This is a genomic window from Burkholderia sp. AU30198, assembly GCF_020419825.1.
Lineage (GTDB): Bacteria > Pseudomonadota > Gammaproteobacteria > Burkholderiales > Burkholderiaceae > Burkholderia.
In genome coordinates this window covers 1-55,204 of sequence record NZ_JAIZSA010000019.1, presented here as the reverse complement: position 1 = coordinate 55,204, position 55,204 = coordinate 1, and the positions used below count along the sequence as shown (strand labels likewise).

53 protein-coding genes (1 of these 53 cut by a window edge) are annotated in these 55,204 nt (G+C 66.5%); 24 read left to right on the top strand and 29 right to left on the bottom strand.

Going from position 1 to position 55,204, the window contains the following annotated elements:
* Positions 1 to 654, top strand: partial view of a LysR family transcriptional regulator gene (locus LGN19_RS31860; protein ID WP_122944342.1) — the 3' portion only. 267 nt of this gene lie to the left of the window's left edge; the window shows 654 of its 921 coding nt (coding positions 268–921); its start codon lies off the left edge, out of view; its stop codon occupies positions 652 to 654.
* Between the two features lie 163 nt (positions 655 to 817).
* Here LGN19_RS31860 and LGN19_RS31855 read toward each other — a convergent pair whose 3' ends face one another.
* On the bottom strand, positions 818 to 2,986 hold the full coding sequence (locus tag LGN19_RS31855; protein ID WP_122944343.1) for a M1 family metallopeptidase: 2,169 nt from the start codon (positions 2,984 to 2,986) through the stop codon (positions 818 to 820).
* Positions 2,987 to 3,627: 641 nt separating this feature from the next.
* Here LGN19_RS31855 and LGN19_RS31850 point away from each other — a divergent pair.
* The 4 genes from LGN19_RS31850 to LGN19_RS31835 all read left to right on the top strand — a co-directional run bounded on the left by LGN19_RS31850 (position 3,628) and on the right by LGN19_RS31835 (position 6,858).
* Positions 3,628 to 4,122, top strand: coding sequence for an LEA type 2 family protein (locus LGN19_RS31850; RefSeq protein ID WP_226219214.1), 495 nt, complete (start codon positions 3,628 to 3,630; stop codon positions 4,120 to 4,122).
* Positions 4,123 to 4,277: 155 nt separating this feature from the next.
* Positions 4,278 to 4,610, top strand: coding sequence for a YegP family protein (locus tag LGN19_RS31845; protein WP_226219212.1), 333 nt, complete (start codon positions 4,278 to 4,280; stop codon positions 4,608 to 4,610).
* 134 nt (positions 4,611 to 4,744) lie between these two features.
* Positions 4,745 to 5,878 (top strand): methyltransferase, encoded by a 1,134-nt coding sequence (locus LGN19_RS31840; RefSeq protein ID WP_226219210.1) that lies wholly within the window; start codon positions 4,745 to 4,747, stop codon positions 5,876 to 5,878.
* Positions 5,879 to 5,967: 89 nt separating this feature from the next.
* Positions 5,968 to 6,858, top strand: a complete 891-nt coding sequence (locus LGN19_RS31835) for a class I SAM-dependent methyltransferase (protein WP_226219208.1) — start codon at positions 5,968 to 5,970, stop codon at positions 6,856 to 6,858.
* A 73-nt stretch (positions 6,859 to 6,931) separates the two neighbouring features.
* Here the strand turns inward: LGN19_RS31835 and LGN19_RS31830 are convergent, their stop codons facing one another.
* Complete coding sequence (locus LGN19_RS31830; protein WP_122944348.1) at positions 6,932 to 7,504, bottom strand: DUF1415 domain-containing protein; 573 nt, start codon at positions 7,502 to 7,504, stop codon at positions 6,932 to 6,934.
* A 55-nt stretch (positions 7,505 to 7,559) separates the two neighbouring features.
* Positions 7,560 to 8,180, bottom strand: a complete 621-nt coding sequence (locus tag LGN19_RS31825; RefSeq protein WP_122944349.1) for a TetR/AcrR family transcriptional regulator — start codon at positions 8,178 to 8,180, stop codon at positions 7,560 to 7,562.
* Positions 8,181 to 8,399: 219 nt separating this feature from the next.
* On the opposite strand from LGN19_RS31825, the gene LGN19_RS31820 reads away from it, so the two are divergent.
* From LGN19_RS31820 to LGN19_RS31810, 3 genes are all read left to right on the top strand, one after another.
* Complete coding sequence (locus LGN19_RS31820; protein WP_226219206.1) at positions 8,400 to 9,683, top strand: MFS transporter; 1,284 nt, start codon at positions 8,400 to 8,402, stop codon at positions 9,681 to 9,683.
* Between the two features lie 164 nt (positions 9,684 to 9,847).
* Positions 9,848 to 10,453: a nitroreductase family protein gene (locus LGN19_RS31815; RefSeq protein ID WP_122944351.1), complete on the top strand. Its 606-nt coding sequence runs from the start codon at positions 9,848 to 9,850 to the stop codon at positions 10,451 to 10,453.
* Positions 10,454 to 10,640: 187 nt separating this feature from the next.
* Positions 10,641 to 11,891: an Hsp70 family protein gene (locus tag LGN19_RS31810; RefSeq protein ID WP_175222762.1), complete on the top strand. Its 1,251-nt coding sequence runs from the start codon at positions 10,641 to 10,643 to the stop codon at positions 11,889 to 11,891.
* Between the two features lie 99 nt (positions 11,892 to 11,990).
* On the opposite strand, the gene LGN19_RS31805 is transcribed toward LGN19_RS31810, so the two are convergent.
* The gene (locus LGN19_RS31805; RefSeq protein ID WP_006477070.1) at positions 11,991 to 12,194 is read right to left on the bottom strand and encodes a cold-shock protein; all 204 of its coding nucleotides are present in this window, start codon (positions 12,192 to 12,194) and stop codon (positions 11,991 to 11,993) included.
* Positions 12,195 to 12,614: 420 nt separating this feature from the next.
* On the opposite strand from LGN19_RS31805, the gene LGN19_RS31800 reads away from it, so the two are divergent.
* The gene (locus LGN19_RS31800) at positions 12,615 to 14,213 is read left to right on the top strand and encodes an APC family permease (protein ID WP_226219204.1); all 1,599 of its coding nucleotides are present in this window, start codon (positions 12,615 to 12,617) and stop codon (positions 14,211 to 14,213) included.
* A gap of 123 nt (positions 14,214 to 14,336) precedes the next feature.
* Here LGN19_RS31800 and LGN19_RS31795 read toward each other — a convergent pair whose 3' ends face one another.
* From LGN19_RS31795 to LGN19_RS31765, 7 genes are all read right to left on the bottom strand, one after another.
* On the bottom strand, positions 14,337 to 15,128 hold the full coding sequence (locus tag LGN19_RS31795) for a DODA-type extradiol aromatic ring-opening family dioxygenase (RefSeq protein WP_226219202.1): 792 nt from the start codon (positions 15,126 to 15,128) through the stop codon (positions 14,337 to 14,339).
* 207 nt (positions 15,129 to 15,335) lie between these two features.
* On the bottom strand, positions 15,336 to 15,932 hold the full coding sequence (locus LGN19_RS31790) for a UbiX family flavin prenyltransferase (protein WP_174939719.1): 597 nt from the start codon (positions 15,930 to 15,932) through the stop codon (positions 15,336 to 15,338).
* Positions 15,933 to 15,951: 19 nt separating this feature from the next.
* Positions 15,952 to 16,263, bottom strand: coding sequence for a Grx4 family monothiol glutaredoxin (gene grxD / locus LGN19_RS31785; RefSeq protein WP_021161789.1), 312 nt, complete (start codon positions 16,261 to 16,263; stop codon positions 15,952 to 15,954).
* Positions 16,264 to 16,330: 67 nt separating this feature from the next.
* On the bottom strand, positions 16,331 to 17,173 hold the full coding sequence (gene prmC, locus LGN19_RS31780; protein ID WP_226219200.1) for a peptide chain release factor N(5)-glutamine methyltransferase: 843 nt from the start codon (positions 17,171 to 17,173) through the stop codon (positions 16,331 to 16,333).
* Positions 17,174 to 17,180: 7 nt separating this feature from the next.
* The gene (gene prfA / locus LGN19_RS31775; protein ID WP_174958810.1) at positions 17,181 to 18,263 is read right to left on the bottom strand and encodes a peptide chain release factor 1; all 1,083 of its coding nucleotides are present in this window, start codon (positions 18,261 to 18,263) and stop codon (positions 17,181 to 17,183) included.
* An 82-nt stretch (positions 18,264 to 18,345) separates the two neighbouring features.
* The gene (gene hemA / locus LGN19_RS31770) at positions 18,346 to 19,644 is read right to left on the bottom strand and encodes a glutamyl-tRNA reductase (protein WP_122944356.1); all 1,299 of its coding nucleotides are present in this window, start codon (positions 19,642 to 19,644) and stop codon (positions 18,346 to 18,348) included.
* A gap of 26 nt (positions 19,645 to 19,670) precedes the next feature.
* Positions 19,671 to 20,435 carry a response regulator transcription factor gene (locus tag LGN19_RS31765; protein WP_122944357.1) on the bottom strand — a complete coding sequence of 255 codons (765 nt, stop codon included), beginning with the start codon at positions 20,433 to 20,435 and terminating at the stop codon, positions 19,671 to 19,673.
* Between the two features lie 171 nt (positions 20,436 to 20,606).
* Here LGN19_RS31765 and LGN19_RS31760 point away from each other — a divergent pair, with 171 nt between their 5' ends.
* The 4 genes from LGN19_RS31760 to LGN19_RS31745 are packed head-to-tail and all read left to right on the top strand — an operon-like array spanning position 20,607 to position 23,921.
* Complete coding sequence (locus LGN19_RS31760; protein ID WP_122944358.1) at positions 20,607 to 20,861, top strand: hypothetical protein; 255 nt, start codon at positions 20,607 to 20,609, stop codon at positions 20,859 to 20,861.
* An 18-nt stretch (positions 20,862 to 20,879) separates the two neighbouring features.
* The gene (locus LGN19_RS31755) at positions 20,880 to 22,694 is read left to right on the top strand and encodes an aminopeptidase P family protein (protein ID WP_226219198.1); all 1,815 of its coding nucleotides are present in this window, start codon (positions 20,880 to 20,882) and stop codon (positions 22,692 to 22,694) included.
* A gap of 55 nt (positions 22,695 to 22,749) precedes the next feature.
* Positions 22,750 to 23,301: a cysteine hydrolase family protein gene (locus tag LGN19_RS31750; RefSeq protein ID WP_226219196.1), complete on the top strand. Its 552-nt coding sequence runs from the start codon at positions 22,750 to 22,752 to the stop codon at positions 23,299 to 23,301.
* A complete protein-coding gene (locus LGN19_RS31745) occupies positions 23,298 to 23,921 on the top strand; it encodes an HAD family hydrolase (protein WP_122944361.1) in 624 nt (207 codons plus the stop codon). The genes LGN19_RS31750 and LGN19_RS31745 overlap by 4 nt, the downstream gene beginning before the upstream one ends.
* 136 nt (positions 23,922 to 24,057) lie before the next feature.
* Here LGN19_RS31745 and ettA read toward each other — a convergent pair whose 3' ends face one another.
* The 3 genes from ettA to gcvA form a co-directional block, all read right to left on the bottom strand.
* Positions 24,058 to 25,725 (bottom strand): energy-dependent translational throttle protein EttA, encoded by a 1,668-nt coding sequence (gene ettA / locus LGN19_RS31740; protein WP_226219194.1) that lies wholly within the window; start codon positions 25,723 to 25,725, stop codon positions 24,058 to 24,060.
* Positions 25,726 to 25,914: 189 nt separating this feature from the next.
* Positions 25,915 to 26,223, bottom strand: coding sequence for a DUF3761 domain-containing protein (locus tag LGN19_RS31735; RefSeq protein ID WP_226219192.1), 309 nt, complete (start codon positions 26,221 to 26,223; stop codon positions 25,915 to 25,917).
* 84 nt (positions 26,224 to 26,307) lie between these two features.
* Positions 26,308 to 27,225 carry a transcriptional regulator GcvA gene (gene gcvA / locus LGN19_RS31730; protein WP_226219190.1) on the bottom strand — a complete coding sequence of 306 codons (918 nt, stop codon included), beginning with the start codon at positions 27,223 to 27,225 and terminating at the stop codon, positions 26,308 to 26,310.
* A 192-nt stretch (positions 27,226 to 27,417) separates the two neighbouring features.
* Here gcvA and LGN19_RS31725 point away from each other — a divergent pair, with 192 nt between their 5' ends.
* From LGN19_RS31725 to LGN19_RS31710, 4 genes are all read left to right on the top strand, one after another.
* Positions 27,418 to 28,737 (top strand): MFS transporter, encoded by a 1,320-nt coding sequence (locus LGN19_RS31725; protein ID WP_226219187.1) that lies wholly within the window; start codon positions 27,418 to 27,420, stop codon positions 28,735 to 28,737.
* Between the two features lie 81 nt (positions 28,738 to 28,818).
* The gene (locus LGN19_RS31720; RefSeq protein WP_122944366.1) at positions 28,819 to 29,163 is read left to right on the top strand and encodes an MmcQ/YjbR family DNA-binding protein; all 345 of its coding nucleotides are present in this window, start codon (positions 28,819 to 28,821) and stop codon (positions 29,161 to 29,163) included.
* Positions 29,164 to 29,580: 417 nt separating this feature from the next.
* Positions 29,581 to 30,972 (top strand): GABA permease, encoded by a 1,392-nt coding sequence (gene gabP, locus LGN19_RS31715; protein ID WP_122944367.1) that lies wholly within the window; start codon positions 29,581 to 29,583, stop codon positions 30,970 to 30,972.
* A gap of 211 nt (positions 30,973 to 31,183) precedes the next feature.
* Positions 31,184 to 32,398, top strand: coding sequence for a glycosyltransferase family 87 protein (locus LGN19_RS31710; protein WP_226219185.1), 1,215 nt, complete (start codon positions 31,184 to 31,186; stop codon positions 32,396 to 32,398).
* A gap of 158 nt (positions 32,399 to 32,556) precedes the next feature.
* Here the strand turns inward: LGN19_RS31710 and ychF are convergent, their stop codons facing one another.
* Positions 32,557 to 33,651, bottom strand: a complete 1,095-nt coding sequence (ychF, locus tag LGN19_RS31705; RefSeq protein ID WP_122944368.1) for a redox-regulated ATPase YchF — start codon at positions 33,649 to 33,651, stop codon at positions 32,557 to 32,559.
* Between the two features lie 246 nt (positions 33,652 to 33,897).
* Between ychF and LGN19_RS31700 the strand changes: the two genes are divergently transcribed.
* The 4 genes from LGN19_RS31700 to LGN19_RS31685 all read left to right on the top strand — a co-directional run bounded on the left by LGN19_RS31700 (position 33,898) and on the right by LGN19_RS31685 (position 38,545).
* On the top strand, positions 33,898 to 35,076 hold the full coding sequence (locus LGN19_RS31700; protein WP_226219183.1) for a UbiH/UbiF family hydroxylase: 1,179 nt from the start codon (positions 33,898 to 33,900) through the stop codon (positions 35,074 to 35,076).
* Between the two features lie 90 nt (positions 35,077 to 35,166).
* The gene (locus tag LGN19_RS31695) at positions 35,167 to 35,895 is read left to right on the top strand and encodes a DsbC family protein (RefSeq protein ID WP_122944370.1); all 729 of its coding nucleotides are present in this window, start codon (positions 35,167 to 35,169) and stop codon (positions 35,893 to 35,895) included.
* 106 nt (positions 35,896 to 36,001) lie between these two features.
* A complete protein-coding gene (locus LGN19_RS31690; RefSeq protein ID WP_226219181.1) occupies positions 36,002 to 37,801 on the top strand; it encodes a M61 family metallopeptidase in 1,800 nt (599 codons plus the stop codon).
* A gap of 147 nt (positions 37,802 to 37,948) precedes the next feature.
* The gene (locus LGN19_RS31685; RefSeq protein WP_226219179.1) at positions 37,949 to 38,545 is read left to right on the top strand and encodes an FMN-dependent NADH-azoreductase; all 597 of its coding nucleotides are present in this window, start codon (positions 37,949 to 37,951) and stop codon (positions 38,543 to 38,545) included.
* A 117-nt stretch (positions 38,546 to 38,662) separates the two neighbouring features.
* Here the strand turns inward: LGN19_RS31685 and LGN19_RS31680 are convergent, their stop codons facing one another.
* The 8 genes from LGN19_RS31680 to rpe all read right to left on the bottom strand — a co-directional run bounded on the left by LGN19_RS31680 (position 38,663) and on the right by rpe (position 45,975).
* On the bottom strand, positions 38,663 to 39,568 hold the full coding sequence (locus LGN19_RS31680; RefSeq protein WP_226219177.1) for a uracil-DNA glycosylase: 906 nt from the start codon (positions 39,566 to 39,568) through the stop codon (positions 38,663 to 38,665).
* Between the two features lie 13 nt (positions 39,569 to 39,581).
* Positions 39,582 to 40,208 carry a CYTH domain-containing protein gene (locus tag LGN19_RS31675; protein WP_226219175.1) on the bottom strand — a complete coding sequence of 209 codons (627 nt, stop codon included), beginning with the start codon at positions 40,206 to 40,208 and terminating at the stop codon, positions 39,582 to 39,584.
* Positions 40,208 to 40,993: an indole-3-glycerol phosphate synthase TrpC gene (gene trpC / locus LGN19_RS31670; RefSeq protein ID WP_043191548.1), complete on the bottom strand. Its 786-nt coding sequence runs from the start codon at positions 40,991 to 40,993 to the stop codon at positions 40,208 to 40,210. The genes LGN19_RS31675 and trpC overlap by 1 nt, the downstream gene beginning before the upstream one ends.
* A gap of 29 nt (positions 40,994 to 41,022) precedes the next feature.
* Positions 41,023 to 42,054, bottom strand: coding sequence for an anthranilate phosphoribosyltransferase (trpD, locus tag LGN19_RS31665; protein WP_043191545.1), 1,032 nt, complete (start codon positions 42,052 to 42,054; stop codon positions 41,023 to 41,025).
* Between the two features lie 13 nt (positions 42,055 to 42,067).
* On the bottom strand, positions 42,068 to 42,655 hold the full coding sequence (locus tag LGN19_RS31660) for an aminodeoxychorismate/anthranilate synthase component II (protein ID WP_226219173.1): 588 nt from the start codon (positions 42,653 to 42,655) through the stop codon (positions 42,068 to 42,070).
* Positions 42,656 to 42,668: 13 nt separating this feature from the next.
* The gene (gene trpE, locus LGN19_RS31655; protein WP_039362349.1) at positions 42,669 to 44,162 is read right to left on the bottom strand and encodes an anthranilate synthase component I; all 1,494 of its coding nucleotides are present in this window, start codon (positions 44,160 to 44,162) and stop codon (positions 42,669 to 42,671) included.
* Positions 44,163 to 44,519: 357 nt separating this feature from the next.
* Positions 44,520 to 45,284, bottom strand: coding sequence for a phosphoglycolate phosphatase (locus tag LGN19_RS31650; RefSeq protein ID WP_226219171.1), 765 nt, complete (start codon positions 45,282 to 45,284; stop codon positions 44,520 to 44,522).
* 4 nt (positions 45,285 to 45,288) lie between these two features.
* Complete coding sequence (gene rpe / locus LGN19_RS31645) at positions 45,289 to 45,975, bottom strand: ribulose-phosphate 3-epimerase (RefSeq protein WP_011883156.1); 687 nt, start codon at positions 45,973 to 45,975, stop codon at positions 45,289 to 45,291.
* A 178-nt stretch (positions 45,976 to 46,153) separates the two neighbouring features.
* Here rpe and apaG point away from each other — a divergent pair, with 178 nt between their 5' ends.
* Complete coding sequence (gene apaG, locus LGN19_RS31640) at positions 46,154 to 46,528, top strand: Co2+/Mg2+ efflux protein ApaG (RefSeq protein WP_122944377.1); 375 nt, start codon at positions 46,154 to 46,156, stop codon at positions 46,526 to 46,528.
* Positions 46,529 to 46,617: 89 nt separating this feature from the next.
* Entirely contained in the window at positions 46,618 to 47,850 is a 1,233-nt protein-coding gene (locus tag LGN19_RS31635; RefSeq protein ID WP_226219169.1) for a murein transglycosylase A, read from the top strand.
* Positions 47,851 to 48,106: 256 nt separating this feature from the next.
* Here LGN19_RS31635 and paaK read toward each other — a convergent pair whose 3' ends face one another.
* The 5 genes from paaK to paaN all read right to left on the bottom strand — a co-directional run bounded on the left by paaK (position 48,107) and on the right by paaN (position 53,730).
* Positions 48,107 to 49,405 carry a phenylacetate--CoA ligase PaaK gene (paaK, locus tag LGN19_RS31630; RefSeq protein ID WP_175222752.1) on the bottom strand — a complete coding sequence of 433 codons (1,299 nt, stop codon included), beginning with the start codon at positions 49,403 to 49,405 and terminating at the stop codon, positions 48,107 to 48,109.
* 38 nt (positions 49,406 to 49,443) lie between these two features.
* Positions 49,444 to 49,896 (bottom strand): hydroxyphenylacetyl-CoA thioesterase PaaI, encoded by a 453-nt coding sequence (paaI, locus tag LGN19_RS31625; RefSeq protein WP_122944380.1) that lies wholly within the window; start codon positions 49,894 to 49,896, stop codon positions 49,444 to 49,446.
* 1 nt (position 49,897) lies between these two features.
* Complete coding sequence (gene paaG / locus LGN19_RS31620) at positions 49,898 to 50,689, bottom strand: 2-(1,2-epoxy-1,2-dihydrophenyl)acetyl-CoA isomerase PaaG (protein WP_122944381.1); 792 nt, start codon at positions 50,687 to 50,689, stop codon at positions 49,898 to 49,900.
* 44 nt (positions 50,690 to 50,733) lie between these two features.
* Positions 50,734 to 51,936 (bottom strand): 3-oxoadipyl-CoA thiolase, encoded by a 1,203-nt coding sequence (gene pcaF, locus LGN19_RS31615; RefSeq protein WP_174958848.1) that lies wholly within the window; start codon positions 51,934 to 51,936, stop codon positions 50,734 to 50,736.
* Between the two features lie 87 nt (positions 51,937 to 52,023).
* The gene (gene paaN / locus LGN19_RS31610; RefSeq protein ID WP_226219167.1) at positions 52,024 to 53,730 is read right to left on the bottom strand and encodes a phenylacetic acid degradation protein PaaN; all 1,707 of its coding nucleotides are present in this window, start codon (positions 53,728 to 53,730) and stop codon (positions 52,024 to 52,026) included.
* Positions 53,731 to 53,859: 129 nt separating this feature from the next.
* On the opposite strand from paaN, the gene LGN19_RS31605 reads away from it, so the two are divergent.
* Positions 53,860 to 54,636 (top strand): enoyl-CoA hydratase, encoded by a 777-nt coding sequence (locus LGN19_RS31605; protein ID WP_122944384.1) that lies wholly within the window; start codon positions 53,860 to 53,862, stop codon positions 54,634 to 54,636.
* Positions 54,637 to 54,952: 316 nt separating this feature from the next.
* On the opposite strand, the gene LGN19_RS31600 is transcribed toward LGN19_RS31605, so the two are convergent.
* Positions 54,953 to 55,204 (bottom strand): hypothetical protein (locus LGN19_RS31600; protein WP_226219165.1); only part of this gene is annotated, 252 nt, incomplete at its 5' end.

Below are 55,204 nucleotides of genomic sequence, written 5' to 3'. Positions count from 1 at the left end.
GACGAGCCGAGCGGGTTGCTGCGCGTCGACTGTCCGGCGCCGTTCGGCCGGCGGCACCTGATGGCCGCGCTGGCCGCGTTCATGCAGCGTCATCCGGCGCTGCAGGTCGACCTGGTGCTGACCGACAGCATGGTCGACCTGCAGGGCGCGCGGCTCGGCTCCGACGTCGATCTCGCGGTGCGCATCGGCCCGCTCGAGGACACGCGTTTCGTTGCGACCGTGCTGGCGCCGCAGCGGCGCGTGCTGTGCGCGAGTGCGGCGTATCTGGCGCGGCGCGGCGAGCCCGAGTCGCCCGACGCGCTCGCCGGCCACGACTGTCTCGCGTGGCACGGTGCGCCGCCACCGGGTGCGTGGCGCTTCGGCGAGCGCCGCCACGTGCCGGCGCAGCCGCGGTTTCGCAGCAATCATTCGGAAGCGTTGCTCGAAGCCGCGATCGACGGGCTCGGTCTCGCGCACCTGCCGACCTGGCTCGCGGGCGACGCGTTGCGCGACGGACGCTTGCGCGCGGTGCTGCCGCAGTTCGCGGCGGCGCCCGAGCAGGCGACGATCCACGTGTTGCGCCAGCAGGCGCGCGGCACCGCACGCGCGTCGCGGCTCGTCGCGTTCCTCGCGACCTGGTTCGCGCAGCCGGCGTGGGATGCCGCGTGGGCATGACGGCGGCGGCGGGCGTCGCGTCGCGTTGCGGGGCGGGCAGGGTCGGGCCGGGTCAACACCGGGCATAAAAAAGGGCCTCGCTCGCGAGGCCCGTCAAAGGTCGGAGAAGCCGGTACGCCGGCCGGCAGCCGCGGGCTGCGCGGCACCGGCCGGATGCGCACCTTTACTGCGTCACTACCTTGCGCGGCTTGAAGATGCCCTGGTATTGCAGTGCCGGGCGTTCCTTCGTCACCGGCTCGATGCCGCCGAAGGTCGGCGTCTGGCGCAGCTTCATGGCAGCCGGCGAAGCGACCGAGCCGATCGACGTCGAGCGCGACGCCGGCGCGAGGTTGTTCGCGACGAGCAGCGCGGCCTCGCTCTGCAGGTTCGACAGCAGCACCGGATCGGTCGAGCGGTTGACCTGCGTGAGCAGCCCGCTCCAGGCCGCGTCGCTGTAGTTCACGACGTAGTAGTCGAGCCCGCTCGGGTCGGCCACCACACCCGTGCAGCCGTCGACGCGCGTTTGCGTCTGCGTATCCTTCAGCGCGAGCGTCGTGCGTTTCGCGAGACCCTGGCCGTACGCGAGCGTGATCGGCACCGTCCACTGCAGGCCCGGATACGCGTTCTTGTTCGGGAACGGCTGCTGTTTCAGCGTGACGACCGTCTGGTTCTTCGTCAGGTCGCACTGCGTGTCGAGCGAGATCAGCGGCACGCCGGTCTGGCGGACATAGCTGTCGCCGATCGCGCCGATCGCCTGGCCGCTTTCCTTCGACAGCGCATCCCACAGGCGCTTCGGCGTGCCGTTGCCGAACGAGTAGTCGACCAGGTACTGCTGCAGACCCTTGCGCAGCGTCTGCTCGCCGAGATAGTTCTCGAGCGTCTTCAGCACGTGGCCGCCCTTGTCGTACGTGAACGCGCTGGCGCTCAGCACGAAGTCGTTCGACGCCCAGCCGTTGAAGTTCGGCGCGACCGGGAACGCGTTCGGGCCGATGTCACGATTGATCACGCGGTACTTGTTCTTCACCTGGTCGAGCCAGCTGAACTCGTTGGGGAAGAACTGGATCGTCGTCTTCGTCTCGAAGAACGTCGCGAACGACTCGTTGAGCCACACGTTGTCCCACCAGTCGGCCGTGACGAGATCGCCGAACCACTGGTGCGCGACTTCGTGCGTCAGCACCTCGTTGCCGTAGTGCGACATCGGCTGGCCCGGCTGCGGCAGGATGTCGTCGGCGAACTCGAGGATCGACCCCCAGTTCTCCATCCCGCCGAAGTTCAGGTCCTTCTGCGCCTTGAACGCGTCGTTCGCGGCCACCGTGTCGAACTTCGTGAGCGGCAGCGGGATGCCCGTGTAGCGATAGTAGAAGTCGAGCGCCTGCTTGGTGCGGTCCATCGCCGGCTTCGCCCAGTCGCTCATGCCCGGCGGCGTGAACACGCGCAGGTGCAGGCCGCCCTTGCCGCCCGGCAGCGGGCTCGTGAAGTCGTCCTCGAAGGTGTCGAACAGGCCGCCGCCGAAGAACAGCAGGTACGACGGCATCGGCGGGGTCTTCTCGAACTGCACGAGCTTGTAGCCGCCGCCGACGTTGGTCGACGGCTTCTCGGCCGCGTTCGACACGACACGCCAGCTCTGCGGCACTTCGGCCGTCACTTCATAGGTCGGGCGGAACGCCGGCTCGTCCCAGCCGGGGAACCACTGGCGCGACAGGTTGGTTTCGCCTTGCGTGAGGATCGCGCCGCTCGTCTTGCCGTCGGTGCCCTTCAGGTCGACACGGAAGATGCCTTCCGCGGCCGAGCAGCCCGGATACGGATCGTCGCCGCAGCTGCCGCCCGTCTTCGCGACCGGATCGTCATACGACTTGAAGTTGATGATGCCCGACCACTCCATGTGCAGCGAATAGTTGCCCGGCGAGATCGAGCCGCTCACGGGGCGCAACTGATAGTAGTCACCCTTGTCCTGCGGCGTTGCGATCAGCTGGATGTTGCCCGGCTGCAGCGTGATGCGGCCGTTCGTGAACTTGATCCGGTGGCCGGCGATCACGATGTTGTTGACCGGCTTCAGCACCTTGATCTCGACGTCGGCGCGGCCGTCGAACCCGTTCAGCGCGTCGTTCGGGCGGAACCACAGCCGGTAGTTCACGGGTACCACGGTGTCCGGCAACTCGACGGGCGATACGCTCTTGTCGACGTTGGATGCGCTCGGCGGCGCGGTGACGGTGGGCGACGAGCCCGATTGCGGCGCGCCGGCGGAGCTGAGCGCGGAAGCCGAGCCCGGGCCGCCGTCGTCACCGCCGCACCCGGCGAGCGCGAGTGCGGCGACGAGCGGCAGATAACGCATCTTGCGAATGTCGATCGACATGACTGAAACCTCGATTGTTGAAAGAATCGTTCAGTGCTGCGAAAACGCCGGCAAAAGCAATCCCCTCGCCGTTAATCAACAGCGATGAAAATGCCAATGACGGATTATTCGAAAAGACGGCGGCCGACTACGTGAAGGTAATCATGGTTTACTGTCCCCTCTGGATTTCCGGATGTCGGTTAACTTGCCGGTTCAAAATGGCCGGGCGCGTGTTGTACTGAATTGATTTCGCGCGCACGACACGGAGCCGCCCGCCCGGTGCGGGCGTGCAATCCCCTTGAACAGACGACCTACAGGGCTGGCCGGGCCTGGTCGCAGGATGGCAGGAAGGCGTGTCGCCGTTCCGTAAAATCACCGTCATGCGACTTCAAGGTTTGTCGGCTTGCTCGAAGGATGCGTAAATATACTTGATGGTTTTAGGTAAAGGAAACGAAAAATTTAGAAATTGCATCTATTGAATTCAGCGTGCTTCATTGAATGCCGGAAAGCATTAATGCGCTTTCCGTTTGGCTGGTGTTTTCGTAGTTTTAATCTATTAACGATCTCGCGTGACTGCGAAAACTACGAATCCCGGCGTATGGGTGCGCGCTCGGTACAATGCAGCGACGATCCGCTCACCGATTGCCGCGAGGAGGCCTTCCATGCCACGAGCCCTGTTCCGTATCGCGCCGCTGCGCGCCGTGCTGTTGCTGTTCGCCGCCGTGCTCCTGCTCGGCGGTTGCGCGGGGCTGACGCGCGATCCCGTGCGTGTGTCGGTCGCCGGGCTCGACCCGCTCGTCGGGCAGGGCCTCGAGATGCGTTTCAGCCTGAAGCTGCGCGTGCAGAACCCCAACGACGCGCCGATCGAATACGACGGCATCTCGGTCGCGCTCGACCTGAACGGCACGCCGTTCGCGAGCGGCGTCAGCGATCGCTCGGGCACCGTGCCGCGTTTTGGCGAGGCCGTGCTCGACGTGCCGGTTTCCGTGTCAGCCTTCGCCGCCGCGCGGCAGGCGTGGAACCTGCCCGGCGCGGCCGCGAACGGCGAGCTGCCCTATGCGCTGCGCGGTCGGCTCGCGGGCGGCGTGCTCGGCACCGTGCACTTCAGCGATGCCGGTACGCTGCGCCTGCCCGTGATGCCGGGGTGGGGCAGTTGAGCGAGTGGATAACTTCGTAAGTGCGAGCGAAAATTTCACCAATTTTCACCTTTTGACGCTTATTGACGTTTACTTCTGCGATCTATCGATTTTTCATGACGTTATGCCTACACTGACTCCGTCCGAGGGTCGGACGTTTCTTATAGGAGAAAGACATGTCGGCAAAATTCGAAATCGCGAAGGCCACGAACGGCCAGTATTTCTTCCACCTGAAGTCGGCGAACGGCGAAATCGTCCTGGCCAGCGAGCGGTACGTGACGAAGGACGGCGCCAAAACCGGCATCGCGTCGGTGCGGCAGAATGCACCGCTGGACATGCGTTATGAGCGCAAGATCGCGCGCAACGGCGAGCACATGTTCAACCTGAAGGCCGTGAATCACGAAATCATCGGCACGAGCGAAACCTACAAGACCGAGCAAGGGCGCGAGAACGGGATCGCGGCGGTCAAGCGCGACGCGCCCGGCGCGCCGGTCGTCGATCTGGGCTGAGTGACGATAGCGCCGCGACCGACGTTTTCGGATGGGCGTCGCGGCGCGAGTTTTGCCGCGCGGGGCAAAGCGCGGTATGGTGTGATCCGCGCGGCGCGACGCCGCCCGTTGAAGCCAACTGTAACCGAGTTCGCGTGACCGATTTCCCTGTTTTCCACTGGACCGACGCCGACGGCGCCGATCATGCCGTGCGCTGGCGCTCCGAAGCCGGCGTGCAACCGCCGAAGCGCGCGGTGCCCGCCGACGACCGCCTCACGGCCGACGCGGCCTACCGCCTTGCCTGCGAGGGCACTGCGCTCGTCTGGCAGGGTGACTTCCAGAATGCGCGCCAGCTCGTGCAGGCGATGGCGCGCCGTGTCGAGCGCAAGCCGAAGAAGGCGAAAGCCGCGGCCGGCGTCGACGCATTCAACCTGCATCGTCTCGCGCAGTCGCAGCGCGCCCGCACGCTCGGGATGCTGCTGATCCCGCTCGATGCCGACTACACGATTCCGCTGCGCCGCGCGCCCGACGTGCGCGCCGCGTGCGAAGAGGCGTACGGGCCCGGCGGCGCGCCGTCGGTCGTGTCGCTGCGCGAACTGCTCGGCCTCGTCGGCGCGCATGAATGGCGCAAGAAGGGTGTGCCGATCCCGGCGCTCGGCGGCGCGGCGATCCATCCCCACTACGGCGTGTTCTCGCCGGTACGCGGCGAATACGTCGAACTCGTCGCGCGCGCGCCGCTGCCGGCGACGTCGCTCGCATTCGACATCGGCACGGGCACCGGCGTGCTGGCGGCCGTGCTGGCGTCGCGCGGCGTCGCGCGCGTCGTCGCGACCGACCAGGATCCGCGGGCGCTCGCCTGTGCGCGCGAGAACATCGACCGGCTCGGTCATGCGGAGCGCGTCGAGATCGTCGAAGCCGACCTGTTTCCGGCCGGCCGTGCGCCGCTCGTGGTCTGCAACCCGCCGTGGGTGCCGGCCCGGCCGAGCGCACCGATCGAATACGCGGTCTACGATCCGGACAGCCGCATGCTGCGCGGTTTCCTCGAGGGGCTCGCCGCGCACCTCGAGCCCGGCGGCGAAGGCTGGCTGATCCTGTCCGATTTCGCCGAGCATCTCGGCCTGCGGCCGCGCGACACGCTAATGCAATGGATCGACGAAGCGGGCCTCGTCGTGCTCGGCCGCGACGACATCCGCCCCGCGCATCCGAAGTCGATGGATGCCGACGATCCGCTGCACGCGGCACGCCAGGCCGAGGTCACATCGCTCTGGCGGCTCGGCGCACGAGCCTGACCGCGCATTTTCGGTAAACTATCGCCATTCCTCACGAATTCCCGCCGCCGGGCCGTGGTCGACCGACCGAGGCCCGGCGCCGCTTCACGATGTCGAACAAGACCCACGAAATCCGTCCTGAGCAGTCCGTCGAGCTGCTGAAGGAACTGCACATCCTCACCCGCGACGGCAAGCTGAACCAGGACAGCCGCCGCAAGCTGAAACAGGTCTATCACCTGTTCCAGTTCATCGAGCCGCTGCTCGCCAGCGTGCAGGCCGACCGCAGCAGCGTGACGCTCGTCGATCACGGCGCCGGCAAGTCGTATCTCGGTTTCATCCTGTACGACCTGTTCTTCAAGCAGCAGCCGGGGCACGGCACGCCGGCGTTCGCGTCGCACGTGTACGGGATCGAGACCCGCGAGGAGCTGGTCACGCGTTCGGCCGAGCTTGCCGCGCGGCTCGGGTTCGGCGGCATGTCGTTCCTGAACCTGTCGGTTGCCGATTCGATCACGTCGCCGAAATTGCCTGAAACGGTCGACGTCGTCACCGCGCTGCACGCGTGCGACACGGCGACCGACGACGCGATCCGCTTCGCGCTCGCGAAGCGCGCGCAGCACATCGTGCTGGTGCCGTGCTGCCAGGCGGAAGTGGCGGGAGTGCTGCGCAAGAACAAGGGCAAGTCGCTCGCGAACGCGCTGACGGAAGTGTGGCGGCATCCGCTGCATACGCGCGAATTCGGCAGCCAGATCACCAACGTGCTGCGCTGCCTGCAGCTCGAAGCGCACGGCTACCAGGTCAGCGTGACCGAGCTGGTCGGCTGGGAGCACTCGATGAAGAACGAGCTGATCATCGCGCAGTACAAGAACCTGCCGCGCCGGCGGCCCGGCGAGCGGTTGAACGAGATCCTCGGGATGTTCGGGCTCGCCGAGCTGAACGAACGCTTCTTCGTGCCGCAAGCCGCGGCAGCGGGCGGCGAGGCCGACGAGCCGGCCGCAGGCTGACGCACGGGCGGGCACGCCGCGCTGCGCCGCAGTCAGCGCGGCGCGCGATGCACACCGCACGTTACACGCCGTGTCAGACGTCGTCGCCCGGCCGGCGCATCCATTCGCGCCAGCCGTCGTGGCCGAGGCGGCGCAGCGTTTCCTGATTCTTTTCGTAGATCGCGGACGCGTCCGGGAACGCGTCGACCGCGCGCGCAATGCTGTCCTCGCGCAGCAGGTGCAGGATCGGATACGGCGCGCGGTTCGTGTAGTTCTCGATGTCGTCGGGCGCGCTGCCTTCGAACCGGTACTGCGGATGGAAGCTCGCGATCTGCAGCACGCCGTCGAGCCGCAGTTGCCGCACCAGCCGGTCGGCAAAGAACAGCGCATCGTTGTAGTCGATGAAATCGGCGAACGCATGCGGGAAGATCACGAGTGTCGTGTCGACCTGCTGCGGGTCGGCCGCGTCGAGCGCGCGCAGCTCCGTTTCGAGTTCGGCGAGTGCGTCTTCCAGCGTCGTCGCTTCGCTGATCGCGTAGCGCACCTGCTCCTTCACATAGACGCTTTTCGCGAACGGGCACAGATTGAGCCCGATCACCGCGCGCGCGAGCCAGTGCCGTGTGGCGGCGAGGATGTCGTCGTGCGATTCGGGGCGGGTGTCGGTCATCGTGAAACCAGTCGGGCGGAAGGGCGGCGAGGGCCGCATTGTAGCGGGCGCGCCGTCACGCGCATGCGGCTTCGATCAACTGCGTGACGAGCGCCGGAGCGACGCCGATCGGCGTTTCGCCGTGCCGATAGGTCTGGCTCGCCGCGTAGATGCCTTCGATCACCAGCGCGAGCGAGTGGGCGAGCGCCTGCGGCTGCGGTGCGCCGGCGCTTTCGCACAGTGCGACGAGCCGCTTCATCAGCTGTTCCTTGTTCTGCGCGACGCGCTCGCGCGCCGGGTGCGACGCATCCGGGAATTCGGCCGCGACGTTGACGAACGGGCAGCCGCGGTAATCCTTCTGCGTCGCGCGCTCGGCGAGATCGACGAAATACTGGATCAGCTGCGCTTTCGGCTGGCCCGGGTGCTTCGCGACGCTCGTGTCGAAGCGGTCGAAGAAACACGCATCCATCCGCTCCAGATACGCGAGGATCAGCTCGTCCTTCGACGAGAACTGGCGGTACAGGCTCATCTTGTTGACGCCCGCACGCTCCACGACCGCCTCGACGCCCACCGTCCGAACGCCTTCCTTGTAAAACAGCTCCTCGGCGGCGCGCAGCAGGTGCTCCTGCGCGGTGGCGCCGTCGATCGGCCGGCGCGTGCGGCGCGCCAGCGGTTTGGCGATCTCGATGCCCGACATGATGACCCTCGACTGCATAGTGAATTGCTTGACATGTTACCGATTGGTCACTACGATCGCAACACACTTGTGACCGGTCGGTAACAACGCCGATCGGATCGACAGACAAATGCCAAGCGTCGGCCCGGGTCAGCCGATGCAGCGTGCGGCGGAGGTGGCCTGGCAGGGCGGGCGGAGCGGGTGCGGAGGCGCCGGCGCCGCCAACTGGAGAACGCGAAGATGAACTGGGCGGTGACACGAATCGGCGGGCGCTTCCACTACGGATGGCTCGCGGCGGCGGTGGTATTCCTGATCCTGCTGGCGGCGGCCGGCACGCGCGCGACGCCGAGCGTGCTGATGGTGCCGCTCGAGCACGAACTCGGCTGGAGCCGCGCGACGATTTCGCTGGCGATTTCGGTGAACATCGCGCTGTACGGGCTGACGGGCCCGTTCGCGGCCGCGGCGATGCAGCGCTTCGGGCTGCGCCCGACCATCCTGACCGCGCTGACGGTGATGAGCGCGGGCGTCGCGCTGTCCTCGATGATGTCGCACAGCTGGCAGATGGTGCTCATCTGGGGCGTGATGGTCGGCTGTTCGTCGGGCGTTGTCGCGCTGACGCTGTCTGCGACCTTCGTCACGCGCTGGTTCCATGCGCGGCGCGGCCTCGTGATGGGCGTGCTGACCGCGAGCACGGCCACCGGCCAGCTCGTGTTCCTGCCGATGCTTGCGGCGATCGCGCAGCACCACGGCTGGCGGCCGGTCGTGCTGGTCGTCGCGGTGGCTGCCGCGATCGTGATTCCGCTCGTGGCGTTCCTGCTGCCCGAACGGCCGGCCGACCTGAAGCTGCGCCCGTATGGCGAACCGGCCGATGCGCCGCCCGCGCCCGACACGACGAAGGAGAACCCGCTCGCGGTCGCGTTCCGCACGCTGCTGACGGCGAGTCGTTCGCGCGATTTCTGGCTGCTGTTCTTCAGCTTCTTCATCTGCGGCGCGAGCACCAACGGCTACGTCGGCACTCACCTGATCGCGATGTGCAGCGACTACGGGATGTCGGAAGTGCAGGGCGCATCGCTGCTTGCGGCGATGGGCGTGTTCGACCTGTTCGGCACGACGCTGTCGGGCTGGCTGTCCGACCGCTACGACAATCGCGTGCTGCTGTTCTGGTACTACGGGCTGCGCGGGTTGTCGCTGATCTACCTGCCGCACGCGTTCGGGATCGATTTCTTCGGGCTGCCGCTGTTCGCGATGTTCTACGGGCTCGACTGGATCGCGACCGTGCCGCCGACCGTGCGGCTCGCGACCGACGTGTTCGGCAAGGCCGCGGCGCCGGTCGTGTTCGGCTGGATCGTCGCCGGCCACCAGCTCGGCGCGGCGTTCGCGGCGCTCGGCGCCGGGCTGCTGCGCGCGAGCCTCGGCACCTACACGATCGCGTCGATGATCTCGGGCGGGCTGTGCATTGTCGGCGCGCTGATCGTGCTGCGGATCAACCGCGGCCCGTCGCGCGCAGCCGCGCAAGCGGCCTGAGCACGGCAATCCGGCGGCCTGGCCGGCCGCGCGGCGGGCGGCCGGCCAATGCAGGCACGCAGATTTGCATAGCTGGGGAGGATCGGGCGCGCATCGGCTCAAGCGAGTATGCTTGCGGTTCGCCAAGCGTTCGCGCCCCTTCATCGATGTCAGCGAGGATCCGCATGTCCGTCAAACCTGCTCCCACCACTGTTTCGATTCACGATCTGATCGCGGGCCGCTGGAGCCCGCGCGCGTATTCGGATGAACCCGTCAGCGCCGGCGATCTGCACGCGGTGTTCGAAGCCGCCCGCTGGGCGCCGTCCGCGTACAACGCGCAGCCGTGGCGTTTCATCGTATTCGACCGCACACACGACGAAGACGCATTCAAGCGCGCGTTCGCGACGCTGGTGCCGTTCAACCAGGGCTGGAATGCGCCGGCGCCCGTGCTGATTGCGGTGACCGCGCACACGCTCACGTCGAAGGGTGAACCGGCGCCGACCGCGCTGTACGACGCGGGCGCCGCCGCGATGTCGCTGGTGCTGCAGGCGCACGCGCTGGGCCTGGCCGCCCACCAGATGAGCGGCTTCGACGCGAAGGCGTTCCGCGATGCGTTCGCGATTCCGGCCGACGTCGCGATTCCGGCGATCATCGCGCTCGGCCACTACGGCAACGTCGACAAGCTCGATCCCGTGCTGCGCGATCGCGAGAAGGCGCCGCGCACGCGTCATGCGCTCGGCGAGGTCGTCTATGCGAGCGCGTGGAAGAAGGGTTTCGACGCGGCAGCCTGAACCGTCAGGCGGGCGGGCTGCCGCGTGCGTCCCGTCCGCCGGTCTCCCGGCGCGCCTGGGTGCGTGCCGTCGCGATCGGGGCCCGTTGCGCGGCACCGGTGGCCGGCCCCGGTTGTGATCCCGCGGGCTTCATGTTAAAAAGCCCGTCCTTTCCGTTTTCGCGCCGGCCCTGCTGCGGCAATTTCCCATGACTTACTGCGCGATCGATTTCGGCACGTCCAATTCCGCCGTGGCGCTGCCCGACGGCGACGGCATGCGCCTCGCGCCCGTCGAGGGCGACCACCTGACGCTGCCCACCGCGATCTTCTTCAACAACGACGAAGAGACGGTCGAATACGGCCGTGCGGCGCTGGCTTCCTACATCGACGGTTTCGACGGCCGGCTGATGCGTTCGATGAAGAGCATCCTCGGCTCGCCGCTCGCGGAAACGACGACCGATCTCGGCGACGGCAGCGCGATCGCGTACACCGACATCATCGCGCGCTTCCTGACGCACCTGAAGCGCAAGGCCGAAACCCGCGCGGGTGCGCCGATCGGCCGTGCGGTGCTCGGCCGGCCCGTGTTCTTCGTCGACGACGATCCGCGCGCCGACCGCCTCGCACAGGATCAACTCGAGGCGGCCGCGCGGTCGGTCGGCTTCGCGGACGTGCAATTCCAGTACGAACCGATCGCGGCCGCGTTCGACTACGAATCGCGCCAGCAGGCGGAGCGGCTCGTGCTTGTCGCCGATATCGGCGGCGGCACGTCCGACTTCTCGCTGGTACGCGTCGGGCCCGAACGGATGGCGCGGCTCGAGCGCAAGGACGACGTGCTGGCCCACCACGGCGTGCACGTCGCCGGCACCGACTACGACCGGCGTGTCGAGCTGGCGGCGATCCTGCCCGCATTCGGCTACCGTTCGCTCGACCCCGAAGGGCGCGAGTTGCCGAACAAGATCTACTTCGATCTCGCCACCTGGCACCTGATCAACACGGTCTACACGCCGAAGCGGCTCGGCGAGCTGAAGCTGATGAAGCACCTGTACCGGGAGGCGCAGCAGTACGACCGGCTCACGAGCGTGGTCGAGCAGCGGCTCGGCCATGCGCTGATGGCGCGTGCGGAAGAAGCGAAGATCGGCGTCGCGGCGGGCGGGGAGACGATGATCGACCTGAACGACGTGGAAGAGGATCTGCAGATCGCGTTCGATGCCGGCCGCCTCGTCGACGCGAGCCATGACGACACCACGCGCATCGTCGACGCTGCGCGCGAGACGGTGCGGCTCGCGGGCGTTGCGCCGCGCGATGTCGGCGCCCTGTATTTCACCGGCGGCTCGACGGGGCTCGCGTTCCTGTCGGGCGCGCTCGCGGGAGCGTTCCCGGATGCGCAACCGGTGTTTGGCGACCGCCTCGCGAGTGTCGCGACGGGCCTCGGCATTCACGCGCAGCGATTGTTCGGTTGAATGCGGGCGGTTAAAAGGCCGCCATGCCGGGTGACCGGCGCTGAAAAACAAAAAGCCCCGCCGAAGCGGGGCTTTTTTACACGAATAATCGCGCCAAGCTTAGACCGGACGGATGTTCGCAGCTTGCAGACCCTTCGGGCCCGTCTTCACTTCGAATTCAACCTTCTGGTTTTCTTGCAGCGTCTTGAAGCCTTCGACGCGGATTTCCGAGAAGTGCGCGAACAGATCGTCGCCGCCGCCTTCCGGGGTGATGAAGCCGAAGCCCTTTGCGTCATTGAACCACTTGACGGTACCGGTTGCCATGTTACTTGTTCCTAAAAAGATAAAACGGGGCCGAGGCCCATGGGGTGCGGAAAATCAAGGAAGGGGTAATAGGACCAACCGGAGTACCGTTGATGGGCGAACTACGAAAGAACCAATTCACTCGCCACTTGAAATCCTGCGAAGTCCTTTATACGGCTTATCAACCATGTGGTCAACCGTATTTCCATTGACTCAGGGTTATTGCGTAGATCAGGTTTACAAAGCTTGCAAACGACGCGAATTTTTTGTAGGGGCCGAACGATTTTGGCGCCACGTTTCAGGTGCAACCGTTAAACTACGCGCCGCGTGGACGGGTTGCCCTGATCGGGTGACTCGCCCCCCCAAAATTGCGTGCGCGGTGCTGTCCGAGCCGATCCCGGACCGCGGGCCGACCATGCTTTTTGAGACACAGGAGAGGATGTGAAGAGTTCTATTCAACGGAACATCGGCCCGTTTGCATTGATGCTGACGGGGCTGGGTTCGATTATCGGCTCGGGCTGGTTGTTCGGCGCCTGGAAGGCCGCGAAGATTGCCGGTCCGGCGGCGATCTGCGCATGGATCATCGGCGCTGTCGTGATTCTTGCGATTGCACTGACTTACGCGGAACTGGGTGCGATGTTCCCCGAGTCGGGCGGCATGGTGCGCTACGCGCGCTACTCGCACGGTTCGCTGGTCGGTTTCATCAGCGCATGGGCGAACTGGATCGCGATCGTATCGGTGATTCCGATCGAGGCTGAAGCGTCGATCCAGTACATGAGCACGTGGCCGTATCCCTGGGCGCACGCGCTATTCGTGAACGGCGAGTTGACGGTACCCGGCCTGCTGCTGTCCGCGGTGCTGGTCGTCATCTACTTCCTGTTGAACTACTGGGGTGTGAAGGCGTTTGCCCGTGCAAACACCACGATCACGATCTTCAAGTTCCTGATCCCCGGCCTCACGATCCTCGGCCTGATGCTGACGAGCTACCATCCGGAAAACCTCGGCACGGCATCCAATGCAAGCTTTGCGCCGTACGGCTGGTCGGCGGTGCTGACCGCGGTTGCGACGAGCGGCATCGTGTTCGCGTTCAACGGCTTCCAGAGCCCGGTGAACCTCGCGGGCGAAGCGCGCAACCCGTCGCGCAGCGTGCCGTTCGCGGTGATCACGTCGATCCTGATCGCGCTCGTGATCTACGTGCTGCTGCAGATGGCGTATATCGGTTCGGTGAATCCGGCCGACGTCGCGCAGGGCTGGTCGCACTTCAACTTCAAGTCGCCGTTCGCCGAACTGGCGATCGCGCTGAACCTGAACTGGCTCGCGATCCTGCTGTACGTCGACGCGTTCATCAGCCCGAGCGGCACCGGTACGACCTACATGGCGACGACCACCCGCATGATCTACGCGATGGAGCGCAACAACACGATGCCGAAGATGTTCGGCAACGTGCACCCGCTCTACGGCGTGCCGCGTCAGGCGATGTGGTTCAACCTGCTGGTCTCGTTCATCTTCCTGTTCTTCTTCCGCGGCTGGAGCTCGCTCGCGGCAGTGATCTCGGTTGCGACGGTGATCTCGTACCTGACCGGCCCGATCAGCCTGATGGCGCTGCGCCGTGCGGCGACCGACATCGAGCGTCCGCTGTCGATTCCGCTGATGAAGCTGATCGCCCCGTTCGCATTTGTCTGCGCGTCGCTGATCCTGTACTGGGCGAAGTGGCCGCTGACGGGCGAGATCATCCTGCTGATGATCGTTGCGCTGCCGGTGTACTTCTACTTCCAGGCGAAGTCGGGCTGGACCGGCTGGGGTGACGACCTGAAGGCCGCCTGGTGGCTGGTCGCGTACCTGCCGACGATGGCCGTGCTGTCGCTGATCGGCAGCAAGGAGTTCGGCGGTCACGGCGTGCTGCCGTACGGCTGGGACATGCTGGTCGTCGCGGGCATCGCGCTGGTGTTCTACTTCTGGGGCGTGAGCACCGGCTACCGCACCAAGTATCTCGACGAGCGCGAATCGCACGACGAGATCCTCGAAGGCATCGGTGCCTGACGACGCCTGACCTGCCGCCGGAATCGGCGGCGGCAGACAGGGCAAGAAAAAGCCCGCCCGAGCATCGCTCGGGCGGGCTTTTTCGTTGATGCGGGTGCCGCGCGCCGGTTGGCGCCGCGCCGCTCAGGCGGCCGTGCTCGCGAACACGTAGTTCGTCATCGCGAGCACGCGCTGATACGTGCCGAGTGACTGGATGCCGAGCTGGTAGTCGTCGTCCGCCGCGCCGAGCGCCGTGAACACCGGCAACAGATGCTCGTCGGTCGGATGCATCAGCGCCGCGTGCGGCGCCTGCCGGCGGTAGTCGAGCAGGGCGTCGATGTCGCGCGCGGCCAGCTTCGCCTCGAACCAGCCGGTGAATTCCGCGACGCGCGGATCCGCATCCTCCGGTGCCGCACCGAAATCGGCGGCGCGCAGGTTGTGCGTGATCTGGCCCGAGCCGATCACCATCACGCCTTCGTCGCGCAGCGGTCGCAGCGCGCGGCCGAGCGCGAAATGGTGGGCGGCATCCGCGCGCGGCTGGATCGACAACTGCGCCACCGGCACGTCGGCTTCCGGGAACATCAGCAGCATCGGCACCCATGCGCCGTGGTCGAGGCCGTGCTCGGTCGTCGCGGTTTCGATGCCGGCCGCGTTCAGCAGCCCGGCCGTGCGCTCGGCGACGTCGGGCGCGCCGGGCGCCGGGTAGCGGATGTCGTACAGCGCCTGCGGAAAGCCGTAGAAGTCGTGGATCGTTTCCGGATGCGAGGCGATGCTGGCGACGGGCCGCTGCGTGCCCCAGTGCGCGGACAGCATCAGCACCGCGCGCGGGCGCGGCAATTCGGCAGCGAGGTGCGTGAATGCACCGGACGGCAGCGTCGGGTCGATCGGCAGCGTTGGGGCGCCGTGGGACAGGTAGAGCGAAGGCAAGCGGTTCATGGCGGTGGCCTGCAAAGGGATTTGCCTGTGACTATAGGCGCGCACTGAGAATTGATAAATCCGCGTTTCGGAATTTGATTAACGCTCGATTGTTGATAATCGGGGCGATGCGTTGTGCCAGCGGCGGATGGCTGCGGTATTCGTGAAAGCGAACGAGTTTCACGGAAAATCGGCGAAGATGCGCGCAGATCGGATCTGCGGGGGCGCTTACTGCGCGTGCCGGATGCCGGCCCACGGCGTCGTCAGCGGCGCGCTGAGCGCGAACAGGTCGAGCACGCGCGTGACGGTCTGGTCGACGAGTTCCTCGATCGACTTCGGCATTGCGTAGAACGCGGGCAGCGGCGGGAAGACGATGCCGCCCATTTCGGTGACGGCCGTCATGTTGCGCAGATGCGCGAGGTTGAACGGCGTTTCGCGCACCATCAGCACGAGGCGGCGGCGCTCCTTCAACGTGACGTCGGCGGCGCGCGTGATCAGGTTGTCGGACAGCCCGTGCGCGACGCTCGCGAGCGTCTTCATCGAGCAGGGCGCGATCACCATCCCGTCGGTCGCGAACGATCCCGATGCGATCGTCGCACCGACGTCGCGCACCGAATGCACGACGTCCGCGCGGCTTTCGACATCGGCCTTCGACAGCTTCAACTCATGCTGGATGTTGAGCCAGCCGGCGTTCGAAATCAGCAGGTGCGTTTCGACGCCGCCGGCGGCGCGCAGCAGGTCGAGCAGCCGTACGCCGTAGATCGCGCCGGTGGCGCCGGTGATCGCGACGATCAGCCGGCGTGGCGGCGCGCTGGGAGATGCCATCGAAAGGGGACGATGCGTATTACGCGGCGGCGAACAATTGCTGCAGTTCGCCCGACTGGTACATCTCCATCATGATGTCCGAGCCGCCGATGAATTCGCCCTTCACGTAGAGCTGCGGGATGGTCGGCCAGTTCGAGAATTCCTTGATGCCCTGGCGGATCTCGTCGTCTTCGAGGACGTTGACCGTCTTGAACTGGTCGACGCCGCAGGCCTTCAGCACCTGGATGGCGCGGCCCGAGAAGCCGCACATCGGGAATTGCGCGTTGCCCTTCATGAAGAGCACGACCTGGTTTTCGTCGACGATTTGCTTGATACGTTGTTGGGTGTCCATGACTGACCTTGCGTTAGCGGGGCGTTAGATCGAAATGATAGCGGATTTCAACCGGGCGGGCCGGGCATCAGCCCGGTAGGCGGCCACCTGTCGTGCGTTCGATCGCGGCCAGATCGGCGAGCGATTCGACCGCGACGAAGCCGTGCGATGCGAGCAGCGCGCGCACGGCTTCTGCCTGATCGTAGCCGTGCTCGATCCAGAGCGTGCCGCCCGGTTTCAGATAGGTGCCGGCGCCCGCAACGATCGTGCGGATCGCGCTGAGGCCGTCGGCATCGTCGGTGAGTGCGCCGCGCGGCTCGAAACGCAGGTCGCCTTGAGCGAGGTGCGGATCGTGCTGCGCGATGTACGGCGGGTTGCTGACGATCGTGTCGAATGCGAGCACCGGATCGAGCGCCGCGTACCAGTCACTCTGCAGCCAGTGCAGCGGGCCGCCAGGGCGGTGCGCGTCGAGCAGCTTGCCGGCGTTGCGTTGCGCGACCTGGAGCGCGGCCGGCGAACGGTCGAGCGCCCACACGCGTGCATCGGGCCGCTCGGCCGCGATCGATACGGCGATCGCGCCGCTGCCCGTGCCGAGATCGAGCACGGCCGGATGCGGCAGTCCGTCGATCGCATCGAGTGCGGCTTCGACGAGCAGTTCGGTTTCAGGGCGCGGGATCAGCACGTCGGGCGTCACGTCGAACGGCCGGCCGAAGAATTCGCGCATCCCGACGAGCTGCGCGACGGGTTCGCCGGCCAGGCGGCGTGCCTCGAGCGCGCGGTAGCGTTCGACCGCGGCTGCGTCGAGCGGTGCGTCGCCGCGCGTGATCAGTTGCGTGCGGGTCCAGCCGAGCGCGTGCGCGAGCAACACGCGCGCATCGACCGCATCGAGCGGCGACGCGCGCAGCAGTTCGTCGGCGGTGGTGTCGGACATCGCGGCCTCAGTCGGTTTCGCCGAGCGACGCGAGCAGCTCGGCCTGATGCTCGCTGGCAAGCACGCTGATCAGTTCGTCGAGATCGCCGTCCATGATCGCCTCGAGCCGATACAGCGTCAGGTTGATCCGGTGATCGGTCATCCGCCCCTGCGGGAAGTTGTACGTGCGGATCCGCTCGGAACGGTCGCCGGAGCCGATCAGGCTCTTGCGCGTCGCCGCTTCCTTTGCGTGCTGCTCGTGATACTGCTTGTCCTTGATGCGCGCGGCGAGCACCTTCAGCGCGCGATCCTTGTTCTTGTGCTGGGAGCGGTCGTCCTGGCATTCGACGACGATCCCGGTCGGGATGTGCGTGACACGCACCGCCGAATCGGTCTTGTTGATGTGCTGGCCGCCCGCGCCGGACGCGCGGAACGTGTCGATCCGCAAGTCGGCCGGATTGATCTCGACCTCGCTGATCTCGTCGGCTTCCGGCATCACCGCGACCGTGCACGCGGACGTGTGGATGCGCCCCTGCGTTTCGGTCGCGGGCACGCGCTGCACGCGATGGCCGCCCGATTCGAACTTCAGCCGAGAATACGCGCCCTGGCCCGCGATCCGCACGATCACTTCCTTGTAGCCGCCGAGATCCGACGCGCTCTCCGACATCATTTCGACCTGCCAGCGCTGGCGTTCCGCGAAGCGCAGGTACATGCGCAGCAGGTCACCCGCGAACAGCGCCGATTCGTCGCCGCCCGTGCCTGCGCGGATTTCGAGGAAGATGTTGCGATCGTCGTTCGGATCCTTCGGCAGCAGCATCTTCTGCAGCTCGGTTTCGAGGCGGGTCATGCTCTCGCGCGCGCTGCGGATCTCGTCTTCCGCGAAGTCGCGCATCGACAGATCGCCGAGCAGCTCCTGCGCGGCCGTCTCGTCGCTGCGCGACTGGCGCCACAGCGCGTACTGTTCGACCACCGGGCCGAGTTCCGCATGTTCACGCGTGAGCTTGCGGTACTGGTCGAGGTCGGCCGTGACGTTTTCGCGGCTCAGCAGGTCGTTCAGTTCGGCCAGCCGTGTGGACAGCTGGTCGAGCTTGCGTTGCATGCTCGTCTTCATGGTGTGGAGCGGCGCTCCCGGGCAAGGGGTATTCGGAAAGGATAGGCCGGCGCGCGGCCGGCGGCAGGGCGATCGGCCGGCGCTAGTGGCCGGACTGGTCGTTCGAGCGCGGTGCGTGCTGGTAGAAGCCGCGCATCAGGTCGATCAGCGAATCGCGATCGGCCCCGTTCACGCGGTTGAGCGCGCTCGTCGGGCCGTGGATCAGCTTGTTGGTCAGCGCCTGCGACAGCGCTTCGAGCACGGCGGCCGGATCGTCGCCGCGCGCGAGCAGCTTCTGCGCCTTGTCGACTTCGGCCCGGCGCAGCGCATCGGCCTGCGTATGCATGTGACGGATCACCGGCACGACGCTGCGCGTGTCGAGCCATTGCATGAAATTCTGCACGCGCGTTTCGATGATCGTTTCGGCCTGCGCGACCGCGGCCTGGCGCGATGCGTTGCCTTCGCGCACGATCGCGCCGAGATCGTCGACGGTGTAGAGGAACACGTCCTTCAGCTTGCCGACTTCGGGCTCGATGTCGCGCGGCACCGCGAGGTCGACCATGAAGATCGGCCGGTGGCGGCGTGCCTTCACCGCGCGCTCGACTGCGCCGAGGCCGATGATCGGCAGCGTCGACGCCGTGCACGACACGATGATGTCGAATTCGTGCATGCGGGTCGGCAGATCCGCGAGCGGCATCGCGCGGCCGTTGAAGCGTTCGGCGAGCCGCTGGCCGCGTTCGGCCGTGCGGTTCGCGACGACGAGTTCGCGCGGGCCTTGCGCGGCGAAGTGCGTCGCGCACAGCTCGATCATCTCGCCGGCGCCGATGAACAGCACGCGCTGATCGGACACTTTTTCGAAGATCCGCTGCGCGAGGCGCACCGCGGCGGCGGCCATCGACACCGATTGCGTGCCGATTTCGGTCGTGCCGCGCACTTCCTTCGCCACCGCGAACGTGCGCTGGAACAGCTGGTTCAGATAGGTGCCGAGCGCGCCGGCTTCCGTTGCGGTGCGGACCGCGTCCTTCATCTGGCCCAGAATCTGCGTTTCGCCGAGTACCATCGAATCGAGGCCGGATGCGACGCGGAATGCGTGCCGGACCGCCTCCGACTGCGGCAGCGCATAGACGTGCGGCGCGAGCTCGTCGACCGGAATCCGGTGATACTCCGACAGCCAGCGGATCGCGCCTTCGCGTGCCGCGCGATCGTCTGTCGCGCAATACAGTTCGGTGCGGTTGCAGGTGGAGAGGATCGCCGCTTCGGGCGTATTGGGCGCCTGGGGGCCGAGAAACACCTTCTGGAACGTGACGAGAGCCGGCTTGATCTGCTCGAGCGGAAACGCCACGCGTTCGCGCAGGGCGACAGGCGCAGTGTGGTGATTGATTCCGATCGTGAGGAGTTGCATATCGAGGGCTATCGTTTAGCCCCATATTATAGCGTTTCAGCGATTTCCTCACTCGCCGCATACCGGGCATCAGCGTGGCGCGGCCGGGAATTTGGGGGCTCGATCGGCACGCGGTCGAGCTGATAGCCGTAGCCGTAGAGCGGCAGCAGCCGGTAGCCGTGCTCCGGGAGCAGCTGCAGCTTGCTGCGCAGCCGGGACGCGTGGGTATCGAGTGTGCGCGACTTCATGTCGCGCCGGCGTGCCCACACCGTTTCGAGGATATGCGCACGCGACACCGGTCGCGACAGGTTCGCGAACAGCAGCTGCGCGAAACGGAACTCCTTCGGCGTGAGTGAAACGATTGCGTCGCCGAAGCGAACGAGGCAGTGCGTCGCGTCGAACGCGTATTCGCCATACATTTCGCGCAAGCGGGCCGGCGGCCGGCGCACGCCGGCGCGCCGGCTCAGCGCGTTGACGCGCGCCAGCAGCTCGGGCCCGCTCACGGGGCGCACGAGGCAATCGTCGGCGCCCGCGTGCAGGCACGATACGATTTCGCTTTCGCGCGGCAACTGCATCACGGCGATGGCCGGCAGCCCGGGCAGGATCGTCTGCGCGCGCGGAATGACTTCCTCGGCCGGCTGGTCGCCGGCCCAGTTGCCGGTGATCAGCATGTCGCAGGTGTTGTCGGCGGCGAGCCACTCGAAGAATGCCGTGCTGGACGGAAACGCGTGGCACACATGACCGCCCGCAAAGAGCAGGCGGTTCAGGAGCGCGGCATGACGCGCGTCCGGATCGATCAGCGTGATTCGCATGAGAATTTCTTCAATACGGTAGCCGGTGCGCGCTTGCCATAACGTCGAGTCGGCCCCTACACTCGAATGTTCGCGGCACCCGGCTGGTCTCGGGTTCGATGGATGAATCGATGCTAGCCGCTGTCAACGTTCACGCCTATGGGACGAATCTGAATTTATAGAAGGCGTCGAATGAACTGGTTTGGAATCCTTGTCCTGGGAGCGGCCGTCGGGCTGTTCGGTCGATGGCTGCATCCGATGCGGCGCACGGGCCGGCCGGCGTGGTGGATCGCGGTGCTCGCCGGCATCGTCGGCGCGGCCGCGGCCCGCATGGGCGGCAATCTCTCGGGACTGTTTTACGATGGCGAGACGCTCGAATGGCCGGTCTGCACCGGCGTCGCGCTCGTCGCCGTAGCCGTGACGGTCGCGCTGTCGGCCCGTCGCTGAATGCTCTCAGGTGAAATCATGAATGCCCGTCTTCCCGAAGTCTCGCCGGTGCCGGCCCGCCTCGCGCTGCTGCGTGGCGCCATGGCCCGCGAGAACCTGGCCGCCTATCTCGTGCCGTCCGCCGATCCCCATCTGTCCGAGTATCTGCCGGAGCGCTGGCAGGCCCGCCGCTGGCTGTCCGGCTTCACGGGCTCGGTCGGCACGCTGGTCGTGACCGCGGATTTCGCCGGGCTGTGGGTCGACAGCCGCTACTGGGTGCAGGCCGACGCCGAACTGGCCGGCACGGGCGTGCAACTGATGAAGATGACGGGCGGGCAGCAGAGCGCGCCGCACGTCGACTGGCTCGCGCAGAACGTGGCGGCGGGTGCGACGGTCGGCGTCGACGGCGCCGTGCTCGGCGTCGCGGCCGCGCGCGGGCTGACGGGCGCGCTGAATGCACGCGGCATCGCGTTGCGCACCGACCTCGACCTGCTCGACGCGATCTGGCCCGAGCGGCCGGGGCTGCCCGGCGACGCGGTGTTCGAGCACGCGGCGCCGCAGGCCGACACGACGCGCGCGAGCAAGCTGGCTGAAGTGCGCCGCGCGATGCGCGCGCAGGGCGCGCAGTGGCATTTCGTGTCGACGCTCGACGACCTCGCATGGCTGTTCAACCTGCGCGGCGCCGACGTCAACTTCAACCCCGTATTCGTTGCGCACGCAATGATCGGCGCCGATCGCGCGACGCTGTTCGTCGCCGACGGCAAGGTGTCGCCGGCATTGGCTGCGTCGCTCGCACAGGATGCCGTCGACGTTCGTGCCTACGACGCCGCGCGCGCCGCGCTCGCGGCGCTGCCCGACGGCGCGACGCTGCTGATCGACCCGCGCCGCGTGACGTTCGGCACGCTCGAGGCCGTGCCGGCCGGCGTGAAGCTGGTCGAGGCGGTAAATCCGTCGACGTTCGCGAAGTCGCGCAAGACGTCCGCCGAGATCGAGCACGTGCGCGTGACGATGGAGCACGACGGCGCCGCGCTCGCGGAATTCTTCACCTGGTTCGAGCAGGCCGTGAACCGCGAGACGATCACCGAGCTGACGATCGAGGAAAAACTCACGGCCGCGCGCGCGCGACGCCCCGGTTACGTGTCGGCGAGTTTCGCGACGATCGCGGGCTTCAATGCGAACGGCGCAATGCCGCACTACCACGCAACGCGCGAGTCGCACGCGACGATCGCCGGCGACGGGCTGCTGCTGATCGATTCGGGCGGCCAGTACGTGACGGGCACGACCGACATCACGCGCGTCGTGCCGGTCGGCACGGTCAGCGACCTGCAGCGGCGCGACTTCACGATCGTGCTGAAGGCGATGATGGCGCTGTCGCGCGCCCGTTTCCCGCGCGGCATCCGTTCGCCGATGCTCGACGCGATCGCGCGTGCGCCGATGTGGGCGGCCGGGCTCGACTACGGTCACGGCACGGGGCATGGCGTCGGCTACTTCCTGAACGTGCACGAAGGCCCGCAGGTCATTTCGCACTACGCGCCGGCCGAGCCGTACACGGCGATGGAAGAGGGCATGATCACGTCGATCGAGCCGGGCGTGTACCGTCCCGGCCAGTGGGGCATCCGGATCGAGAACCTGGTCGTGAACCGCGCGGCCGGGCAGACCGAGTTCGGCGATTTCCTCGCATTCGAGACGCTGACGCTGTGCCCGATCGACACGCGCTGCGTGCTGATCGAGATGCTGCATGACGACGAGCGCGCGTGGCTGAACACGTATCACGCGACGGTGCGCGAGCGCGTCGGCCGCCACCTGAGCGGCGATGCGAAGGCGTGGCTCGACACGCGTACGCAGCCGATCTGACACAACAGGCGATAACGGCCGGACAACGGCCGAACGACAAAACCGAGGGCAAGCAATGGCGGACACCGCAGTAATCGTGGTCGACATGCAGCGCGGGCTGGTGGAGCGGGCGCAGCCCGCTTACCGGCTCGATGACGTGGTGTCGGGCATCAACCGGTTGACGGCGGCGGCGCGCGCGGCGAACGCGCCTGTGTGCTTCGTGCAGCACGACGGCGATGCGGACGACGACATCGTGCCCGGCACGCCGGGCTGGGAGCTGCATGCGGGGCTGGTCGTCGGGAACGACGACTGGCGCGTGCGCAAGCAGGTGAGCGATTCGTTCCATGACACGCCGCTCGCGGCGCAGTTCGACCGCCACGGTATCCGTTCGGTGCTGATCTGCGGCTATGCGACCGAGTTCTGCGTCGATTCGGCCGCACGCCGCGCGGCGCTGCTCGGCTACCGGACGACCGTCGTATCCGACCTGCACACGACGAACGAGCGCACACACCTGTCGGCCGCGCAGATCGTCGCGCACCATCACTTCGTATGGCAAAACAATACGCTGTCGGGCAATCCGGTGACGCCGCGCCCGCTCGCGGACATTCTTTCGACGGAGTTCGCATGACGATCAAGGCCGTGGTGTTCGATTTCGGCGGCGTGCTGATCGACTGGAGCCCCGAGTACCTTTACCGGGAACTGATTCCCGACGACGCGGAGCGTCGCTGGTTCCTCACGCACGTGTGTGCGATGGACTGGGTGATCCGCCAGGACGGCGGGCAGACGATCGAAGAGGGGACGGCCGAGCGCGTCGCGAAGTTTCCGGAGCACGAGGCGCTGATCCGCGCGTTCTATGCGCGCTGGCACGAGATGATCGGCGGCGTGCTCGAAGAGGGGGCCGCGCTCGTCGACCGGCTGGAGGCACAGGGGATGCCGCTGTTCGGGCTGACGAACTGGTCCGCGCAGACGTTTCCGTATGCGTGGGACAACTTCCCGGTGCTGCGGCGCTTCAAGGAGATCGTCGTGTCGGGCCGCGTGAAGCTCGTGAAACCCGATCCGGCGATCTATCGCGAGATGCATGCGCGGATCGAGCCGCACCTGCCGGGCATCGCGCCGCACGAACTCGTATTCATCGACGACAACGCGAAGAACGCCGCAGCCGCGACGGCGCTCGGCTGGCACGGCATTCATCACACGAGTGCGGCGGCCACCGAGGCACGGCTGCGCGAACTGGGCGCGCTCGCGTAAGCGGCGGGCGAGCAGCGCGCCATCAGATAAAAAAAGCGGGCCGGCGGCCCGCTTTTTTGTTGTGCCGCTCCTGAAGCGGCCGCCCTCGGTGCCAGGCCCTGCGTTGCCGCAGTGCCGGGCACCCGGGCCGTACCGGTCAGCGGCTGATCGGCTTGTAGCGCAGACGCTTCGGCTTCGCGGCTTCTTCGCCGAGGCGTGCACGCTTGTCGGCTTCGTACTCCTGGTAGTTGCCGTCGAAGAACGTGACCTGCGAATCGCCTTCGAATGCGAGGATGTGCGTCGCGATCCGGTCGAGGAACCAGCGATCGTGCGAGATCACCATCACCGAGCCCGCGAATTCGAGCAGCGCGTCTTCCAGCGCGCGCAGCGTTTCGACGTCGAGGTCGTTCGACGGTTCGTCGAGCAGCAGCACGTTGCCGCCCGAGATCAGCGTCTTCGCGAGGTGCAGGCGGCCGCGTTCACCGCCGGACAGGTTGCCGACGATCTTCTGCTGGTCGCCGCCCTTGAAGTTGAAGCGGCCGATGTACGCGCGCGACGGCGTTTCGTACTTGCCCACCGTCAGCACGTCGGCGCCGCCCGAGATTTCCTCGAACACCGTCTTCGTGCCGTCGAGCGCGTCGCGGCTCTGGTCGACGTACGCGAGCTTCACGGTCGGCCCCATCACGACTTCGCCCGAATCCGGCTGTTCCTTGCCCGTCAGCATCCGGAACAGCGTCGACTTGCCGGCGCCGTTCGGGCCGATGATGCCGACGATCGCGCCAGCCGGGATCTTCAGGTTCAGGTTGTCGATCAGCAGGCGGTCGCCGAACGCCTTGCTGACGTTCTTGAACTCGATCACTTCATTGCCGAGGCGGTCGCCGACCGGGATGAAGATTTCCTGCGTTTCGTTGCGCTTCTGGTATTCCTGGCTGTTCAGTTCCTCGAAGCGCGCGATACGTGCCTTCGACTTCGCCTGACGGCCCTTCGGGTTCTGGCGCACCCACTCCAGTTCCTTCTTGATCGCCTTCTGGCGTGCCGATTCCGACGATTCTTCCTGCTTCAGGCGCTCTTCCTTCTGGTCGAGCCAGCTGCTGTAGTTGCCCTTCCACGGAATGCCGTGGCCGCGGTCGAGTTCGAGAATCCACTCGGCCGCGTTGTCGAGGAAGTAGCGATCGTGGGTGACCGCGACCACGGTGCCCGGGAAGCGCACCAGGAACTGCTCGAGCCAGTCGACCGATTCGGCGTCGAGGTGGTTGGTCGGTTCGTCGAGCAGCAGCATGTCCGGCTTTTCGAGCAGCAGCTTGCACAGCGCGACGCGGCGCTTTTCACCGCCCGACAGGTGTTCGATCTTTGCGTCCCACGACGGCAGGCGCAGTGCGTCGGCGGCCACTTCGAGCTGCTGCTCGGGGCTGCCGCCGTCGCTCGACGCGAGAATCGCTTCGTACTTCGCCTGCTCGGCCGCGAGCGCGTCGAAGTCGGCGTCCGGCTCCGCGTACGCCGCGTAGATTTCTTCCAGCTTCTTGTTCGCCTGGAACAGGTCGCCGAGGCCGTCCTCGACGGCTTCGCGCACCGTCTTCGTCGGGTCGAGCTGCGGCTCCTGCGGCAGGTAGCCGATGTTCAGGTTCGGCATCGGCGTCGCTTCGCCTTCGATGTCCTTGTCGACGCCCGCCATGATGCGGATCAGCGTCGACTTGCCCGAGCCGTTCAGGCCGAGCACGCCGATCTTCGCGCCGGGAAAGAACGACAGCGAGATGTCCTTCAGGATCTGACGCTTGGGCGGCACGATCTTGCCGACCCGGTTCATCGTGAAAACGTATTGGGCCATTTGGGTGTGAAAGTCAGAAGTGGTTGAGACGGCCGCGCAGCGCACGGGCGGGGCGGCGTCGGGTGATTCGGTACGGAGCGTGCCGCGCATGGCGCGGCGGCGTCGCCGCGTGTCGGCGGCGCGAGCGGCTATTGTACTTCGCCGCCGCCTGCCGCTGGCGCGATGCTGGCCTTTTGGCCAGGGCCATGCTCACAGCCACGCGGCGACGCCGCCGTGCCCCGAGCACGTGCCGCGCCGGTGACGGCTGAAGCTGTACGTGCCGTCGCGGCAGCGTGCGCTCGCACCGTTGGGCACGCGGCCTGATTTCGAATGCGCGGGTGCGTGCACGGTTTCGCCGTCGCGGTTGCGATACGTGTCGTGACGGTCGAGATCGGCTTCGTTGCCGTAGCCGGGCGACGCGCGGTACGCGTATGCCGGATGGGGCAGCGCGGCGCACGCGACGAAGAGCGCGGCGGACAGCGTCGCGATGCGTGTGGCGCGGCGGAGCAGGGCAGGCATGGTCTCTCTCGGTCTGTTGTTATCGGTGCCGGGCCGCATGTTAGCCGATCGGCCGCGGATCGGCGTCGCGCGGGGGGCGTGGCGCTACGCCGCGCCGGACATCGACGCCGCGCCGTCGGCCTGCGCGGCGTCGAGGATCCACCGACGAAAAGCGGCGACCTTCGGCCGTTCCGCGTGATGCGGCGGATAGACGAGGTAGTACGCGAAATCGTCCAGCCATGCGACGTCGGCGAGCTGCACGAGCCGGCCGCTTGCCAGCTCGCCGCGCACCATCGCGGCCGGCAGCAGCCCGGCGCCCTGGCCGGCGACGATCGCCTGCAGCAACAGGCCCGAGTCGTCGAACGCGGGGCCGCGCGGCGGGCCGAAGTCGTCGATCCGCTGCGCGCCGAACCAGATGTGCCAGCCCTTGCGCTCGGCGTCGTGCAACTGCGGCCAGCCGACGAGATCGGCTGGCGTCGCCGGCATGCCGAGCCGCGCGACGAGGTCGGGCGACGCTAGCGCGACGATCTCCACCGTCAGCAGGCGCTCGCTGCACAGCCCGATGTAGCGTCCGAGGCCGTGACGGATCGCGACGTCGACACCGTCGCGCGAAAAGTCCGCCAGTGCGTGGCTCGTGACGACCTGCAGGTCGACGTCCGGGCAAGCCTCGCGGAACCGGGCGAGGCGCGGGACGAGCCATGCGGATGCGAAGAACGGCGTGACGCTTACCGTCAGCACGCCGCTGTCGGCGGCGCCGGACACGCGCTGCGACGCATCGGCGATCTGCCTGAACGCGTTGCGCACCGGCGGCAGGTAGTCGCGGCCGGCGGCCGTGAGCAGGATGCCGCGGTTGACGCGTTCGAACAGCTGCACACCGAGATGCGCCTCCAGCGTGCGAATCATCTGGCTTACCGCGCCGGGCGTGACCGACAGCTCCTCGGCCGCCGCTTTCACCGACAGGTGGCGGGCGGCCGCTTCGAATGCGCGCAGCGCGTTGAGGGGCGGCAAGCGGGAACGATTCATTGAGTTTTTCTAAATCGAAAGTCCGACGAAATATCGTTTGAGACGATGCGTACGCGCGAGTACCGTTGACGCATCGGATCGCCTGCTTCGCGACTGCTCGTCGGCAGCCGATGCGATCAACATAGTTCAACTATATCCATGAGGCAATCCGGTCGCTGCCGGCGGCCGGTGGAACCTGAGAGGAGCATCGTCATGAACCGCCCGGGCGCATCGCGCCTTTTTTACGGCTGGTACGTGGTTGCAGCCGCGTTCGCCGTCACGTTCGTCGGTTTCGGCAGCGCGTATACGTTCAGCGCGTTCGTCGAGTCGCTGCAGCGGGATTTCGCCGCGTCGCGCGGGCAGATCTCGCTCGTGTTCTCGCTCGCCGGCTTCCTGTATTTCGGGTTCGGCATCGTTAGCGGGCCGCTGGCCGACCGCTTCGGCTCGCGGCGGCTGGCCATCGTCGGGATGCTGCTGACGGGCGCCGGGCTCGCGGCTGCCGGCGCCGCGCATACGCTGGTGCAGGTCTATGTCGCGTACGGGCTCGGTGTCGGTCTCGGCGTCGGCTGCGCGTACGTGCCGGCCGTCGGCGCGGTGCAGCGCTGGTTCGTGCGCCGGCGAGGTTTTGCGTCGGGGCTCGCGGTCGCGGGGATCGGTGTCGGCACGCTCGTGATGCCGCCGCTCGCGTCCGCGTTGATTGCGCAGGTCAGCTGGCGCGGCGCGTATTTCACGCTGGCCGTGATCGCGGTCGTGATCGGCGCGGGGATGTCGCTGCTGATCGAGAACGATCCGCGCGGGCGTGGGTTGCTGCCGGACGGGGAGGCGGCGCATGAGGCCGTCGAAGGCGGCGGCGCGCACGTCACCGGGCGTGATGCGGGGCATCCGGTGTCTGGGGCAGTGGCGGGTCGCAAGCCGGGCGCCGCTTCGGCGTCTGCCGGCGCCACGGTGCGCGAAGCCGTCACGTCGCGCCCGTTCGCGAGCCTCTACGCGGCATGCCTCATCTGCTCGTTCGGCGTGTTCGTCCCGTTCGTTCACCTCGTGCCGTACGCGCTCGATCATGGCGTCGCGTCGTCGACGGCCGTGCTGCTGCTCGGCGCGATCGGCGTCGGCAGCACGGCCGGCCGCTTCTTCCTCGGTGGCCTTGCCGACCGCTTCGGCCGCCGCACATCGCTGCTCGCGATGTTCGCCGGCATGGCCGTTGCGCTCGTCGCGTGGGCCGGTGCCGGCACCGTCGCGACGCTCGCCGCGTTCGCACTCGTGTTCGGCGTGTTCTACGGCGGTTGGGTCGCAGTGCTGCCGGCGGTCGTGATGGACTATTTCGGCGGCCGCAACGTGAGCGGGATCATCGGCGTGCTCTATACGAGCATCGCATTCGGCACGCTGATCGGGCCGACCGCGGCCGGCTTCATCTACGACGCGGGCGGCGGCTATCTCGTGCCGATCCTGGGCAGCGCCGCCGCGAATGCGATCGCCTTCGCGATCGTCGCGACGACGGGGCGTGCCGCGACGGCCGCCCGTGCGGCGCGCGGATAGGTGCGCTTCGCCCGGCGTACCTTCGCGAATTCCGGTAGGGTGGCCGGATCCCTCAACGAAGACGTGCAGTCGGGAGGCCCGATGACATTCGACGAAGTCCGGCAGATCGCACTGGCATGGCGTGGCGTCGAGGAAGGCACGTCGTACGGCACGCCCGCACTCAAGGTAAGGGGCAAGATGCTCGCGCGGCTGCGCGAGGACGGCGACACGCTCGTCGTGAAGGGTGTCGGCCCCGACGAGCGCGCGTGGCTGATCGAATCGGAACCCGACGTGTATTACGTGACGGATCACTATCTCGGCTGGCCGATCGTGCTGGTGCGGCTGTCGGCGGCCCGTCCGGACGCCGTGAAAAACCTGCTTCTGCGAGAATGGCAGGCTGTCGTCCCCGCCAAATGGCGCGACGAGATGGCGCGCGGCCCGAGCTGACGCGAAGGTTGCTGCAGCTTGCTGCCCGGCGTCGACGGGCGCTTCAGGCGCGCGCGAGGCGCCGCGAATGGCACAAGCGTTGCATCGATCGACGTCGATGCAACAAGTGGTTCCATCGAAATTCTTCAATTGGTTCTTAGTGAAGAACCGTTTGATGCTTACACTCCTTCGCTTCGAAGGCAGCTGACGAAAGCCGACGGAAAGGGCGCACGCGATGCGCCGGCGCGCTGCGCGCCGCATCGCACCCGCAGCTTCGCAAACTGCACGGCGCACCCGTTCCGGAACGGCCCCCCGATCCGGCCCCGCGCCTGCATCCCGTACAGGCGCCGCGTCCGGCCCGGCTCAAGAACAACAATCCCCCGTGCTGCCTTCACGCGATACCCGGCCATACCGGAACCGTTTTTTGGAGAGAGACAGATGAGTGGAAGCAACACAGGCCTCGGTACGGGCCTGAAGCAGCGTCACGTGACGATGATGTCGATTGCCGGCGTCATCGGCGCAGGCTTGTTCGTCGGCTCCGGCCACGCGATCGCGGAGGCCGGCCCGGCATCGATCCTCGCGTATGCGATCGCGGGCGTGCTGGTCGTGCTGGTGATGCGCATGCTCGGCGAAATGGCCGTCGCGCATCCGGACAGTGGGTCGTTCTCCACCTATGCCGATCGCGCGATCGGCCATTGGGCCGGTTTCTCGATCGGCTGGCTGTACTGGTGGTTCTGGGTGCTCGTGATCCCGATCGAGGCGACGGCCGCCGCGACCATCCTGAATGCGTGGTTCCCCTCCGTCGCGACCTGGATTTTCGCGCTCGGCATCACGCTGGTGCTGACGGTCACCAACCTCTTCTCGGTCAAGAACTACGGCGAATTCGAATTCTGGTTCGCGCTGATCAAGGTCGTCGCGATCGTCGTGTTCCTGTGCATCGGCGGGGCGGCGATCGTCGGCATCATCCCTGCGCCGGCCGTGTCGGGTGTATCTAACCTGTTTGCGCATGGCGGCTTCATGCCGCACGGCGCGAGCGCGGTGCTTGCGGCGATGCTGACCACGATGTTTTCGTTCCTCGGCACCGAGATCGTGACGATCGCGGCCGCCGAATCGGACAACCCGCAACGCCAGATCGTGCGTGCGACCAACTCGGTGATCTGGCGCATCACGCTGTTCTATCTCGGCTCGATTCTCGTCGTCGCGGCCATCGTGCCGTGGAACGATCCGCTGCTGCCGACGCACGGCTCGTATCAGCGCGCGATGGAGCTGATCGGCATCCCGAATGCAAAGGCGATCATCGACGTGATCGTGCTCGTGTCGGTCGCGAGCTGCCTGAATTCGGCGCTGTACACCGCGTCGCGGATGCTGTTCTCGCTGTCGAAGCGCAAGGATGCACCGGCGTTCCTGCACCGCACCGATTCGACCGGCACGCCGCGCGCGGCCGTGCTCGCGTCGACCGCGTTCGGCTTCCTGACCGTGATTGCGAACTACCTGATGCCGGAGCAGGTGTTCGGCTTCCTGCTCGCGACGTCGGGCGCGATCGCGCTGCTCGTGTATCTGGTGATCGCGATCTCGCAGCTGCGGATGCGCAAGACGCTCGAGTCGACCGGCGCGGACCTGACGCTGCGGATGTGGCTGTTCCCGTGGCTCACGTGGGCGGTGATCCTGTTCATCTGCAGCACGCTGACCGTGATGCTCGTGAGCGAGGATCACCGGATGGAAGTGGGCGCGACGGCCGTGCTGGCGTTGATCGTGTTGCTGGCGTCGTGGCTGAACAAGCGTGGTCGCGATGCGCAGGCAAGCGAAGGGCGGCGCGTGTCGGCAACGTGATGCCGTGACGTGACAGCAGGGCGGAAAGCCCTGGTCACGAAAATGGCCCGATCGGCGTTTGCCGGTCGGGCCATGTGTTTTTCGAGGCGGGCAGAAGCCGTCACGGGCATCGAACGAGACGCAATATCGATCGCGCAGATCGTGGCTGCCGCGTGGCGACGGGCGTGTCGTCTGCGGCAACGATCGTCGCCTATACTCCACGAGAAGAAAAATGGCGGGGTGGGCGATGGGGACGGTGCATAGATCGGGCGGCCGTGCGGCCGACGCGCGACGCCTCGGTACGTACGCGGCTGTGGTGTTCGCACTGCAGATCGTCATCCTGGCCGTCTGGGCGTTCCGATACTACGGTTTGCACGATCGTGCCTCCCCGATGGTCGGGTCGGACTTCGCGGTATTCTGGACGGCGGCGCGTGTTGCGATCGAACACGGCGCCGCGGCCATCTTTTCGCCCCGGGTGATGCAGCCGATCGAAGCCGCACTGCGACCGCTCGCTGATTTCACCCCGTGGCCGTATCCGCCGACCTTCCTGCTCGTCGTCATCCCGTTCGGCCTCGTACCGTTCGTCGCCGCGCTCGTGATGTTCGGCGTGCTGCAGATCGCCTGCTACACCGCGGTCATGGCGCGTCTGGTACGCCCGCTCGACGGGCAGTTGCGCATCGCGATCGCTGCATTTCCCGGGCTGATCGGCACGGCACTCCCCATGCAGAATGCCTTTCTGACCGTGGCCGCGGCCGCCGCCGCGCTCATGCTGCTCGAATCGAGCCCGGTCGTCGCGGGTGCGTGCATCGCGGTTCTGGTCGTGAAGCCGCAGTTCGGCATCCTGTTTCCGTTGGCACTGGTCTACGGGCGGCACTGGAAGGCATTGATATCGGCCGGCGTGTTCAGTGCCGGTATCGTCGCGGTGTCGGTGGCCGCGTTCGGCGTGCGTGCATGGGCTGCGTTCTTTGCGTTCATGCCGGAATTCCACCGCAATGTGGTCGAGTACGGTGACACGTTCCGGCGGGGCATGCCGTCGACGATGTCGCTCGCCCGGGCGGCCGGGCTGCCTGTCGGATCCGCCTACGTCGTACATGTGGTCGTCGCGATTCTGGCGGCCGCGGCGGTCGCTTGCGTGTGGATGCGCCGCGCGCGCTTCGAGCTCCGCGCTGCCGCGGTGGCGGCCGGTACGCTGCTCGTGCAGCCTTACTACATGTATTACGACCTGCTCTGGCTGGTGCTGCCGATTGCATACCTGATGCTGGATGCACGGCACGTCCGATTGCGCCGATCCGAGGTCGTGGTCGTCGTGCTGGCCTGGGTCGCGCCGGCGCAGGCGTTCATCGCGACGATTACCGGAACGGGATGGCCGGTCGCATCGGTGATTCTGATTGCGGTGCTCGCGATGATCGTGCGGCGAAGCGGTGCCCCGGCGAGGGTGGCTGCGTAGCGGTTGCTTCGCGTGTCTGTTCGTACGCAGCGTTGCCCACGCGTGCGCATGCAATGGAGCAGGGCGACGCCCCGGAATGCAAAAAGGCCCGCATATCGCGGGCCTTGATGCTGTGCGGTGCCGGTGCGGCCGACATGCCGCGGTTCGACACGTTTCCGTCAGACGTTGAACAGGAAGTTCATCACGTCGCCGTCGTGCACGACATATTCCTTCCCTTCCGCGCGCATCTTGCCGGCTTCCTTCGCACCCTGTTCACCCTTGTACGAGATGAAGTCGTCGAACGCGATCGTCTGCGCGCGGATGAAGCCGCGCTCGAAGTCGGTGTGGATCACGCCGGCCGCTTGCGGCGCCGTGTCGCCGATATGGATCGTCCACGCGCGCACTTCCTTCACGCCCGCGGTGAAGTAGGTCTGCAGGCCGAGCAGCTTGAAGCCCGCACGGATCACGCGGTCGAGGCCCGGCTCTTCCATGCCCATGTCGGCGAGGAACGCTTCCTTGTCCGCGTCGTCGAGATCGGCGATTTCCGCCTCGATCGCCGCGCACACGGCCACGACCGGCGCGTTCTCGCTTTCCGCGTACTTGCGCACCGCGTCGAGGTGCGGGTTGTTCTCGAAGCCGTCGTCCTTCACGTTGGCGACGTACATCGTCGGCTTCGCGGTAATCAGGCAGAACGGCTTGAGCAGCGCCTGTTCGTCGTCCGACAGCGCGAGGCCGCGCACGGCCTTGCCCTGGTCGAGCTGCGCGCGCACCTTCTCGAGCACCGCGACGAGCTTCGCTGCTTCCTTGTCGTTGCCCGATTTCGCGGCCTTCGAATAGCGCGTGAGCGCCTTCTCGACGGTGCCGAGGTCGGCGAGCGCGAGTTCGGTGTTGATCACTTCGATGTCGTCGATCGGGCTGACCTTGCCGGCGACGTGAATGACGTTCTCGTCCTCGAAGCAGCGCACAACGTGCGTGATCGCGTCGGTTTCGCGAATGTTCGCGAGGAACTGGTTGCCGAGGCCTTCACCCTTGCTCGCGCCCGCGACGAGGCCCGCGATGTCGACGAATTCGACGACGGCCGGCACGATGCGCTCGGGGCTGATGATTTCAGCGAGCGCCTTCAGGCGCGAATCGGGCACTTCGACGATGCCGACGTTCGGCTCGATCGTGCAGAACGGGTAGTTCTCGGCGGCGATGCCGGCCTTGGTCAGCGCATTGAACAGGGTGGACTTGCCGACGTTGGGCAAGCCGACGATGCCGCATTTGAGACTCATGGAATCCTTCGGACGGGTAAGGCGGCGCGGCCGGACAGGGCACGGCGGCGCGGGAAAAAAGGGCGGCCGGCGCTTGGGGCGCGGCGGGCCGACGGTCAAAGTCGCTATTGTACCGTGCCGACGCCCCGGATTCCGGGCTGGCGCCGAATGGCCGATGCGGCGGGCCGCCGCGCCGCGGCATCGGCCTGCGATTCTGCTGATTTCCCGCAAAGTCCGGCCGCGTAAGGGTTTGGCCCCGCGGCTATAATGCCCGCCATGACTGCCCACCACACCTTCGACGTCGCCGTGGTCGGCGGCGGGCTCGTCGGCAAGACGGCCGCGCTCGCGCTGACCCAGTCCGGCTACAAGACAGCCTTGCTCGCCCAGCCGGCCACGCCGCGCCCCGCCGATCTCGCGTTCGACACGCGCGTCTACGCGCTGTCCTCCAGTTCGCAGGCCTTGCTCGAGCGGCTGCGGGTCTGGCAGGCGCTCGACCATGGCCGGCTCGCACCGGTCTACGACATGCGCGTGTACGGCGATGCGCACGCGGAACTGCATTTCTCCGCGTACCAGGCGTCCGTGCCACAGCTCGCGTGGATCGCCGAGTCGTCGCTGGTCGAGGCGTCGCTCGACGCTGCGCTGCGGTTCCAGCCGAACCTCACGTGGTTCGATGCGCGCGCGCAGGGCTTCGACGTACGCGACGATGCGGCCGTGCTCACGCTGTCGTCGGGGCAGGTGCTGGAAGCGGACCTCATCGTCGGCGCCGATGGCGCGCATTCGTGGGTGCGCTCGCAAATGGGGGCCAAAATCGAGCGGCGCGACTACCGGCAGACGGGCGTTGTCGCGAACTTCAAGGCGTCGCTGCCGCACCGCGAGACGGCCTACCAGTGGTTCCACGAAGGCGAGATCGTCGCGCTGCTGCCGCTGCCGGACGGCCATGTGTCGCTCGTCTGGTCCGCGCACACCGCGCATGCGGACGAATTGCTCACCCTCGATCCGGCACAGCTCGCGGCCGAAGTCGAGCGCGTGTCGCATGGCCAGGTCGGTTCGCTCGACTGCGTGACGCCGGCCGCCGGCTTCCCGCTGGCGCTGCAGACGGTCGACAAGCTGATCGCGCCGCGCGTCGCGCTGGTCGGCGATGCCGCGCATCTGATCCACCCGCTCGCGGGGCAGGGGATGAACCTCGGGCTGCGCGACGTCGCGGCGCTTGCCGACGCGATCGCAGGCAAGGAAAGCTTCCGCAACCTCGGCGATACGGTGCTGCTGCGCCGCTACGAGCGTTCGCGCCGCGAGGACATCCGCGCGCTGATGGTCGCGACCGACGGCCTGCAGCGGCTGTTCGCGGTGCCGGGCTCGCTCGCGAAGGCCGTGCGCAACGCGGGCATGGCCTTCGTCGGCGCGCAGCCGCTCGTGAAGCGCTGGCTCGTGTCGGCCGCGCTCGGCTGATCGAACCTTCGGCCGCTTCGCCGGTCGGACACGGTTCCGTTACGGCGTACACTGTGCCGTGCACACCGATTGAGCTGAAGGAAGATTTCGATGAAAAAAACGATCCGCATCGCGTCGCTGGCGCTGGCCGTCACGATGGCGACGCTTGGCTGCACCGCGCAGGCCGACCAGACCACCGACAAGCTGAAAGCCACGCTGCAGGCCCGTCTCGGCAACGACGCGCCGATCAAGAGTGTGTCGAAATCGCCGGTTGCGGGCCTTTATGAAGTCAACCTCGGCACGCAGATCATCTATAGCGATGCGGCGGGCGACTACGTGCTGCTCGGCGATCTCGTCGACGCCAAGACGCACAAGAACCTGACCGACGCACGCCTGTCCGAAATCAACAAGATCGATTTCGCGAGCCTGCCGTTCGCGAATGCGATCAAGGTCGTCAAGGGCAACGGTGCCCGCAAGATTGCGGTGTTCTCCGACCCGAACTGCCCGTACTGCAAGAAGCTCGAGACGACGCTGCAGTCGATCGACAACGTGACCGTCTACACGTTCCTGTACCCGGTGCTGTCGCCGGATTCGACCGCGAAGTCGAAGGCGATCTGGTGTGCGACCGACCGCGCGAAAACGTGGCAGAGCTGGATGCTCGACCATCGCGCCCCGTCCGGCGCCGGTACCTGCGATACCACCGCGCTCGACAAGAACCTCGCGCTCGGCCGCGGGATGAACGTCACGGGCACGCCGACGATCTTCCTGCCGGACGGCCGCCGTCTGCCGGGCGCGGTGTCGGCCGACCAGCTCAACCAGGCGCTCGCCTCGAACAAGTAACCGACCACACGCCGGGCCGCATGGCCCGGCCAGCGAGGGGCGCCCGCATGATCTGCCGGCGCCTCTCTTCGTTTTCGCCGCCGTATTCGACCGACCGATTGCCACGATGACCCAGCCGATCCGCTATTCGATTGTCCCGAAAGATCTTGCCGCGCACTTGTTCGAAGTGTCGGTGACGGTCGCCGATCCCGATCCCGAAGGCCAGCGCTTTTCGCTGCCGGTGTGGATTCCGGGCAGCTACCTCGTGCGCGAGTTCGCGCGCAACATCGTGACGCTCGGCGCATTCAACGATGCGGGCCGCAAGGTGCGGATCGCGAAGACCGACAAGCACACCTGGCAGGCCGCACCCGTGAACGGCACGCTGACGCTGCGCTACGACGTGTATGCGTGGGACCTGTCGGTGCGCTCCGCGTATCTCGACGAATCGGGCGGCTTCTTCAACGCGACGGCCGTGTTCCTGAGCGTCGCGGGCCGCGAAGACGCGCCGTGTGAAGTCGACATCGCGAAGCCGGCCGGTGCGGCGTTCCACGCATGGCGCGTCGGCACCGCGTTGCCCGAGGCGCGCGGCACGAAGCGCTACGGGTTCGGCGCGTACCGCGCGTCGAACTACGATGAGCTCTCCGACCATCCGGTGACGATCGGCGAATTCGCGCTCGCGACGTTCGACGCACACGGCGTGCCGCACGACATCGTGATCGCGGGGCGTGTGACACAGCTCGACATGGAGCGCCTGCGTACCGACCTGAAGCGCGTGTGCGAAGCGCAGATCGCGCTGTTCGAGCCGAAATCGAAGAAAGCGCCGATGGACCGCTACGTGTTCATGACGCTGGCCGTCAGCGACGGCTACGGCGGCCTCGAGCATCGCGCGTCGACCGCGCTGATCTGCAACCGCACCGACCTGCCGGTGAAGGGGCGGCCGGAAACGACGGAAGGCTATCGCACGTATCTCGGCCTCTGCAGCCACGAATACTTCCATACGTGGAACGTGAAGCGCATCAAGCCGGCGGCGTTCGTGCCGTACGACCTGACGCGCGAGAACTACACGTCGCTGCTGTGGCTGTTCGAAGGCTTCACGTCGTATTACGACGACCTGATGCTGGTGCGCAGCGGGCTGATGTCGCGGGACGAATATTTCGCGGCGCTCGGCCGTACGGTCGGCGGCGTGCTGCGCGGCACGGGGCGCCTGAAGCAAAGCGTTGCGGAAAGCTCGTTCGACGCGTGGATCAAGTACTACCGGCAGGACGAGAACGCGACCAACGCGATCGTCAGCTACTACACGAAGGGTTCGCTCGTTGCGCTCGCCTTCGATCTCGCGATCCGCGCGCAGACGCGCAACAGGAAGTCGCTCGACGACGTGATGCGCCTGCTGTGGCAACGCTATGGCCGCGATTTCTACCGCGGCAAGCAGGCGGGCGTCGAGGAAAACGAAGTCGAGGCACTGATCGAAGAGGCGACGGGCGTCGCGCTCGGCCGCCTGTTCGCCGATGCCGTGCACGGCACGCGCGACTTGCCGCTCGCCGAGCTGCTCGCACCGTTCGGCGTGACGCTTGCGCCTGATGTCGCGAACGGCGCGGCCGCGAAGCCGACGATCGGCGCGCGCTTGCGCGGTGGCGCGGACTGCACGTTCGCCGCCGTCTACGAAGGCGGCGCCGCACATCGCGCGGGGCTGTCGGCCGGCGACACGCTGATCGCGGTCGACGGGCTGCGCGTCACGGGCACCAACCTCGATGCACTGCTCTCGCGCTACCGGCCGGGTGACAAGGTCGAGGTTCACGCGTTCCGCCGCGACGAGCTGCGCACCGCGAAACTGAAGCTCGACGGCCCGGAAGTCATGCGCTACCGGCTGACGGCGGCCGCGAAGCCGGCTGCGGTCTCGAAGGCCCGGGAGGCCTGGCTGAAGGGTTGAACGGTCTGAAGCGGGTATCGGGGCGCGATCGAGGATTGTTCTGTTGCTGCAACAATCCGTCGCCCTGAACCCGCTTTTTCGCGGTCATGCGGCCGCGCACAATGGCGTCACTCGCGCTACCGAAGCGCAACCCTACTGGAGCCTGACATGACGACCATTCTGCAAATCAATTCCGCGGCACGTTCGCAAGGTGCGCAATCCACGCTGCTGGCCAACGAACTGACGGCAAAGCTGCAACAATCGAACCCCGGCGCGAAGGTCGTGGTTCGCGACCTGCTGGCCGATGCGCTGCCGCACCTCGACGAATCGGTGCTCGGCGCGTTCTTCACGCCGGCCGACCAGCGCACCGCGGAACAGAATGCGATCGTCGCGAAGAGCGATGCACTGATCGCTGAACTGCAAGCTGCCGACATCATCGTGATCGGCGCCCCGATGTACAACTTCGGCATCTCGTCGCAACTGAAGACGTACTTCGACTGGATCGCACGCGCAGGCGTCACGTTCCGCTACACCGAGAATGGTCCGGAAGGCCTGATCAAGGGCAAGAAGGTTCACGTGGTGGCGGCCCGTGGCGGCAAGTACGCCGGTACGCCGAACGACAGCCAGACCCCGTACCTGCGCACGTTCCTCGGCTTCGTCGGCATGACTGACGTGAACTTCATCTTCGCGGAAGGCCTGAACCTCGGGCCGGATGCGCAGAGCGCCTCGCTCGCCGGCGCACGCGAAGCGATCGCCGCCGCGTAAGGTCGACGCGGGTGCGCCGCACCCGCTGCATCGTCCGATAAAAAAACGCCGCGTCCCGAAAGGGGCGCGGCGTTTTTGCATGCCGGCTGGCTGGCGAAAGAAACGGCGGCGCGGCCGTTATGCGAGCGTTTCGGCCACTTCCGGCAGGCGCCAGTCGATCGGTTCGCGACCTGCATCGACCAGATAGTCGTTCGCGAGCGCGAAATGCCGGCAACCGAGGAAGCCGCGGTGCGCGGACAGCGGCGACGGATGCGGCGCCTCGAGCACGCAATGCGCGCTCGCGTCGAACAATGCGCGCTTCGCCTGCGCGTGTGCGCCCCACAGCATGAAGACGAGCCCGCGATGGCGGCCGGCGAGTTCGCGGATCAGCGTGTCCGTGCACTGCTCCCAGCCGCGCTTCGCATGGCTCGCGGCGGCACCGCGCTCGACCGTCAGCACCGTGTTGAGCAGCAGCACGCCCTGGCGCGCCCAGGTGTCGAGGCAGCCGTGGCGCGGCGTGTCATGACCGAAGTTCGCGGCGATTTCCTTGAAGATGTTGCGCAGCGACGGCGGCGTGCGCACGGCCGGCGGCACCGAGAACGCGAGCCCGTGCGCCTGCGGCGTGCCGCGATCGTCGCCGTGATACGGATCCTGGCCGAGGATCACGATCTTCACGTCGTCCGGGCTCGTCAGGCGCAGCGCGCGGAACACGTCGGTCGGATAGACCGTCTTGCCGGCCGCGCGCTCGTCGTCGACGAAGCGGCACAGCGGCGCATATGCGTCGCTGTTGGTGAAGGGTTTCAGCACGTCGCGCCAGACGGCCGGCAGCGCGTCGAATTGTGCGGCGAGGTGCGGAACGTCGGCGGCAACAGGCTGCGGTGCCGTCGGGGCCGCAGCTGGTGCGGCGGCTTTCTTTGCGGGCTTGCGCCCGGCCGCGGGCGGCTCGGAAGGCGGGGACGGATTGTCATCCGGTGCCGTTTCCGGCACGAGATCGTCGAACAGCGACGCCTGTTGCGGCGCGCGGGAAGTCTTGCGGGTTGCCATGCGTGATGCGTGATTATTGCGCGCGCAGCCGGTAGCCGCGCTGCGCCTTGCTGATGTTTTCGGGAGCGAGGCCCGGCAGCGCCTGCTGCAGTTCGGCGGCGAGCGTTGCGAGCGCCGCTTCCGGGCCGTCGATCAGTTCGAGTTCGATTTCGCTGATCGGTTCGCGGCGCGTTTCGTGTTCCGCCTGGACGACGATCTCGCCGAGGTCCACCGCCGCTTCGACGGTTGCGCCGCCGATTGCGATGCGCCACAGCGTACGCGAAAAATCCGTGCGGAACAGCGCGGACAGCATGCCGGCCGCGTCATTCAGCGCGGCGGCGGCTTCCGGCACGTCGCAGGCCGCGACGAGCGCATCGATCTCGAGCGCGTCGCCGGCGACCGGCAGTTCCCATTCGTGGCGGCGGTGCAGGCCGCCTTCGGCGCTGCCGACCGTCTTGAACGTCTGCAGCCAGCCGTGCGGCGCGCGGCGCACGCGCACCGCGCTCTTCGAGCGGGCCAGCGCGAGATCGGGGGTGTCGTAATAGACGTTCGCGAGCGTAATGTCGTGACCGGGTTCGCCGGTCAGCGTCTCGAAGAAGCGTCGCGCGGCGTCGGCCTGGCCGGCCGGCAGCGTGAGCTTGATTTCCTTTTCGATCGCCATCAGAAGAACATCCGTGCGAGCTCTTCGCCCGGCTGGTCGGCACGCATGAACGCTTCGCCGACGAGGAACGTGTTCACGTTCGCCGCGCGCATCGTGTCGACGTCGGTGCGCGACAGGATGCCCGATTCGGTCACGACGATCCGGTCGGCCGGAATCATGTCGAGCATGTCGAGCGTCGTCTGGATCGACGTCTCGAACGTGCGCAGGTTGCGGTTGTTGATGCCGAGCAGCGGCGTCTTGAGCGTCAGCGCCTGTTCCATCTCGTTGCGGTCGTGCACTTCGACCAGCACCGCGAGGCCGAGCGAGTGCGCATACGCTTCGAGGTCCTGCATCAGCGGCGTGTCGAGCGCGGCTGCGATCAGCAGGATCGCGTCGGCGCCCATCGCGCGCGCTTCCATGATCTGGTACGCATCGACGATGAAGTCCTTGCGCAACACCGGCAGCGTGCAGGCCGCGCGCGCTTCTTCGAGATAGCGGACGCTGCCCTGGAAGAACTGCTCGTCGGTCAGCACCGACAGGCACGCGGCGCCGTGTGCCGCATACGAACGTGCGATGTCGGCCGGCACGAAATGCTCGCGCAGCACGCCCTTCGACGGGCTCGCCTTCTTGATTTCGGAAATCACCGCCGCGTGGCCGGCCGCGTGCTTCGCACGCAGTGCGCCGACGAAGTCGCGCAGGTCGCGCGCGGATGCGTCCAGTTTCAGTGCCTCGAGCGGTGCGCTGCGCATGGCCGCCGCGACTTCTTCGCGCTTGACGGCGATGATTCGGTCGAGAATGTCGCTCATGTGGATTCCTGCTTGATTCGTAAGGGGAGTCAGCGCTTGAACTGCTGCGTGAAGCGCACGAGTTCGTCGACTTTCGCGCGGGCCTTGCCGCTCGCAATCGCTTCGCGGGCGAGCTGGATGCCGTCCGCGATCGATTCGGCGACGTTCGCCGCATAGAGCGCGGTGCCCGCGTTCAGCGTGACGATCTCGCGCGCGACGCCCGGCTGGTTGTCGAGCGCGCCGAGCAGCATCGTGCGCGATTCGTCGGCATTTTCCACCTTCAGCGTGCGGTTCGACACCATCTGCAGGCCGAAGTCTTCCGGATGGATCTCGTATTCGTGCACCTTGCCGTCGCGCAGTTCGCCGACAAGCGTCGCCGCGCCGAGCGATACCTCGTCCATCCCGTCCTTGCCGTACACGACCAGCACGTGCTGCGCGCCCAGACGCTGCATCACGCGTACCTGGATGCCGACGAGGTCGGGGTGGAACACGCCCATCAACTGGTTCGGCGCGCCGGCCGGATTGGTCAGCGGGCCCAGGATGTTGAAGATCGTGCGCACGCCGAGCTCGCGGCGCACGGCCGCGATGTTCTTCATCGCCGGGTGATGATTCGGCGCGAACATGAAGCCCATGCCCGTTTCGGCGATCGACGCGGCAACCTGGTCGGACTGCAGGTCGATGTTCACGCCGAGCGCCTCGAGCACGTCGGCGCTACCGGACTTGCTCGACACGCCGCGGTTGCCGTGCTTCGCGACCTTCGCGCCGGCTGCCGCCGTGACGAACATCGACGCGGTGGAGATGTTGAACGTGTGCGAGCCGTCGCCGCCGGTGCCGACGATGTCGACGAAGTTCGAGTTGTCCTGCACCTCGACGTGGTTCGCGAATTCGCGCATCACGGTCGCGGCGGCGGCGATCTCGCCGATCGTCTCCTTCTTCACGCGCAGCCCGGTGATGATCGCGGCCGCCATCACGGGCGACATGTCGCCGCGCATGATGAGCCGCATCAGGTGCAGCATCTCGTCGTGGAAGATCTCGCGGTGTTCGATCGTGCGCTGCAGCGCTTCCTGCGGGGTAATCGTCATCGTGAGGCTCCCGTCAGGCTGCGTGCGCGGCCGCGCGGGCCTGCTTCAGGAAGTTCTCGAGCAGCGCATGGCCGTGCTCGGACAGGATCGATTCCGGATGGAACTGTACGCCTTCGATCGGCAGCGTCTTGTGACGCAGGCCCATGATTTCGCCGTCGTCGGTCCACGCGGAAATCTCGAGGCACTCGGGCAGCGATTCGCGCTCGACCGCGAGCGAGTGATAGCGCGTGACGTCGAAGTGCTTCGGCAGGTCGGCGAACACGCCGTGGCAGTCGGTTTCGATCTTGCTCACCTTGCCGTGCATGATGGTCTTCGCGCGCACGACGCGGCCGCCGAATGCCTCGCCGATCGCCTGATGGCCGAGGCAGACGCCGAGGATCGGCTTCTTGCCCGCGAATTCTTTCAGCACGTCGAGCGTGATGCCCGCGTGCTGCGGGTTGCTCGGGCCGGGCGACAGGCAGATTGCGTCGGGATTCAGGCTCGCGATTTCGTCGAGCGTGATTTCGTCGTTGCGGTAGGTGCGCACGTCCTCGCCGAGTTCGCCGAAGTACTGGACCAGGTTGTAGGTAAACGAATCGTAGTTGTCGATCATGAGCAGCATGGTCAGTCTCCGGTCAGAAGTCGCTATCGAGGCCGTCCTGGACCTGTTCGGCCGCACGCAGCACCGCGCGCGCCTTGTTCTCGGTCTCTTGCCATTCGGATTCGGGCACCGAATCCGCGACGACGCCGGCCGCCGCTTGCACATACAGGTTGCCGTTGTGGATCAGGCCCGTGCGGATCGCGATCGCGAGATCCATCTCGCCCGAGAACGACAGGTAGCCGACGGCGCCGCCGTACAACCCGCGCTTGACCGGCTCGAGCTCGTCGATCAGTTCCATCGCGCGGACCTTCGGCGCGCCGGACAGCGTGCCGGCCGGGAACGTCGCGCGCAGCACGTCGTAGTTCGTCATGCCGGGCTTCAGCTTGCCTTCGACCGAGCTGACGATGTGCTGCACGTGCGAGTATTTCTCGATGACCATCTGGTCGGTCACGTGCACCGAGCCGATTTCCGCGATGCGGCCGACGTCGTTGCGCGCGAGGTCGATCAGCATCACGTGCTCGGCGATCTCCTTCGGATCGTTGAGCAGTTCGGTCGCGAGTTCCGCATCGCGCTCGGGCGTGTTGCCGCGCGGGCGCGTACCGGCGAGCGGGCGGATCGTGACGATCTGGTCTTCGCCGCGCTTTTCCTGGCGCACGAGGATTTCCGGCGATGCGCCGACCACGTGGAAATCGCCGAAGTTGTAGTAGTACATGTACGGCGACGGGTTCAGCGAACGCAGCGCGCGATACAGCGACAGCGGATTGTCGCGGTACGGCTTCGTCAGACGCTGGCCGACCTGGATCTGCATCAGTTCGCCGGCAGCGATGTATTCCTTCGCCTGGCGGACGGCAGCCAGATAGTCGTCCTTCTTGAACTCGCGGAACGTCTCGGTGCGCACGCTCGCCGACGTGACGGGCGGCTGCACGGTCGTGCGCAGGCGCTGCTTCAGTTCGCGCAGGCGCTGTTTCGCCTTTGTATAGGCTTCGGCCTGGCTCGGGTCCGCGTAGATGATCAGGTACAGCTTGCCGGCGAGGTTGTCGATGACCGCGACTTCCTCGGTCAGCAGCAACTGGATGTCGGGCAGGCCGAGATCGTCGCGCGGCGCGGTGTTCGCGAGCTTCTTCTCGATGTAGCGCACCGCGTCGTAGCCGAAATAGCCGGCGAGACCGCCGCAGAAGCGCGGCAGGCCCGGGCGCTGCGCCACCTTGAAGCGCGCCTGGAACGATTCGATGAACTGGAACGGGTCGCCGTCATGCGTCTCGACGACCTGGCCGTCGCGCACGACTTCCGACACGCCGTTGCGGGTACGCACGAGCGTACGGGCGGGCAGGCCGATGAACGAATAGCGGCCGAAGCGTTCGCCACCGACCACCGATTCGAGCAGGAACGAGTTGGCGCCCGAGCGTTCGGGCTGGGCCAGCTTCAGGTAGAGGGACAGCGGCGTTTCGAGATCGGCGAGGGCTTCCGCGATCAGCGGGATGCGGTTGTAGCCTTCGTTCGCGAGCGATTGAAATTCGAGTTCGGTCATGTTCCGGTCCTGTTCGGGACGAGCGGCGCGTGCGCCAGGGATCACTTGACGCTGCGCGGGTTGCCGTCGGCGAAAGGGCGGTCGATCGAGAAGTGCCTGTTGCCGGCCGGCACTCCGGGCGTGAACGTCGCGAGCCTGCGGCCGAGCCTGAACGCAAGCGTTCGGACGCGGTAGAACTCGAGGTGGTGCGACGGTCGGCGCGCGGATGCGCAGCGAGATAAAAAACGGCGCTGAAGACGTGCTTCAGCGTACCTCATCGAAGAGGTTAGCGCGACCAGCGACGCCAGGGCCAGGCTCCCCGGTCGATGCTGCTCAGACTCCGTTTTTTATTCAGAAACATGCAGATGGAAGAAATAATCAGATGGTTGGCCGGCCGGCGTTGTGCGCGGTAATCGCGCGAGCTGCGACCAGCAACGAATCGACTATACCATCCGAATTTATCGTTTGTATAGCTTTGCCGTGGTTGTAGCCGTAGGGCACCGTCAGCGTCGCCATCCCGGCCGCGCGGCCTGCCAGCGCATCGTTTTCCGAGTCGCCGATTGCGACCGCCGCATCCGGTGCGATGCCGAGCGCGTTGCAGGCCGTCAGCATCGGCAGCGGATCGGGCTTCTTGCGCGCGACGCTGTCGCCGCCGAGCACGATGCCGAAGCAATCGGCCAGCCCGTATTGCTCGAGCAGCTCGACCGCAAAGCGGTGTGGCTTGTTCGTCACGCACGCGAGCCGGATGCCGGCCGCGCGCAGCGCGTCGAGTCCGGCCGCCACGTCCGGATAGAGGCGCGTGTGTCGGCCGTTGATCTTCGCGTATTCGGTCTGGTAGATCGCCAGCGCGTCGTCGAAGCGCGCGTGCGCTTCGTCGGCCGGGAAGCGCGGCTTCAGCACGCTCTGGATCAGGTGTTCGGAGCCCTTGCCGACGTAGCCGATCACCTCGTCGCGCGACGTGGCCGGCGCGCCGAGCTGCGCGAGCATCCCGTTCAGGCCGGCGGTGAAATCGTCGGCCGTATCGACCATCGTGCCGTCGAGATCGATCAGCGCCGCGTCGATGCGCGGCGCGGCGAAGCGGATCGGGGCGGCGTCCGTTGCGGCCCCGGCCGGCGCATGGCCGGCGAGCGACGAGTTGGCCACGGCGTCAGCTCCGCTCGACGGTAGCGAGCGCGGCGCGCATCTCGTCGATCACCTTGCGGTAGTCCGGCTTGCCGAAGATCGCCGAGCCCGCGACGAAGGTGTCGGCACCGGCCGCCGCGATTTCCGCGATGTTGTCGGTCTTCACGCCGCCGTCGACTTCGAGCAGGATCTCGCGGCCGGTGCGCTCGGTGTACGCGTCGATGCGTGCACGTGCTTCGCGCAGCTTGTTCAGCGTTTCCGGAATGAACGACTGGCCGCCGAAGCCCGGGTTGACCGACATCAGCAGCACGAAGTCGAGGCGATCCATCACGTGGTCGAGGTAGTTCAGCGGCGTGGCCGGGTTGAACACGAGGCCGGCCTTGCAGCCGTGGTCGCGGATCAGCGACAGCGTGCGGTCGATGTGATCGGAGCCTTCCGGGTGGAAGCTGATCAGGTTCGCACCGGCCTTTGCGAAATCGGGCACGATCCGGTCGACCGGGCGCACCATCAGGTGCACGTCGATCGGCACCTGCACGTGCGGGCGGATCGCTTCGCATACGAGCGGGCCGATCGTCAGGTTCGGCACATAATGGTTGTCCATCACGTCGAAGTGGATCCAGTCGGCGCCGGCGGCGACGACGTTGCGGACTTCTTCGCCGAGCCGTGCGAAATCGGCCGACAGGATGCTGGGAGCGATACGAAATTGGGTCATGGCAGGGGAGCGGGGACGTTGCGGCGCAAAACCGTCATTCTACCGTCCGGCGACCCGGTGCGCGGCGGCGGGCCGTGCGGCCGAGGCCCGATTGCGCATAGAATGCCGAACCAATGCGGCGCGCCCGCGGCCCCGTTGCCCATGCCGGCACGGGCAGTCACTTTCCACCGGAAACATCATGAGTCAGTATCAGTTCACCGTTTCGGTGAAAACCAGCTACTTGCCGGAACAATCCGACCCCGATCGCCGTCAATACGCATTCGCGTACACGCTGACGATCCGCAACACGGGGCAGGTCGCGGCGCAGCTGATCGCGCGTCACTGGATCATCACGGACAGCGAGAACCACGTGCAGGAAGTGAAGGGGCTCGGCGTCGTCGGGCACCAGCCGCTGCTGCAGCCGGGCGAGCACTTCGAGTACACGAGCTGGGCCGTGATCGCGACGCCGGTCGGCACGATGCGGGGCGAGTACTTCTGCGTGGCGGAAGACGGCGAGCGCTTCGAGGCGCCGGTCGACGAGTTTGCACTGCACATGCCGCGCACGCTGCATTGAGCGTGCGGAGGGCGTCAGTGCGTTAGCGCGGCTGGCGGTCGTTGTTGCTGCGGGCGTGCTTCTTCCTGCCCGACGACGTCCACACGACGATGAAGATCAGCAGGGCGAGCGCTACGAAGGCTTCGAGCGCGAAGATGAGCATCGGATATTGGTCGAGAAAATCTGACATGGCGGTTTCCATCAAGAACGGACATTGTATGTGGTTTGGGCCCCGGTTGGCCGGGTGGGTTGCGGCGGCCGCGGCAGCGGCGCTGCTCGCCGCGTGCGGTGGCGCGCCGACGCGGACGTCGTCGCTGAAGCCGCCGACCGGCGCGGCGATCGTGCCGGGCCAGGTCGCCGCGAAGCGGCTCACGCCGGTCGCGTGGCAGCAGGTGCCGGGCTGGCAGGACGATTCGCTGATCGGCGCGACGGCCGCGCTGCGGCAAAACTGCGTGCGGCTCGCGCGCCAGCCGGCCTGGCAGCGTGCTTGCGCGGCCGTTGACCGGCTCGACGAGCTCGACGTCAGCAGTGCACGTACGTTCTTCGAAACGTATTTCACGCCGTTCCAGCTCGCGAACACCGACGGTACGCTCGACGGGCTCGTGACCGGCTATTACGAGCCGCTGCTGCATGGTTCGCGCGTGCGTCGCGGTCCGTATCAGTACGCGCTCTACCGCTGGCCGGCCGGTTATCGCGCGGGCGCCGCGCTGCCGGTACGCGCGCAGCTCGAGCGCGCCGGCATCCTGACCGGCAACGAACTCGTATGGGTCGACGACCCGATCGAAGCGTTCTTCCTGCAGGTGCAGGGCTCGGGGCGCGTGCTGCTCGACGACGGTTCGGTAATGCGGGTCGGCTTCGGCGGCACCAACAACCAGCCGTACCGTTCGATCGGCAAGTGGCTGCTCGATCGTGGCGAGCTGACGCCCGCTCAGGCGACGATGCAGGGCATCAAGGCGTGGGCGAAGGCGAACCCGAACCGCGTCGACGCGTTGCTCGACACGAACCCGCGGTTCGTGTTCTTCCGCGACATGCCGACCAAGGAAGATGCACCGCACGGTGGCGCGGACGGCCCGATCGGCGCGCTCGGCGTACCGTTGACGCCGGAGCGTTCGATCGCCGTCGACCCGTCGTCGATCCCGCTCGGCACGCCGGTGTTCCTGCAGACCACGCGTCCGCTGACGAATACGCCGATGAACCGGCTCGTGTTCGCGCAGGATACGGGCTCCGCGATCAAGGGCGGCGTACGCGCCGACTATTTCTGGGGGCTCGGCGACGACGCGGGCGATCAGGCCGGTCGGATGAAGCAGGTCGGCCGGATGTGGCTGCTGTTCCCGAATTCGTGACATGAGGCGGCACGGGTTGCCCGGGTCGCCACCGATGCATCAGCCTCGGCATTCGTGGGCGCGACGGTGTGCGTCGGGTGCGGCGCTCTGATTTCGAGGGCGTCAGTGTCGTGACAGTCTTCGTGATGCGCGTGTCGCGTCGACGGGCGCTCCAACGGCGCTCCTGAATGAAACAGCCCGATCGGTGTTGGCCGATCGGGCTGTTTCATTTGCAGCCACGGATTCACCGCGCGTCATGCACGCGCGGCGATTGCCGTCAGCCCTTGCGCTTGTCGATGACGCGTCGCGCCTTGCCGACCGACCGCTCGATCCCGTTCACGGGCAGCACGTTGATCACGGCCGTCACGCCGATCAGCGATTTGATGTCGTATGCGAGCGCCTGTTTTGCCGCATGGATCGCCGCCGTATCGGGCGCGGTCTCGGGGCAGGGCTCGACGTTGAGCGTCAGCACGTCGAGCGGGCCTTCCTTCGTCAGCACGATCTGATAGTGCGGCGCGAGCGCGCGCTGCTTGAGCAACTGCTCCTCGATTTGCGTCGGGAACACGTTGACGCCGCGCACGATCATCATGTCGTCCGAGCGCCCCGTGATCTTCTCCATGCGGCGCATCGTGCGGGCCGTGCCGGGCAACAGCCGCGTGAGGTCGCGGGTCCGGTAGCGGACGATCGGCAGCGCCTCCTTCGTCAGCGACGTGAACACGAGCTCGCCGAGTTCACCGTCCGGAAGCACTGCGCCGGTTTCGGGATCGATGATTTCCGGATAGAAGTGGTCTTCCCAGATGGTCGGGCCGTCCTTGGTCTCGACGCATTCGGACGCGACGCCGGGGCCCATCACTTCGGACAACCCGTAGATGTCGACCGCGTCGATGCCCATCCGCTGCTCGATCGCGACGCGCATGTCGTTGGTCCAGGGTTCCGCACCGAAGATGCCGATGCGCAGCGAACTCTGCGCGGGATCGAGACCCTGGCGCTCGATTTCGTCGGCGATCGACAGCATGTAGCTCGGTGTCACCATGATGATGTCGGGCCGGAAATCCTGGATCAGCTGTACCTGCTTCTCGGTCTGGCCGCCACCGAACGGAATGACGGTCAACCCCGCGCGTTCGGCGCCGTAGTGCGCGCCGAGCCCGCCCGTGAACAAGCCGTAGCCATAGCTGACGTGCACCTTGTCGCCGCGGCGCGCCCCGGCGGCGCGGATCGAACGTGCGACGAGATTCGCCCACGTGTCGATGTCGCCGGCCGTATAGCCGACGACCGTCGGCTTGCCGGTCGTGCCCGACGACGCATGAATGCGCGAGATCTGGTCCTGCGGCACCGCGAACATCCCGAACGGGTAACTGTCGCGCAGGTCGCTCTTCGTCGTGAACGGGAAGCGCGACAGGTCGGCGAGCGTCTTCAGGTCGTCCGGATGGACGCCCGCATCGTCGAACTTGCGACGATAGACGGGGGAGTGGTCATACGCATGCCGGAGCGACCACTTGAGGCGTTCGAGCTGCAGCGCGGTCAGCTCGTCGCGTGAGGCGGTCTCGATCGGCTCGAGCGGTAGCGGGGTAGTCATGCCTGTCTCCAGTGTTTGTTATGTGCGAGCCGTCGACGTCAGCGGTCTTCCGGGATGACCGTGCCCTTGATCTGGGCGGATTTGCCGCGAAACATCGCGACGGTTTCGCCGGTCTGGTTCGTGACGCGGATGTCGTAGATGCCTTGGCGGCCGGCGCGCGCTTGCTCGATCGCTTCGGCCGTCAGCACGTCATCGCCGTGCACGGGGCGCAGGAATTCGATCGAACAGCCGGCCGCGACGGTATTCACGTTGTACGAGTTGCACGCGAACGCGAACGTCGAATCTGCGAGCGTGAAGATGATCCCGCCATGGCAGGTCTGATGCCCGTTCAGGAATTCGGGCCGCACGCGCATCTGCAGGCGCGCGTAGCCGGCGCGTACTTCGGCGATTTCCATGCCGAACGCGCGGCTGCATGCGTCGGCGTCGTACATGGCCCGCGCAGCGGCGCGGGCAAGCGAATCGGGGTCGAGCGTGGCAGTGGCGTTCGTCATGTCAACGCCCCTCGAAGCGCGGCGCGCGCTTTTCGATGAATGCCGTCACGCCTTCCGCATAGTCGTGCGACTGGCCGAGCTTGCGCTGCAGGTCGCGTTCCAGGTCGAGCTGCTGGTCGAGCGTGTTCGTGACACTGTCGCGCATCGATTGCTTGATCGATGCGATCGCGAGCGTCGGCTGCTGCGCAAGCTGGGTGGCGAGCTGGCGGGCTGACGCGACGAGTGCGTCGTCGTCGACCGCGCGCCAGATCAAGCCCCATTGCTCGGCCTGTTCGGCACCGAGCTTGTCGCCGGTCAGCGCGAGCCCCAGCGCGCGTGCCATCCCGACGCGTTGCGGCAGGAACCACGTACCGCCCGAATCGGGTACGAGCCCGATCTTGACGAAGGCCTGGATGAAACTGCTCGAGCGGGCGGCGAACACCAGATCGCACGCGAGCGCGAGATTCGCGCCGGCGCCGGCCGCCGTGCCGTTGACGGCGGCGATCACCGGAATCGGCAGACGCTGCAGGCGGCGGATCAGCGGATTGAAGTGCTCGTCGATCAGCGTGCCGAGGTCGGTGGACGCGCCTGGGGTGAAGTCGAGATCGGCCAGGTCCTGGCCCGCGCAGAAGCCGCGCCCCGCACCTGTCAGGATCAGAGCGCGCGCGCCGGCCGCTTCGACATCATCGAGTGCCGACTGCAGCTCGCGATGCATCGCCCGCGTGAAGCTGTTCAGCTTGTCGGGGCGGTTGAGGGTAATCGTGGCCACATTCGAGGCCTGATCGATATCCAGCTGAATCGCCTGATAGGACATGCATGTCTCCTTCATGACTTCGTTATAGGCGCGCGGTGCGTGGGTTACACGCGTTCGATCGCGAGCGCGATGCCCTGGCCGACGCCGATGCACATCGTACAGAGTGCAAAGCGGCCGCCTGTACGCTCGAGTTGGTGGAGCGCGGTGGTCACGAGCCGGGCGCCCGATGCGCCGAGCGGATGGCCCAGTGCGATCGCACCGCCGTTCGGGTTCACGCGCGGATCGTCGTCGGCGACGCCGAGCATGCGCAGTACCGCGAGGCCTTGCGATGCGAACGCCTCGTTCAGTTCGATCACGTCGAACTGGTCGATGGTCATGCCGAGCTGGCGCAGCAGTTTCTGCGTGGCCGGCGCGGGGCCGATGCCCATCACGCGGGGCGCGACGCCGGCCGTCGCCATGCCGATGACGCGTGCGCGGCGGCGCAAGCCGTACTGGTCGGCTGCCTGCGCATTGGCGAGCAGTAGCGCGCACGCACCGTCGTTGACGCCGGATGCGTTGCCGGCCGTCACCGAACCGTCCGGACGCACGACGCCTTTCAGCTTCGCGAGCGCTTCGAGCGACGTCTCGCGCGGATGCTCGTCGCGCGACACGACCACCGGATCGCCTTTCTTCTGCGGAATCGTGACTGCGACGATTTCGTCGGCGAGCGTGCCGTCCTGCTGCGCACGCGCGGCCTTCTGCTGGCTGCGCAGCGCGAACAGATCCTGGTCGGCGCGGCTGATGTTGTAGTCGACCGCGACGTTTTCGGCCGTCTCGGGCATCGAATCGACGCCATACAACTGTTTCATCAGCGGATTGATGAAACGCCAGCCGATCGTCGTGTCGAAAATGTCAGCCTGGCGTGCGAACGCGCTCGTGGCCTTGCCCATCACGAACGGCGCACGCGTCATGCTCTCGACGCCGCCTGCGATCATCAGGCGCGCCTCGCCCGCCTTGATCGCGCGCGCGGCCGTGCCGATCGCATCCATCCCGGAGCCGCACAGCCGGTTCAGCGTCGTGCCGGGCACGTCGGTCGGCAGGCCCGCGAGTAGCGCCGACATGCGCGCGACGTTGCGGTTGTCCTCGCCGGCCTGGTTCGCGCAGCCATAGATCACGTCATCGATCGCCGTCCAGTCGACGTCACGGTTGCGCTCGATGAGCGCCTTGAGCGGTACCGCACCGAGGTCGTCGGCGCGGACATCTTTCAGTGCGCCGCCGTAGCGGCCGATGGGGGTGCGAATCGCGTCGCAGATATAGGCGTCTGTCATGGGCGTATCGATGTGCAACGAACCCGCCGGGTGGCGGATTCGTTCATGGTAGAGAACGTGGCGGCGTTTGCACGTCGGCCATTCGGGTTATGCCGGTTGGCCGGCTTCCACAGGTGCAGCCTTCGGGGCAACATGGACGCGGCTTTGCACCACGCGGAACCGGTTGGCGACGAACGCCGGGTCGGCCAGTGCCGCGTTGGCTGCCGGGTTCGCGCCCGTGCCGTGGAAATCCGAGAACGCTGCCGACTGGTTCACGAACACGCCGCCCGTCAGGTTGATCGACAGCGCGACACCGCCGCGCACCGCCGCGTCGTGGGCGGCGTCGACGATCGCATCGTCGGTGCTGTAAACGGAGAGCGTCAGCGCGCCATGATCGGCCGCAATTTCGCCGGCGAGATCGAGCGACTGCGCGGTCGAGTCGGTCGCGATCACGAACGAGATCGGGCCGAACCACTCCTGCGTGAATTTCTCGCGATCGGCCACGTCGAGTTGCAGCACGAGCGGCGTGCGCACGCGGGCATCGGGGAACGCAGGGTGCTGGAGGGTAAGGCTGTCGGCGAGCACGCGGCCGAGCTGGCGGGCGTCGTCGATGCGTGCGGTCACGCCTTCGTTCTGGATTGCGCCGATCAGTTCGACCGAGCGTGCCGGGTCGCCGGTGAGCTTTTGCACGGCAACGGCGATTGCCTGTGCGACTTCGTCGAAGCTCGCATGGCCGTCCGCCGTCCGGATGCCGTCGCGCGGCACATAGATGTTCTGCGGCGCCGTGCACATCTGGCCGGAGTACAGCGCCAGCGAGAATGCAATGTTCTTGGCTGCGGCCTTCAGGTCGTCGGTCGAGTCGATCACGATCTGATTGACGCCGGCCTTCTCGGTATAGACCTGTGCCTGATGGGCATGGCGTTCGAGCCACGTGCCGTTTTGCGTGCTGCCGGTGAAGTCGATCAGCTTGATCTCGGGGCGCAGCGCGAGATCCTGAACGAGTGCGCCGTCGTTGGGTTCGGTCGCGAGGAGCGTGACGACGTTCGGATCGAAACCGGCTTCACGCAGTACGTCGCGAGCGATCCGGACGGTGACGGCGAGCGGCAGGATCGCGCCCGGATGCGGTTTGACGATCACGGTATTGCCGGTTGCCAGATCGGCGAACAGGCCCGGGTAGCCGTTCCAGGTCGGGAACGTGCAGCAGCCGAGCACGAGCCCGGTGCCGCGCGGGACGATCGTGTAGCGCTTGTGCATCGCGAGCGGCGGATTCTTGCCTTGCGGCTTTTCCCAGTGCGCATCGGCCGGGATGCGGCGCAGTTCGTCCCATGCATAGGCGACAGCCTCGAGCGCACGATCTTGTGCGTGCGGGCCGCCGGCCTGGAAGGCCATCATGAATGCCTGACCCGTGGTGTGCATCACGCTGTAGGCGATCTCGAAGCTTGCGCGATTCAGGCGCGCGAGGATTTCGAGGCTGACGCCGATCCAGGCGCTCGGGCCGGCTTCGCGCCACGAGCGTTGCGCAGCGGCAGCGGCGGCGATCAGTTCGTCGGGCGTCGACTTCGGATACCGGATGCCCAGTGCAATGCCGTACGGCGACCGCTCTGCGCCGACCGTTTCGCCGGACGCCGGCTGATCGAGCGCGAACGTCTGGTCGAGGTGCGACTTGAACGCGGCCTCGCCATCTGCGTTCGCGCTTTCCCCGTACACTTTGGGGCTCGGCATTTCAGCGAACGGGCTCCAGTACCCGCGGCTCTCGATGGCGGCGAGTGCGTGCTTCAGCGTGTCTTCGTGCTTCGTGAACAGTGCATGGGTCATGGCGGCAGCCTGATGGACGTTGAGAGGGGTTGGATCGATTAATTAACCGACCGGTTGGTCGGAGAATGGTAGCATCAAACTATTCGCATGTGCGAGGCGTTTCTCATTTCATTGATCGAGGAGAAATAGATGGCTTACGAGAACATCCTGGTGGAGACCCGGGGGCGTGTCGGGTTGGTTACGCTGAACCGCCCGAAGGCGCTGAATGCGCTGAACGATGCGCTGATGGATGAGCTGGGTGACGCGCTGAAGGCGTTCGATGCGGACGATGGCATCGGCGCGATCGTCGTGACCGGGAGCGAGAAGGCGTTCGCGGCGGGCGCGGACATCGGCATGATGGCGACCTACTCCTATATGGATGCCTACCGGGGCGACTACATCACGCGCAACTGGGAGACGGTCCGCGAGATCCGCAAGCCGATCATTGCCGCGGTTTCGGGCTTTGCGCTGGGCGGTGGCTGTGAGCTGGCCATGATGTGCGACATCATCTTCGCGGCGGACACGGCCAAGTTCGGCCAGCCGGAAATCAAGCTGGGTGTCATGCCGGGTGCGGGTGGCACGCAGCGTCTGCCGCGCGCGGTGTCGAAGGCGAAGGCGATGGACATGTGCCTGACGGCCCGCTTCATGGATGCGGCCGAAGCGGAGCGCGCGGGGCTCGTGTCGCGCGTGCTGCCGGCCGCCACGCTGCTCGACGAGGCGATTGCCGCCGCGGCGACGATCGCCGAGTTTTCGCTGCCGGCGGTCATGATGGTCAAGGAATCGGTGAACCGTGCGTACGAGACGACGCTGGCCGAAGGCGTTCACTTCGAGCGTCGGCTGTTCCATTCGCTGTTCGCGACCGAAGACCAGAAGGAGGGGATGGCGGCATTCGTCGAAAAACGGAAGCCGGTATTCAAGCACCGCTGATCGGGCAACCTGGGTAGGCGGTCGGCGACTGGTCGGTATCGGTTGTCGGCGTGATTACCCGGCCCGTCGAGCCCGAAGCCCCCGTGCGCGGCAGCGCACGGGGGCTTTTTCAAAATATTTTCACAAAGGGGCTTGCGTAGTTGGGGGCGGGTGCTTAGAATCACGCCTCTTTCGCGCTAACGGAAACGCGGCGCGGGAGAGGGAAGCAAGGGTTGGTGGTGTGCTGCAGTCAGGGGCGCGCAACTGGCCTGGAAGTTGAGCCCCGCAGTCGCAACGAAGTAGTTAAAAAAGTTGTTGACGAAATGCGAAACACGGTTCATAATCTCGCTTCTCTGCTGCTGAAAACGCAGCGCTGCTGAGAAACACGAAGTTCCTCGCAGAAACGCTCTTTAAAAATTAACAGCCGATAAGTGTGGGCGCTTGATGGAAGCGAGCTGATCTTCGGATCAGATAGCGAAAGTATCAAGAGTCTCACACTAAAGTAAGTCAGGTTTATGAAGCAATTCATATTCCTGTCAGCTTTGAGTGAGCGACCGGTTCTTAACTGAACCGAAAACAGTAACAGGTT

What these genes read in the sequence shown, in the direction of transcription:
- LGN19_RS31795 (WP_226219202.1), bottom strand. Translation starts at nt 15,128, where the DNA reads ATGAACCGCTTGCCTTCGCTCTACCTGTCCCACGGCGCCCCAACGCTG.
- LGN19_RS31845 (WP_226219212.1), top strand. Translation starts at nt 4,278, where the DNA reads ATGTCGGCAAAATTCGAAATCGCGAAGGCCACGAACGGCCAGTATTTC.
- prfA (WP_174958810.1), bottom strand. Translation starts at nt 18,263, where the DNA reads ATGAAGACGAGCATGCAACGCAAGCTCGACCAGCTGTCCACACGGCTG.
- LGN19_RS31835 (WP_226219208.1), top strand. Translation starts at nt 5,968, where the DNA reads ATGTCGAACAAGACCCACGAAATCCGTCCTGAGCAGTCCGTCGAGCTG.
- LGN19_RS31700 (WP_226219183.1), top strand. Translation starts at nt 33,898, where the DNA reads ATGCCCGCCATGACTGCCCACCACACCTTCGACGTCGCCGTGGTCGGC.
- paaK (WP_175222752.1), bottom strand. Translation starts at nt 49,405, where the DNA reads ATGACTACCCCGCTACCGCTCGAGCCGATCGAGACCGCCTCACGCGAC.
- rpe (WP_011883156.1), bottom strand. Translation starts at nt 45,975, where the DNA reads ATGACCCAATTTCGTATCGCTCCCAGCATCCTGTCGGCCGATTTCGCA.
- LGN19_RS31790 (WP_174939719.1), bottom strand. Translation starts at nt 15,932, where the DNA reads ATGGCATCTCCCAGCGCGCCGCCACGCCGGCTGATCGTCGCGATCACC.
- LGN19_RS31815 (WP_122944351.1), top strand. Translation starts at nt 9,848, where the DNA reads ATGTCCGTCAAACCTGCTCCCACCACTGTTTCGATTCACGATCTGATC.
- LGN19_RS31855 (WP_122944343.1), bottom strand. Translation starts at nt 2,986, where the DNA reads ATGTCGATCGACATTCGCAAGATGCGTTATCTGCCGCTCGTCGCCGCA.
- LGN19_RS31720 (WP_122944366.1), top strand. Translation starts at nt 28,819, where the DNA reads ATGACATTCGACGAAGTCCGGCAGATCGCACTGGCATGGCGTGGCGTC.
- ychF (WP_122944368.1), bottom strand. Translation starts at nt 33,651, where the DNA reads ATGAGTCTCAAATGCGGCATCGTCGGCTTGCCCAACGTCGGCAAGTCC.
- LGN19_RS31765 (WP_122944357.1), bottom strand. Translation starts at nt 20,435, where the DNA reads ATGCGAATCACGCTGATCGATCCGGACGCGCGTCATGCCGCGCTCCTG.
- LGN19_RS31745 (WP_122944361.1), top strand. Translation starts at nt 23,298, where the DNA reads ATGACGATCAAGGCCGTGGTGTTCGATTTCGGCGGCGTGCTGATCGAC.
- LGN19_RS31760 (WP_122944358.1), top strand. Translation starts at nt 20,607, where the DNA reads ATGAACTGGTTTGGAATCCTTGTCCTGGGAGCGGCCGTCGGGCTGTTC.
- LGN19_RS31635 (WP_226219169.1), top strand. Translation starts at nt 46,618, where the DNA reads ATGAAGATCAGCAGGGCGAGCGCTACGAAGGCTTCGAGCGCGAAGATG.
- LGN19_RS31680 (WP_226219177.1), bottom strand. Translation starts at nt 39,568, where the DNA reads ATGGCAACCCGCAAGACTTCCCGCGCGCCGCAACAGGCGTCGCTGTTC.
- LGN19_RS31685 (WP_226219179.1), top strand. Translation starts at nt 37,949, where the DNA reads ATGACGACCATTCTGCAAATCAATTCCGCGGCACGTTCGCAAGGTGCG.
- LGN19_RS31850 (WP_226219214.1), top strand. Translation starts at nt 3,628, where the DNA reads ATGCCACGAGCCCTGTTCCGTATCGCGCCGCTGCGCGCCGTGCTGTTG.
- trpE (WP_039362349.1), bottom strand. Translation starts at nt 44,162, where the DNA reads ATGACCGAACTCGAATTTCAATCGCTCGCGAACGAAGGCTACAACCGC.
- paaG (WP_122944381.1), bottom strand. Translation starts at nt 50,689, where the DNA reads ATGTCCTATCAGGCGATTCAGCTGGATATCGATCAGGCCTCGAATGTG.
- LGN19_RS31725 (WP_226219187.1), top strand. Translation starts at nt 27,418, where the DNA reads ATGAACCGCCCGGGCGCATCGCGCCTTTTTTACGGCTGGTACGTGGTT.
- LGN19_RS31710 (WP_226219185.1), top strand. Translation starts at nt 31,184, where the DNA reads ATGGCGGGGTGGGCGATGGGGACGGTGCATAGATCGGGCGGCCGTGCG.
- LGN19_RS31750 (WP_226219196.1), top strand. Translation starts at nt 22,750, where the DNA reads ATGGCGGACACCGCAGTAATCGTGGTCGACATGCAGCGCGGGCTGGTG.
- gcvA (WP_226219190.1), bottom strand. Translation starts at nt 27,225, where the DNA reads ATGAATCGTTCCCGCTTGCCGCCCCTCAACGCGCTGCGCGCATTCGAA.
- LGN19_RS31810 (WP_175222762.1), top strand. Translation starts at nt 10,641, where the DNA reads ATGACTTACTGCGCGATCGATTTCGGCACGTCCAATTCCGCCGTGGCG.
- gabP (WP_122944367.1), top strand. Translation starts at nt 29,581, where the DNA reads ATGAGTGGAAGCAACACAGGCCTCGGTACGGGCCTGAAGCAGCGTCAC.
- hemA (WP_122944356.1), bottom strand. Translation starts at nt 19,644, where the DNA reads ATGCAACTCCTCACGATCGGAATCAATCACCACACTGCGCCTGTCGCC.
- LGN19_RS31735 (WP_226219192.1), bottom strand. Translation starts at nt 26,223, where the DNA reads ATGCCTGCCCTGCTCCGCCGCGCCACACGCATCGCGACGCTGTCCGCC.
- LGN19_RS31695 (WP_122944370.1), top strand. Translation starts at nt 35,167, where the DNA reads ATGAAAAAAACGATCCGCATCGCGTCGCTGGCGCTGGCCGTCACGATG.
- grxD (WP_021161789.1), bottom strand. Translation starts at nt 16,263, where the DNA reads ATGGACACCCAACAACGTATCAAGCAAATCGTCGACGAAAACCAGGTC.
- prmC (WP_226219200.1), bottom strand. Translation starts at nt 17,173, where the DNA reads ATGTCCGACACCACCGCCGACGAACTGCTGCGCGCGTCGCCGCTCGAT.
- ettA (WP_226219194.1), bottom strand. Translation starts at nt 25,725, where the DNA reads ATGGCCCAATACGTTTTCACGATGAACCGGGTCGGCAAGATCGTGCCG.
- apaG (WP_122944377.1), top strand. Translation starts at nt 46,154, where the DNA reads ATGAGTCAGTATCAGTTCACCGTTTCGGTGAAAACCAGCTACTTGCCG.
- LGN19_RS31820 (WP_226219206.1), top strand. Translation starts at nt 8,400, where the DNA reads ATGAACTGGGCGGTGACACGAATCGGCGGGCGCTTCCACTACGGATGG.
- LGN19_RS31805 (WP_006477070.1), bottom strand. Translation starts at nt 12,194, where the DNA reads ATGGCAACCGGTACCGTCAAGTGGTTCAATGACGCAAAGGGCTTCGGC.
- LGN19_RS31660 (WP_226219173.1), bottom strand. Translation starts at nt 42,655, where the DNA reads ATGCTGCTCATGATCGACAACTACGATTCGTTTACCTACAACCTGGTC.
- trpD (WP_043191545.1), bottom strand. Translation starts at nt 42,054, where the DNA reads ATGACGATTACCCCGCAGGAAGCGCTGCAGCGCACGATCGAACACCGC.
- LGN19_RS31605 (WP_122944384.1), top strand. Translation starts at nt 53,860, where the DNA reads ATGGCTTACGAGAACATCCTGGTGGAGACCCGGGGGCGTGTCGGGTTG.
- LGN19_RS31690 (WP_226219181.1), top strand. Translation starts at nt 36,002, where the DNA reads ATGACCCAGCCGATCCGCTATTCGATTGTCCCGAAAGATCTTGCCGCG.
- LGN19_RS31755 (WP_226219198.1), top strand. Translation starts at nt 20,880, where the DNA reads ATGAATGCCCGTCTTCCCGAAGTCTCGCCGGTGCCGGCCCGCCTCGCG.
- trpC (WP_043191548.1), bottom strand. Translation starts at nt 40,993, where the DNA reads ATGAGCGACATTCTCGACCGAATCATCGCCGTCAAGCGCGAAGAAGTC.
- LGN19_RS31675 (WP_226219175.1), bottom strand. Translation starts at nt 40,208, where the DNA reads ATGGCGATCGAAAAGGAAATCAAGCTCACGCTGCCGGCCGGCCAGGCC.
- paaI (WP_122944380.1), bottom strand. Translation starts at nt 49,896, where the DNA reads ATGACGAACGCCACTGCCACGCTCGACCCCGATTCGCTTGCCCGCGCC.
- pcaF (WP_174958848.1), bottom strand. Translation starts at nt 51,936, where the DNA reads ATGACAGACGCCTATATCTGCGACGCGATTCGCACCCCCATCGGCCGC.
- LGN19_RS31830 (WP_122944348.1), bottom strand. Translation starts at nt 7,504, where the DNA reads ATGACCGACACCCGCCCCGAATCGCACGACGACATCCTCGCCGCCACA.
- LGN19_RS31825 (WP_122944349.1), bottom strand. Translation starts at nt 8,180, where the DNA reads ATGTCGGGCATCGAGATCGCCAAACCGCTGGCGCGCCGCACGCGCCGG.
- paaN (WP_226219167.1), bottom strand. Translation starts at nt 53,730, where the DNA reads ATGACCCATGCACTGTTCACGAAGCACGAAGACACGCTGAAGCACGCA.